Below are 57,671 nucleotides of genomic sequence, written 5' to 3'. Positions count from 1 at the left end.
TCGGCGGTCAGGAAGTCCTTCAGGGAACCGGAACCGGACTCGCGGAACTTCTTGGCCAGGCGGGCCAGGTCCACCGAGACGGCGCCCAGGTTCAGTTCGTCAAGGGCCACGAGGAGCGGGTAGCTCTCCTCAAGCGGCAGCTCGGCCTCGTCAATGCGGCGGGCAATGCGGTGGGCCTTGAGGATGTCGATTGCCGACTGGTTGATCAGCTTCCGCCCATAGATGGAGGTCACCACATTGTTGTTGCGGTAGAGCCGCCCGATCAGCGGAATCATGGCCTCGGCGAGTGCTTCGCGCTCGCTCCATTTCTCAAGAGCGGCGGCAGACTGCTGGGTCACTTAGTATCCTTCCAATTCACCCGGCCCAGATCCTCAGGCCGGTTGGCACCGCGAAAGCACCATTGCTAGAGACGGTTTGTCGGGGCATGCAAATCGTCGCCCCGGGGCGGAACCCTCGTTCCATTCTAGGGGGCGCCGCGACTTCCGGGTCACACCCGACCATGATCTGCGTCACTAAGGGGCGTGAGCGTCACTGAGGGGCTCGGTGCGTGGGATGGGCCGGCCTGTACGCCGGGTTTTGTTCCCGGGCCCGGTTTCCCGGACGCGGGTGACGGCCATCCATCTAGGACCAGCGTTGCCGCTGGCCTCAAGCGGTCTACCCGGCCGCTGGGGCGAACAGCCCTCGTGGCGCGGCCTGTCTGACCTTGCTCCGGGTGGGGTTTACCTAGCCGGCCCAGTCGCCTGGGCCGCTGGTGGTCTCTTACACCGCCGTTTCACCCTTACCTGCCGCATGCGGCAGGCGGTCTGTTTTCTGTGGCACTGTCCTGCGGGTTACCCCGAGTGGGCGTTACCCACCACCCTGTTCTGTGGAGCCCGGACGTTCCTCGGGCCGCCGAAGCGGCACGCGGCCGTCCAGCCGACCCATCCGCCTTCAAGTCTACCTGCCGCCGCACCCGCCCAAGGACCCGGTACACGGTCCGTTCCGTGGCCGGACGGCGGCCCGTCGCCCGGATTTCGCATGCCGTTCACCGGCACGCCGCCGGGCCGCGGATGGGACGCCGCGGGGGCCCGCGCGCCGATAGGATCTTGGGCGTGCTGATTCTGCTTCCGCCCTCAGAGGGCAAACGTGCCGCGGCCGCCGGCGAGCCGTTCGAGTACCACGGGCTCTCCTTCCCCGACCTCGCCGCGGACCGCTCCCTGGTGCTGGCGGCCCTGGCCGAAGCCTCCGCCGGCCCGGACGCGCACGTCGTGCTGGGGGTGGGGCAATCCCTGGCGGCGGAGGTGGCACACAACCGCACCCTGCGCGCCGAGCCGTCCGCGCCCGCCCACGACGTCTACACCGGGGTCCTCTACGAGGCCCTCGGTTACCACGGTCTGGCCGCCGCCCAGCAGCAGAGGGCCCGGGCCTCCATCGTCGTCGTGTCGGCGCTGTGGGGCGCCGTCGGCTTCGCCGACCGGATCCCGGCCTACCGGCTGTCGATGTCGGTGGCGCTGCCGGGGCTGGGCAAGCTGGCGTCGTGGTGGAAGCCGCGCCTGGCGGCTCCGCTCGGCGAGCGCGCAGCCGGGCACCTGGTGGTCGACTGCCGCTCCAGCACGTATGCGGCGGCCTTTGCCCCGGACCCTGCCCGCACGGTCTCGGTGAACGTCTTCCAGGTCCGCGGCGGGGTGCGCAAGGTGGTGTCCCACTTCGCCAAGCACACCCGCGGCGAGCTGGCCCGCCACCTGCTGGTGCGCGGGGGCGGGGAACCGGGCACGCCCGGGGAGCTGCTGGCCGCGGCGCAGGAGAAGTGGACCGCGGAGCTGGTTCCGGGGACGGCCCGCACGGCGCACCGGCTCAACATCGTGCTGGACGGCTAGCCCCGCGCCCGGCCCCCACGGGCCGGGCACCAACCCGCCGGGCACCAACCAGCCGGGAACCAACCAGCCGAGCACCAACCAATCAAGGAGGCGAAGATGCCCGGGCAGGATCTGGAGTACGTCCGCGACGGAGTGAGGGTCGAATACAAGCGGCGGGCCGGAAAGCTGGACCGCCGCCACCTGATTGTGATGTTCACCGGCCTGAAGCCGATCGACTCCTACGATTTCGACGGCCGCTCCTCCGCGGACAGCCAGGCCCACTGGCTGTGGATGAAGGACAAGTTTGGGGGCCACTACGCGTACTACGTGCGCCGGGGTATGGATCCGTCCATCGAGCACGCGGTGATCGGGCTGATCGACGCCGAACTGGAACGGCTGGGACTGACCCGCGACCAGTGCACCCTGGCCGGGATTTCCAAGGGCGGGTTCGCCGCGCTGTACTTCGGCATCAAGTACAACTTCCGCAACATCGTCGCCAGCGCCCCGCAGATCTACCTGGGCACGCACACCCGAACCATCCGGCCCAAGATCTTCGGCCGGCTCAGCGGCAACGGCGGGGACCGCGAGCAGCGGGCGCTGGACGCGCTGATCCCCGATGCGGTGGCCGCGGACACCGGCACGGACAAGAACATCTACCTGTTCAGCTCCCCCCAGGACCAGTTCCACGAGGTCCAGGTCGCCCCGGCCCTGGAGATGTTCGGCAAGTACCCGAACTTCAACTACGTGGAGACGGACTCGGACCTGGTCCGTGACCACGCCAGCACCATCCGGTACAACCTGCCGCTGGTCCTGTCCGTCCTGTACGCCGTGGCGGACAACATCGCCCCCCGCTTCGGCCGGGTCCGCAACGGCAACCCGCAGGATCCGCGGCTGCGCGAGGAGATCCTGCACCGGCAGCGGAGCTCCCGCGAAGCCGTGGCGGCCCTGTCCTCGGCCCGGCTCGCGGGGCCGCTGTTCTTCCCCGCCGGGACCGGCTTCCTGCGCGGCCATGAGGTGGACCGCCCGGCGGACCTGGACGCCCGCCTGGTCCTGGCCGGCAGCGGCGGGCGGCGGGAGTTCGCGCTGGAGACCGCCGGGGACACCGCAATCACCTTCCGGCACTACCGGGACGCGGCGTGCAACTACCGCAAGGGCGGATTCACCTCCCCCCGGAAGGCGGGCCTGGACCTGTCCGGCCTGCCCGGCGGCACCTACGAGGTCCTGCTGCGCCTGGCCCTTCCCGGCCACGGAGAGCCGGCCGCGGGTCCCGGGAGTCCCGGGGAACCGGTGGAGGTGCCGCTGCGGTCCGACCTTGCGCTCCACAGCGAGTCCCAGCACGGCGGACGGCTTATCCGCTTCCGGGCCGACGGCGGCCGTGCCACGCTGGACATCCGCTCCGTGGCCGGTCCCGCACCCAAGGAGGCCATATTCCGGCTGCGCAAGAGCTGGGCCCGCGGCCCGCTGGTGCACATGGACGGGGACTTCGCGGTGCGCGGGGTGCAGATGCCGGAACGGAACACCGGCACGTATTACCTGGTGCTGCGCGGAAACGGGGAACTGCATGCACGGCCCCTAGTGTGCAGCGGCACCAACGGCCCCGCGGACAGTTTCGGGGATGGACTGGGAAACTACGCGTGCGCGCGCTTCGGGACCTGGAAGCGCCAAGGCGTGGATGTCTCAGGCCTGCCGCCGGGCCGGTACGAGGTCGCGGTGACCCTGAGCTGCGCGGGCGGCATCTTCACCCTGCCCGCCGGCAAGGTCCTGGTGGTCGGGGTCGACGGCCGCGGGGGGACGACGACGGCGCTGGGCGCCTCCGGCGGCCCCCTGGACCCCTCCTTCCTGGGCCGCCTGCGCCGCGTGCCCCTGCGGCGGCTGCGGCCGGGCCTGGCGCGCAGGGTCAGGCGCCGGCTGGGGAGGTTGTACCGGCGCTGAGGCGAACCCTTCTGTGCGGGATCGCTGCGGGAATACAGTGGTCCTGCGGGACCATCCGTCCGGCCCCGCGCGGCACCGTTCCCCTGCGGCACGCCGGCCCTGGTTCGCCATGGGCCCGGCCCGTGTTCGGCGCTTGGGGGTGAGGAGGGACAGTGGCGTTTTCACGGCAGCGACCCGTGCCGGGTCTTCCGCTGCGCCGCCGGGACGCGTTGCGGCTGCTGGCAGCCGCACCGCTGCTGGCGGCCGATTCCCCGGCCACCCTTGCCGCGCTGCGGGCCCGTTCCCCGGGCGCTGCCGGAGGACCTCCGGGAGCGCACCCCGTCGTGGACGGTGGCCCCACCATCCCCACCGCGATGGCCGGCTGGGGATCCTCGACGATGGCCGCCATGGCCGCGGAACTGGAGTCCCTGGCGGCCGGCCACGGGTGGGCCTACCTCGACGGCGGGGCCGGCGGACAGACGGCCGAGCAGATCCTGGCCCGGCTGGGCTCCCGGCCCGCCCGCATGGATGCCGGCCTGGTGCCGTCCCGCGGCGCCGTTCTCCTGACCACCGGGTCCATGAGCGCCCGCGCCCCCGCCGCCTTCGATGCCTGGGGCACCCTGGCCGGGATTCCCGGCCGCCTGGCCAAGGACCCCGGCCGCCAGCCGGGATACCTTTTCCTGCGCACGCTGCCCGGCCCGGCCCGGGAAGTTCCGGACGGCACGCCCTTCATCCCGGCCACCGAGACGGCGGCGCGTATCGGCATCGGGCACCTGAACATCGGCAAAAACAACCTCACCCGGGGCCACCCGGGCACCCACGACCCGGCCCGGATCGTGGAGTGGACCGGCGAGGCCCACGACTGGCTGGCCTCGTCCGGGACCCGCGTGCTGGTGTGGGGCCACTTCCCCAACACCGGCACGCCCCGGTCCTCCCCCGTCCGCAAGGGCATCCTGCAGGTCAACGAGGAGCTGCAGGCACGCTATGGCAGCCGCTACCTGGACCTGCACGGGCTCGTGGCGGGGGACGAGATCTGGGAACTGGCCGGCGTGCATCCCACCGCCGAGGACCGCCGGGAACAGAAACTGGGCAACAAGCCCCCGGGCCTGTCCCACGACCGCGCCCACCTGAGCCGGGCCGGACGCCGGGCCGTGCGGATCGCCGTCGAACACCGGCTGGCCGAACTGGGGTGGTTCAGAGCGGCGCAGCCACCGCTGCGCGCCACCGCCCTTCCGCGGTGGCCGTCCCCCCGGTGGCCGTCCCCGCGGCAACCCTCCTAGGAACCGCCGAACCCGGAATGCCCTGCCGGGCGGCGCTGCGGGGCAGGCTGCTGCCGGGCGGGGTGCTGCGGGGCGGGCTGCTGCCAGCTTGCGGAGCTCAGGAACCCCACTCCGCGGAACGGACCAGGATGCAGCCCGAATCCGGGCAGAACACCACCGCGTCCTCGGCCGCCGCCTTGATCTCGGCCAGGTCTCCCGGGCTGAGGGCGATCCCCGAGCCCTCGGAGACCCCGTGGAAGAGGCGGGCGGCGCCAATGCCGCGCTGGGCCAGCGTCTTCTCATACAGGGCCAGCAGCGTGGGCTCGAACGTCCCCGCCAGGGCGCCCCGCTGGCCGGAAACTTCGGCGCGTTCGGCCTCGACCGCCGACAGCTCGGCATCCCGTCCAGCCTCCAGCCTGGACAGTTGCGCCGCGGCCTCCCCGGCGGCCGCGGCTGCGGCCTCCAGCCGGCCCGCCACCTCTTCGAGGGTTTCCATGAGCTCCAGCTCGGCGTCCTCGAGGTCGGCCTTGCGCTTGCCCAGCGTCTGCAGCTCGTGCTGCAGTCCCATCAGGTCCTTGGACGTCCCCGTGCCGGCGTCCAGGCGCTTCTGGTCCCTGTCGATGCGTGCCTGCACCCCTTCGACCTCCTGTTCCTGGGCGGCCAGGTCCTTGCGCACCACGGCAAGCTCGGCCTCCACCGCGGCCTGCGCGGCGGCGGCCTCGGCATGGGCTGCCCTGGCCGCGGCCACCTCGGGGTCCGCGGCGAGCGCCGCGGCCCGCCGGCCCAGCTTGACCAGCCGCGAATCCAGTGCCTGCAGGTCAAGCAGGCGGTGCTGTTCGCTTTGTGGTGCCTTGGCCATGGTGTCTCCTCCAGGGTCGGGTGCGGCGGGCGTAAACGCCGCCTGCGGGGATGGGGCCTGCGTGGATGGGGGCCTGCGCGGATCGGTCAGGCGCCGGGGGTCAGGCGCCGGGGGTCAGGACGAAGTCCCAGGGATCGGTGTTGATCCCGCTGACGGCGATCTCGACGGCGAAGTCCTGGTCGCGCAGGACGTTGCCCAGCGCCTCGGCGGCGGCGGGCAGCCAGAGCCATTCGCTGGCGAAGTGGGAGATGTCGATCAGGTAGGGGCGCCCGTTGACGGCGCCCTCGCGCGCCTCCGACGCCGGGTGGTGGCGCAGGTCGGCGGTGACGTAGACATCGGCCTCGGCGGCGCGGACCTGCGGCAGCAGGCTGTCGCCGGAGCCACCGCAGACAGCGATCTTGCGCACCAGGCCCTGGCGGTCGCCGGCCACCCGGACCCCGCCGGCGACCGCGGGCAGGGCCCCGAAGACGCGGGCGGCAAAATCGCCCAGGGTGGTCGGTTCGGCCAGGTAGCCGACCCGGCCGATGCCTTCCTCGGGCAGTCCGGCCGGGGACGCGGACAGCGGAACGGCTTCGCTCAGGCCAAAGATATCCGCCATCACGTCGGAGACGCCCCCGACGGCGGCGTCCCCGTTGGTGTGCACGGTGACCAGGGCGCAGTTGGATTCGATGAGGTGGTGGATCGCCTCGCCCTTGAACGTTCCGGCGGCGACGCTGCTCACCGGGCGCAGCAGCAGCGGGTGGTGGGTGATCAGCAGGTCCGTGCCGCGGGCGACGGCGTCGGCAATGACCTCAAGGGTGGGGTCAACAGCGAAGACGATGCGCTTGACCTCGCGCTCCGGGCGCCCCACCACCGGACCGACCGCGTCCCACTCCTCGGCGAGTGACGCGGGCCAGAGTTCCTCGATGGCCAGCAGCACCTCCCCCAGCGTCGGATGGGCCGCGGGCGCGGTCTCCGCCGCTTCCGGTTCGCCGGTTTCCGTGGCGCCAGCGTCGGTGGCGGCCGTATCGGCGGCGGCTGTGTCGGTCGCGCCGGCGCCGGACAGGTCCGCGCCGCCCACCTCCGCACCTCCGGTGTCCACGGTGCCGGTGTTTACGGTGCCGGCGGCTGCCTCCTCGGGGCCCCCGGCGGCCGGGGCCTTCGGCCCGGCGTGCTCTGCGTCGTTCTGCATGCCTCTACCGTAGTGGGCGCCCCGGCTACGGCGGGAACCCTGGGGCCAACTTGACGCGGAGCCGGCCTGCGGGAATCTTTCGGCCTCCGGGCGCCTTTAATACTTCGTGACCGAATCAACCGGGGCGCAGCCCCCCTCAACGCCCGCCCCTCCGCAGACATACATCCTTGCCGGAGGCTGTTTTTGGTGCCTCGATGCGGTGTACCGCAAGACCCGCGGAGTTTCCTCCGTCGTGTCCGGATACATCGGCGGGCACACGGCCAACCCCACCTACCATGAAGTGTGCAGCGGGACCACCGGGCACGCCGAGGCGGTGGCGGTCACCTTCGACCCGGACACGGTACCGCCCCAAGTCATCCTCGACATCTTTTTCGCGACCCACGATCCGACCACGCTCAACCGCCAGGGGTACGACGTCGGCACCCAGTACCGGTCCGCGATGTTCTACCTGGACCCGGGGCAGGAGGCCCTTTTCCGGGCCGCGATCGCGCGCCACCAGGCGGACTGGAGCAACCCGATCGTCACCGAGGTGGTCCGGGCCCCGCGCTTCCACGCCGCCGAGGACTACCACCAGGACTACTACGCCAAGCACCCCTGGGAGGGGTACTGCCAGGTCATCATCAATCCCAAGCTGTCCAAGGCCCGGAAATATTACTCCCAATGGCTGGAGCCGTAAGCTTCAAGTTCCCCCATGACTAGGCTGGGGCGCAACTGTGCCAGCCCGGTCTGGACCGCAGCAATCCGTTCCGCAGCAACCTGGAGGCCTTACCGCGCATGGGCAAGATCTACAACAATGTCACCGAACTCGTCGGCCGCACCCCGCTGGTGCGCCTGAACCGGCTCTCTGACGGCCTCCCGGCCAAAATCGCCGTCAAGCTGGAGTTCTACAACCCGGCCAACTCCGTCAAGGACCGCATCGGCGTGGCCATCATTGACGCGGCGGAGAAGTCCGGCGCCCTGAAGCCGGGCGGCACCATCGTCGAGGGCACCTCCGGCAACACCGGCATCGCGCTGGCCATGGTGGGCGCGGCCCGCGGCTACAAGGTCATCCTGACCATGCCGGAGACCATGTCCACCGAGCGGCGGGTCATGCTGCGCGCCTACGGTGCGGAGATCGTGCTGACCCCGGGCTCCGAGGGCATGCGCGGGGCGGTGGAAAAGGCCAAGGAGATCGTGGCCACCACGGACAACTCCATCTGGGCCCAGCAGTTCGCCAACGCGGCCAACCCCGCGGTCCACCGCGAGACCACCGGGCGTGAGGTCTGGGAGGACACCGACGGCGAGGTCGACATCTTTGTCGCCGGGGTCGGCACCGGCGGCACCATCACCGGCGCGGGCCGCCTGCTCAAGGAGCTCAAGCCGGGCCTGCAGGTGGTGGCCGTGGAGCCGAAGGACTCCCCCATCCTCAACGGCGGCAGCCCCGGACCGCACAAGATCCAGGGCCTGGGCGCCAACTTCATCCCCGAGGTCCTGGACACCGAGGTCTACGACGAGGTCCTGGACGCCTCCGTCGAAGACTCGGTGGCCACCGCCCGCGCGCTGGGCACCGAGGAGGGCATCCTGGGCGGCATCTCCTCCGGGGCCGCGGTGTGGGGCGCCCTGCAGTTGGCCGCCCGTCCGGAGAACGCCGGTAAACTGATCGTCGCAGTGGTCCCCGACTTCGGGGAACGCTACATCTCCACGCTCCTCTACGACGACATCCGCGGCTAGTCCCCGGGCGCAGCCGCCGCCCGGACCGGGACGGCTCGATCCCGCCGGCAACCAGTAAAGGCATTAGGTGTGAATTTCCTGTCACGACTCATGGAGGACCTCAACGGCGCCCGCGCCCACGATCCCGCGGCCCGCGGCAACGTGGAGAACTTCCTGGCCTACTCCGGGCTGCACGCGATCTGGATGCACCGGCTGACCCACAGGTTGTGGCGGAACCCCCGGCTGCGCCTTCCGGCGCGCCTGCTCTCCCAGTTCGCGCGCTTCCTGACAGGCATCGAAATCCACCCCGGGGCAACGATCGGGCGCCGCTTCTTCATCGACCACGGTATGGGCGTGGTGATCGGCGAGACGGCGGAGATCGGCGACGACGTCATGATCTATCACGGCGTCACCCTTGGCGGACGTTCGCTCGCGAAGGTGAAGCGGCATCCGACGATCGGCGACCGGGTGGTGATCGGCGCCGGGGCCAAGGTCCTGGGGCCCATCACCATCGGCGCCGACTCCGCCATCGGCGCCAACGCCGTGGTGGTCAAGGACGCTCCGGAGGGCTCGATCGTCACCGGCATCCCGGCCAGCAACCGCCCGCGCCGGCCCGAAGAGCGCACGCCGGCGGTGGACCCGGCCGAATACATCGATCCCGCCATGTGGATCTAGGTTTGGATCCAGGCTTGGATCCAGGCCCGGATACGACGCCGGGACCACGCCGCCGAGGCGCCTGCCCCTTCCGGGGCGGGCGCCTCGCGCGCGTTTCCGGGCGGTGCCGGACTGTCCCGCTGGCCGGGAGGCGCCAAGGGCCGCCTCCCGGCCCGGGAAACGACGTCGGGCGGCAGGCTTCCCCGCGGGGAAGCCTGCCGCCCGACGGCTGCGCCGCCCTTGCGGGGCTGCGCCGCCCTGCTGAGGCTGCGCGCCTTGGCGCTAGTGGGTGTCCACCGCCGCCACCTCGGACTTGTCCCCGCCCCACAGGGTGTGGAAGGTGCCTTCAGCGTCGACGCGTCCGTAGGTGTGCGCGCCGAAAAGGTCGCGCAGGCCCTGGGTCAGCGCGGCCGGCAGGCGGTCCCGGCGCAGGCCGTCGTAGTAGGCCAGCGCGGAGGAGAACACCGGCACCGGGATGCCCAGCTGGACGGCGGTGGCCACGACGCGGCGCCAGGCCGGGAGGGCCGCGGCGATCGCGTCCCGGAACGCCGGCGCGAAGAGCAAGTTGGCTGGCCGGGCACCGCCGGCGTAGGCCTTGGCGATGTCCTTGAGCAGTTCGGCGCGGATAATGCAGCCGGCCCGCCACAGCGAAGCGATCTCGTCCAGCTTCAGGTCCCATCCGTACTCGCCCGCGGCGGAGGTAAGCATGTCCAGGCCCTGCGCGTAGGAGACCAGCTTGGAGGCGTAGAGCGCCTGGCGGACGTCCTCCACGAAGTTTTCCGGAAGCCCGACGCCGGTGGGGGCGCCTTCCAGCACGGCCTGCGCCTCCGCGCGCTGGTCCCGCTGAGAGGACAGCGCCCGCGCGAAGACCGACTCCGCAATGGCGGAGACCGGGGAGCCCAGGTCCAGGCCGGAGACGACCGTCCAGCGGCCGGTGCCCTTCTGCCCCGCGGAGTCGACGACGACGTCCACGAACGGCTTGCCTGTCCTGGCATCCACATGGCCGAGCACCTCGGCGGTGATTTCGATCAGGAAGGAGGCCAGCTCTCCCCTGTTCCACTCGGAGAAGATCGCGGCCTGCTCGGCGGGCTCGATCCCGGCCGCGGAGCGCAGCAGGTCGTAGGCCTCGCCAATGACCTGCATGTCGGCGTATTCAATGCCGTTGTGCACCATCTTCACGAAGTGCCCGGCCCCGTCGGTGCCGACCCAGGCGCAGCACGGTTCGCCGTCAACCTTGGCGGCGATTTTCTCCAGCATCGGCCCCAGGGCGTCGTAGGACTCCCGCGAACCGCCCGGCATGATCGAGGGGCCCAGCAGCGCCCCCTCTTCGCCGCCGGAGACCCCGACCCCCACGAAGTGCAGGCCCTTTTCCGCCAGCGCGGCCTCGCGGCGGCGGGTGTCCTCGTAGTGGGAGTTGCCGGCGTCGATGACGATGTCCCCGGGCTCCAGCAGCGGCACCAGCTGATCGATGACGGCGTCGACCGGGGCTCCGGCCTTGACCATGATCAGCACCCGGCGCGGAACCTCCAGGTTCTCCACCAGTTCGGCCAGGGACTCCGTGCGGATGAAGTTGCCCTCGTCGCCGTGGGCGGCGAGCAACGCGTCGGTCTTGGCGACCGAGCGGTTGTGCAGGGCGACGGTGTAGCCGTTGCGGGCGAAGTTGCGGGCGAGGTTCGCGCCCATGACGGCCAGGCCGGTGACGCCGATCTGTGCGGGCATGCTGGTCTTTCCTCCGGTTTTCGGTGGGGGGTGGGAAGTCCCCTCTAGCCTAGCGCGCGGAGCGTGCCCTTCCGTGTCGGCTGCGCCGGCCCCGGCCGCACCCGGGCGTGCCACACCGGCTGCCGGGTGCCCCCGACGCCTCCGCCCCCGACGCCTCCACCCACAGAGCCTTCCTTCAAGGAGGCAGGCGGAAGTAATTTTGGTAACGAATATATAAAGATTCGGTAAAGTGGCGCGCCGGAACTTACCCTTGTATATAGGCCCCCTCGCTTCCACGCTTCCTGGAGGAACCCATGACCCCCCACTTCCCCCGCCCCCGCGCCGCCTCCGGCGCCCCCGAGCGCCGCTTCCGCATCACGGGAACGGCCTACCAGTGGCTGGTTTACAACGACCCGGAGACGTCCCGGCGGTTCCGCAACGCAACGCTGGCCCTGCTCGCCGTAGGCGCGGTGTGCGCCGGACTGCTGCTCCCCGAGCTGCCCCTGGTGGTGGAGCGGATCCTGCTCGCCGGCGCCGCGGTGGCCCTGCTCTCGGTGCTGATCTCCGTGGGCACGGCCCTGATGAGCGCCTTCACGGCGCGCCCGGACGGGCTGCTGCAGGTGGCTGCGGCCGCCGGTACGGACTTGGAGGGCCTGGCGGTGGCGGTGCGTGCCGCCGAGCGCCGGCGCATCCCCACCGTGCTGCCCAGCGGGTTCCACCTGCGGACCGAGCACACCAAGGGCAAGACCCCCGAGGTCGCGATCGTGATGGTCCGTCCCGCCGCCTAGCTGTATCCGGCTGCCTGGCTGTATCCGGTTCAGGCACGGGATTCCGCCTGCGGCGCTGGCAACCCCGGCGCCAACAGCACCAAAAACAAAGGATCCCCGCTGTCTGCGGGCCGTCACGGCCCGCAGACAGCGGGGATCCTTTTCGTTACTGCGGCGTGGTGCCGCCGCGGGTGGTGCTGCGTTGCTTGGTGCTGCATCTCTTGGTCTTGCATTGCCTGGTACGGCGCTGCCTGGTACTGCACTGGTGGGCCCTACCGGGATCGAACCGATGACATCCACGGTGTAAACGTGGCGCTCTACCAGCTGAGCTAAAGGCCCCTGCGGCGTCCCAGCCTACCGCGCCGCAGGCCACACGCCTAATCCGGCGCGCCGGGCCGGTCCCCTGCCCGCAGCCGCTCCACGGCCCTCCGGTAGTCCTCCGGGTCCCGCCCCTGCCCCACGGGGGTGGCGAAGCGGGCGGCCACGCGACCTCCCGAGACCAGGAACGTGGAGCGGGTGGCCATGCCGCGCACCGCGTCGAAACACCCGAACGCGGTAGCGGTGGCCCCGTGCGGCCAGAAGTCAGCGAGCAGGTCGAACCCCAGGCCCAGTTCCTGCGCGTAGGCGCGCAGGGCGTACTTGTGGTCCACGGACACCGCCAGGATCCGCACTCCCCGGGACTGCAATTCGGGACGCAGCGCCTCAAGCGCCTCCAGCTCCCCGGTGCAGACCCGGGAGAAGGCGAACGGAAAGAAAACCACAAAGTAGTCCCCCTCCCCCAGCCCGCCTTCCCGCCCCGGGCCGAGGCGCTCGCCGTACTGGTTCTCCAGCAGGAACTCCGGCACCGCATCACCCGGCTGCGGGCGCGCACCGGCTGCCACGGCCGCGCCCTCGGCGGGACCGGCGTCGTACCGTGGCCCGGGCACGGGCACTCGGGCCTGCGGCGCTGGCACTTTGGCCTGCGGCGCTGGGACCACTTCTAGTTCTTGCGGCGGGCCACCAGCCGGGAGGCCGCCCAGTCGCGGGACACGCCCTCGGTCTTGGTGACGTGCAGGCCGGCGGTCGGCGCGGCCTCCTGGATGTCCATGGGCGGCACGTAGCCGTCCCGGCCCGACTTGGGGGTCAGCAGCCACACCACGCCCCCCTCCTGCAGGCTGGTGAGGGCGTCGACCAGTCCGTCCACAAGGTCGCCGTCGCCGTCCCGCCACCACAGCAGGACCGAGTCGACGACGTCGTGGTCCTCCTCCGTCAGCAGTTCGCCGCCGATGGCATCCTCGAGTTCCTCCCGCAGATCGAAATCGACGTCGTCGTCGTATCCGAGTTCCTGCACAAGGTTCCCGTCCTTAAAACCCATCTTGGCCGCGGCCCCGGTGGTTGCCGCTCCGGCGTCACTCACGTCACTCCTCCTGCTGGTGTATTCATTTGGGTCCAAGCCAACACCCTTTTGCCCGCTCCATCAAGCGAGACCCCGCATGACACGCCGCAGGGCGCTTTTGGCGGGGTGGCTGTATCACGCGCGCAGCGCCTCCGCGCGGCAGGGCAGCGCTTAGTAAATACGCATCCCGCAGGCCGGAGCACTACAGTGGGTCCGAAGGTCCGGACCGTCTACCCGACGGAGCCGGCAATCCAAGCGGCCGCTGCCGCACGCTTCGTCCGGCCGAGCACGGACGTGACGCGAACCCCCGCTGTACCCGTAACGAGGAGAAGTTGGACGTGGCTGAAGAGGAACACATTTCCCACATCCGGAGCGGCTTGACCAGCCAATTGCCGGACCGCGACCCCGAAGAGACCGCCGAATGGCTTGAGTCCTTCGATGACCTGGTGGAAACCCAGGGAACAGAACGAGCCCAGTTCATTGTCCGTTCGCTGCTCCAGCGCGCCGGGGCGAAGAGTGTCGGCGTGCCGATGGTGACCACCACCGACTACGTAAACACCATTCCCGTCGACCAGGAGCCGCAGTTCCCGGGCAACGAGGAATTTGAGCGCCGCTACCGCGCCTACATGCGCTGGAACGCCGCGGTCATGGTGCACCGCGCCCAGGACCCGTCCATCGGCGTCGGCGGGCACATCTCCACCTTCGCCGGCGCAGCCACCCTCTACGAGGTCGGCCAGAACCACTTCTTCCGCGGCAAGGACCACCCGGGCGGCGGGGACCACGTCTTCTTCCAGGGCCACGCCTCCCCGGGAATGTACGCCCGCGCCTTCCTGGAGGGCCGCCTCTCCGCCGAGGACCTGGACGGCTTCCGCCAGGAGAAGTCCAAGGAAGGCCACGCGCTGCCCTCCTACCCGCACCCGCGTTCGATGCCGGACTTCTGGGAGCACCCGACCGTCTCCATGGGCCTGGGGCCGATGAACGCCATCTACCAGGCGCAGTCGGACCGCTACCTGCACAACCGCGGCATCAAGGACACCTCCCAGCAGCACACCTGGGCCTTCCTCGGCGACGGCGAAATGGACGAGCCCGAATCGCGCGGCCTGCTCCAGCTGGCTGCCAACGAGAAGCTGGACAACCTGACCTTCGTGGTCAACTGCAACCTGCAGCGCCTTGACGGCCCGGTGCGCGGCAACGGCAAGATCATGCAGGAACTCGAGGCCTTCTTCCGCGGCGCCGGCTGGAACGTCATCAAGGTCGTGTGGGGCCGCGAGTGGGATGCCCTGCTCAAGAAGGACACCCACGGAATGCTCGTGGACATCATGAACCAGACCCCGGACGGGGACTACCAGACCTACAAGGCGGAGTCCGGCGGATTCGTGCGCGAGCACTTCTTCGGCAAGACCCCCGAGACCAAGGAAATGGTCGCCGACCTGACGGACCAGGAGATCTGGAACCTCAAGCGCGGCGGGCACGACTACCACAAGGTGTACGCCGCCTATAAGTCCGCCATGGAGTTCTCGGGCAAGCCGACCGTCATCCTGGCGCACACCGTCAAGGGCTACGGCTTGGGCCCCCACTTCGAGGGCCGCAACGCGACCCACCAGATGAAGAAGCTCACGCTGGAGGACCTCAAGGCCTTCCGCGACCACCTGCGCATCCCGATCACGGACGAGCAGCTCGAGGCCAACCCGTACCGTCCGCCGTACTACCACCCGGGCTCCGACGCGCCGGAGATCAAGTACATGATGGAGCGCCGCGCCGCGCTGGGCGGATTCGTTCCGGAGCGCCGCGAGAAGCACGCGCCCCTGGAACTGCCCGGCGAGAAGGCCTACGAGGTCGCCAAGCGCGGCTCCGGCAAGCAGCAGGCGGCCACCACCATGGCGTTCGTGCGCCTGCTCAAGGACCTGATGCGGGACAAGGAGTTCGGCAAGCGCATCGTTCCGGTCATCCCGGACGAGGCGCGCACCTTCGGCATGGACTCGTTCTTCCCGACGGCGAAGATCTACAACCCCAAGGGCCAGAACTACCTGTCCGTGGACCGGGACCTGGTCCTCGCGTACAAGGAGTCCCCCGCCGGGCAGATCCTGCACGCGGGCATCAACGAAGCCGGCTCGACCTCCGCGTTCACCGCGGCCGGCACCGCCTACGCCACCCACGGCGAGCCGCTGATCCCGATCTACATCTTCTACTCGATGTTCGGCTTCCAGCGCACGGGCGATTCCTTCTGGGCCGCCGGCGACCAGATGACGCGCGGCTTCATCATCGGCGCCACCGCGGGCCGCACCACGCTCACCGGCGAGGGCCTGCAGCACGCGGACGGGCATTCCCCGCTGCTGGCCTCCACCAACCCGGCCGTGGTGACCTACGACCCGGCCTTCGGCTACGAGATCGGCCACATCATGAAGGCCGGCCTGGAGCGCATGTACGGCGGCAGGCACGAGGACCCGAACGTGATGTACTACCTCACGGTGTACAACGAGCCGATCGTGCAGCCGGCCGAGCCGGAGGAGCTGGACGTCGAGGGCCTGCTTGGCGGCATCTACCTGCTGGCCCCGGCCAAGGTGGACGGCCCGCGCACCCAGCTGCTCGCCTCCGGTGTGGCGGTGCCGTGGGCGCTCGAGGCCCAGCAGATCCTCGCCGACGAGTGGGGCGTCTCCGCCGACGTCTGGTCCGTGACCAGCTGGAACGAGCTGCGCCGCGAGGGCCTGGCCGCGGAGGAGGAGGCGTTCCTGAACCCGGGCGCCGAGGCGCGCGCGCCGTTCGTCACCCGCCAGCTGGCCGGCGCCACCGGCCCGGTGGTGGCCGTCAGCGACTTCATGAAGGCCGTGCCGGACCAGATCCGCCAGTTCGTCCCGAACGAGTTCGCCACCCTCGGCGCCGACGGGTTCGGCTTCTCCGACACCCGCGCCGCCGCCCGCCGGTACTTCAAGATCGACTCGCACTCGATCGTGGTGCGCGCGCTGCAGATGCTCGCCCGCCGCGGCGAGGTCGACGCCGCCGCCCCGGCACGGGCGTTCGAGAAGTACCAGCTTGACAACGTGAACGCCGGCACCTCCGGCAACACGGGCGGCCCCGCGGAGTAGCGGCGCCCTGCGGGCCTGCGGCGGACCGCGCCACGACGGCGGCGGGACCCTTCCCCTGGAAGGGTCCCGCCGCCGTCGTTTTGTAGCCTTCTCACAAAATGCGACCATTCAACCGGGGCGCGTATCCTCTTTCCATGAGCGAAGATCGACCCGGCACGCAGGCGCCGCGCATCCGGCCGGCCCGGCAGCCCAAGGCCAGCCCGGAAACGCTCGCCCGGCTGAAGAACCACCTGGGGGTGCTCTCCACCGTCGCCCTCAAGCACCTGGACCAGTCGCTGCCCTGGTACCGCGGCCTGCGCCCGGAAGAACGCGCGGCGCTGGGGCTGGTGGCGCAGAAGGGCATCTCCTCCTTCGTCTCCTGGTATGAGCGCCCCCAGTCCCCGCAGTGGGTGCTCAACGACGTCTTTGGCGCCGCGCCCAGCGAACTGACCCGCTCCATCAGCCTGCAGAAGGCCCTGCAGCTGATCCGCACGATCGTGGAGGTGGTGGAGAGCCAGGTGCCGGACATCGCCCCGGAGGCCGAGCACCCGCAGCTGCGCGAGGCGGTGCTGCGCTACTCCCGCGAGGTCGCGTTCGCCGCGGCCGACGTCTACGCGCGCGCCGCCGAGTCCCGCGGCGCGTGGGACAGCCGGCTGGAGGCGCTGGTGGTGGACGCGGTGCTGCGCGGGGAGAGCCCGGACGCGCTGCGCTCGCGCATTGCCGCCGTCGGCTGGAAGTCCCAGACGGACATCCGCGTCATGGTGGGCACCACGCCGGAGGTCGCCGGCGCCGGCTTCGTGGGAGACCTGCGCCGGGCCGCGGTGCGCCACACCAAGGACTGCCTGGTCGGGATCCAGGGCGACCGGTTGATCCTGATGCTCGGAGGCATGGAGGAATCCGAGTCGGAGCAGGTCTACACCCGGCTCAGCGAGTTCTTTGGCCCGGGCCCGGTGGTGTACGGGCCCCCGGCGCCCACCCTGCGCGACGCCGCCGCCTCCGCGCACGCCGCCTTCGCCGGCATCGCCGCCGCCCGCGCCTGGCCGCAGGCCCCGCGCCCGGTCGCCGCCGACGACCTGTGGCCCGAGCGCGTGATGGACGGCGACGACGCCGCCCGCTCCTCGCTGGTGAACAACATCTACCGGCCCCTCGAGAAGGCCGGCAACGGCCTGGTGGAAACCCTGGCCAGCTACCTGACGCTGGGGCATTCGCTGGAGGGGACGGCGCGCGAACTGTTCGTCCACGCCAACACCGTGCGCTACCGGCTCAAGCGGGTGTGTGACGTCACCGGGTGGGATCCGCTGATCCCGCGCGAGGCGTTCGTGCTGCAGACAGCCCTCGTGGTGGGGCGTCTCGATTCCGGCAAAGAGTTGTAGGATTCCTACAACGACGCGAGTGGAGGTTGGTGCCCCCGGACACCGGGGAGGGCCTGCCTCGTTTGAAAAGGTGGAATAGTGCTAGCAATCGTGTGCCCAGGCCAGGGATCCCAGACCCCCGGCTTCCTGTCCCCCTGGCTTGAGGTCCCCGGCGTCGCCGGGCACTTGGCCTCCCTCTCCGAACTGACCGCACGCGACCTCGTGGAACACGGGACCGTTTCCGACGAGGAGACCATCAAGGACACCGCCGTCGCCCAGCCGCTGATCGTCGCGGCCGGCCTGGTGGCCGCCCGCGCCCTCTTTGGCTCCAGCCTGCCCTCCGGCGCCGTGCTCGCCGGGCACTCCGTCGGCGAGGTCACCGCCAGCGCCCTGGCCGGCGCCCTGCCCGAGGGCGAGGCGATGGTGTTTGTCCGCGAACGCGCCAACGCGATGGCCGCGGCCGCCGCGGAGGTTCCCACCGGCATGGCTGCCGTCCTGGGCGGAGACCCGGAGGAGGTCCTGGCCGCCATCTCCGCTGCCGGCCTGACCGCGGCCAACGCCAACGGGGCCGGGCAGACCGTCGCCGCCGGCACCCTGGAGGAGATTGCCGCGTTCGCCGCCGCACCGCCGGCCAAGGCCCGCGTCGTGCCGCTGAAGGTCGCCGGCGCCTTCCATACCCACCACATGGCTCCGGCGGTGGGCGTGCTCGAAGCCCTGGTGCCGTCGCTGCATCCGGCCGATCCCGCCGTCACGCTGCTGAGCAACCACGACGGCGCCCCCGTTGCCTCCGGCGAGGCGAACCTCGCCAGCCTGGTCGCGCAGGTTTCCCGCCCGGTGCGCTGGGACCTGTGCATGCAGCGCCTGGCCGACCTCGGCGTCACCGGCATCCTGGAGCTTCCCCCGGCCGGAACCCTGGTGGGCCTGGCCAAGCGCGGCCTCAAGGGCGTCGCGACGCTGGCCCTGAAGTCCCCGGAGGACCTGGACGCCGCGCGCGCCTTCGTCGCCGACCACACCGCCCTTCGAGAGGAACAGAACTAACGTGACTGCCGCCCTGGCGCAGAGCCCCCTGCGCGAACACACCCGCATTCTCGGCGTCGGAGCCTTCCGCCCGGACGTGATCGTCACCAACGAGGACGTCTGCCAGTGGATCGACTCCTCCGACGAGTGGATCCGCCAGCGCACCGGCATCGTCACCCGCCACCGCGCCGACGCCTCCACCTCCGTCGTGGACATGGCCGAGGGAGCCGCCCGCGAGGCGCTGGCCCAGGCCGGCATCGAGCCCTCCCAGCTGGGCGCGGTCATCGTGGCCACCGTCAGCTCCCCCTACGCCACCCCGTCCGCGGCCGCCGAGCTGGCCGGGCGCCTTGGAGCCACTCCGGCGCCGGCGTTCGACCTCTCCGCCGCGTGCGCGGGCTACTGCTACGGCGTGGCCCAGGGTGATGCACTGGTCCGTTCCGGCATGGCCGACTACGTCCTGGTCGTCGGCTCGGAGAAGCTCTCCGACTTCATCGACAACCACGAACGCACCATCTCCTTCCTGCTCGGCGACGGCGCCGGCGCCGTGGTGATCGGCCCCTCCGAGACCGCAGGCATCGGCCCGTCCATCTGGGGCTCCGACGGCACCAAGTCCAGCGCCATCGGCATGACGCACTCGCTGCTGGACCTGCGCGACGTCGCCCTGCAGGCAGAGGAGGAGCCCACGGGCGAGGCGCTCGTGGCCGGCACCGAGGCCAAGCTGTGGCCGACCCTGCGCCAGGACGGGCAGACCGTGTTCCGCTGGGCCGTCTGGGAGATGGCCAAGGTCGCCAAGCGCACCCTGGACGCCGCCGGCATCACCGCCGACGACCTGTCCGCGTTTATCCCGCACCAGGCGAACATGCGCATCATCGACGAACTGGCCAAGCAGCTGAAGCTTCCCGAGTCCGTGGCGATCGGCCGCGACATCGCCGACGCCGGCAACACCTCCTCCGCGTCCGTCCCGCTGGCGATGCACCGCCTGCTCAAGGAGCAGCCGGAGCTTTCCGGCGGCCTGGCCCTGCAGATCGGCTTCGGCGCGGGCCTCGTCTTCGGCGCACAGGTTGTCGTCCTGCCCTAGGCTTGGACGGGGAAAAACACCACCACAAACCAGACCGCCGCGGCGGTGTGAAAAAACGTCGGGCCCTGCCCGGCCCAAACGAAAAGGAGCCACCATGGCTAGCAACGAAGAGATCCTGTCCGGCCTGGCCGAGATCGTCAACGAAGAGACCGGCCTTGCCCCGGAGGCCGTCGAGATGGACAAGTCCTTCACCGACGACCTGGACATCGACTCCATCTCCATGATGACGATCGTCGTCAACGCCGAAGAGAAGTTCGACGTCAAGATCCCGGACGAGGAGATCAAGAACCTCAAGACCGTCGGCGACGCCGTCAACTTCATCGCCGCAGCCCAGGCCTAGTCCTCGGCCACAGGCCCGTGCGTCCGTGAAGGACGCGCAGGATCCGCTGGATCCACCGGGGCGGCCCCGCAGCAGCAGGGTCGCCCCGCCCGCACCCGCCCCACGCGTCCGGAGGACCTCCTCCGACTCAGCACAGAGAGTTTCCTATGGCCCGCAAAGTTGTAATCACCGGCCTTGGCGCCACCACGCCGATCGGCGGGGACGTGCCCACGCTGTGGGGCAATGCGCTCAAGGGCGTTTCCGGCGCCCGCACGCTGACCGAAGACTGGGTGGAGGAGTTCAACCTGCCCGTCACCTTCGCCGCCCAGGCCTCCACCCCGGCCTCCGAGGTCCTCTCCCGCGTCGAGATGAAGCGCATGGACCCCTCCACCCAGTTCGCCGTGGTCGCCTCGCGCGAGGCCTGGAAGGACTCCGGCATCGAGGAGATGGACCACGACCGCCTCGCTGTGGCCTTCGCGACCGGCATCGGCGGTGTCTGGACGCTGCTGGACGCCTGGGACACCCTCCGGGAGAAGGGCCCGCGCCGCGTCCTGCCGATGACCGTGCCGATGCTCATGCCCAACGGCCCGGCCGCCGCGGTCAGCATGGACCTGGGTGCCCGCGCCGGCGCCCACACCCCCGTGTCCGCCTGCGCCTCCGGCACCGAGGCCCTCAACGTGGGCCTGGAGCTGATCCGCAGCGGCAAGGCCGATGTGGTGATGTGCGGTGGCGCCGAAGCCGCCATCCACCCCATGCCGATCGCCGCGTTCGCCGCCATGCAGGCCCTCTCCCGCCGCAACGACGAGCCCGAGCGCGCTTCCCGCCCCTACGACACCGCCCGCGACGGCTTCGTCATGGGTGAAGGCGCCGGGGCCCTGGTGCTTGAGGCCGAAGAGCACGCGCTGGCCCGTGGGGCGCGCATCTACGCCGAGCTGGCCGGCACCTCCGTCACCGCGGACGCCTACCACATCACCGCCCCGGACCCGGAGGGCCTGGGCGCCACCCGCGCGCTGAAGGGGGCCATGTTCGACGGGCGCATCCAGCCGGAGGACGTCGTCCACATCAACGCCCACGCCACCTCCACCCCGGTGGGCGACAAGCCCGAGTACACCGCCCTGCGCGCCGCCTTCGGCAAGCACGTGGACAACCTCGCGGTCTCCGCCACCAAGTCCCAGATGGGCCACCTCCTGGGTGCCTCCGGCGCCGTGGAGTCGGTGCTGACCGTGATGGCTGTATACGAGCGCCGCGCCCCCGTCACCATCAACCTGGAGAACCAGGACCCGGACATCCCGCTGGACGTTGTCACCGGCTCCCCGCGCGATCTCCCCCAGGGCCCGATCGTGGCGCTGAACAACTCCTTCGGCTTCGGCGGCCACAACGCCGTCGTCGCAGTCCGCAGCATCTAGCCGCGGCAGGCACACAGGACCTTTACGGCCGTTGCGGCACCCCCGGCCCGGGGGCGCCGCAACGGCCGTTTGGCGCTTAAGGCCGCACGGTCCCGCGGTGGCGTTCCCCGCGGCACCGGTGTTCCCCGCACCGGTGTTCCCCGGGCCGGTGGCCCCGCTGGAGGACGGGGTCCGGGCCCGGGGCCCCCGGGCAAAGTGGGCGGCCCTGTGACTGGAGGATGCGGCGCTGGAGGATGCGGCGCTGGAGGATGCGGTGCCGGGACGGCCCTGCGCCGGCCCGGCGGGTCTGTTCGACCCGGTATTTATGGGGCCCTTGACCTATCCGGCCCTGTATCTATCCAACCTGGTGATCTATCCAACCTGGTGCAGCCAGCGGACCGGTGCCCCGTCGGCGGCGTAGCGGAACGGCTCGAGTTCCTCGTCCCACGCCTCCCCCAGCGCCAGCGACAGTTCGTGGTAGAGCACGGCCGGGTTCCCGGCGCCCTGCTCGTAGGCGTAGCGGATGCGGTCCTCGGTCACGACGATGTTCCCGGCGCTGTCCGTGGTCGCATGGAAAATGCCCAGCTCGGGAGTATGCGACCAGCGGCTGCCGTCCACGCCCCGGCTGGCCTCCTCGGTAACCTCATAGCGCAGGTGCGCCCAGCCCCGCAGCGCCGAGGCCAGTTTGGCGCCGGTGCCCGGCGCGCCGGCCCACCCGATCTCCGCCCGGTACATTCCGGGCGCGGCAGGTTGGAGCGTCCACTTCAGGTCCGTCCGCTGGTCGACGACGGACCCGATGGCCCACTCGATATGGGGGCACAACGCAGTAGGGGCCGAATGCACAAAAAGTACGCCCCTGGTCATTGCCTCAGACATGCCATCCTCCAGTTGCTTTGGTACGTCTTCCCCAACGACCACAGCCACCCGGGTTTCCGACTGTCCGACGGAATTCATTCTGCCCGAAGAGAGCATCCCCCGCCAGCTGTAAATATTGTGACGCTCTCTGTTGTTCCATGTCAGGCTTCAAACTTCCGGCGACGGTGACCGAACGTGCCACATTCCACACGCCGGTCCGGCCCTTCCTGCTCCCCAAGTTGGGTCCATCAATTGCGTGAGCCGGAAAAGCACGCCCGCTCCGGGCGCTCACGCCGGCAGGGAGAGGCGCGGCGAAGGCCACGGCCCCGGCGGACCCCCGGCCGCGGGTGCGGGTCCCGGGACGGGATCCGGAGGGGCCGGAACGGGTGGATTCAGGCGCGCGGGTGGGCCTGCTGGTAGCTGGCCCGCAGGCGCTCGACCGACACGTGGGTGTAGAGCTGGGTGGTCGCCAGGGAACTGTGACCCAGCAGTTCCTGCACCGCGCGCAGGTCCGCGCCCGCGTCCAGCAGGTGGGTCGCGGCTGTGTGCCGCAGGGCGTGGGGGCCGCGGGCGGCGGTGTCTCCCAGCCCCTCAAGCGCACGGGAAACCACCTCGCGCGCCTGGCGCTGCCCCAGCCGGCCCCCGCGCACCCCGAGGAACAGTGCCGGGCCGCTGCCTCGGGCCGCCAGCAGGGGCCGCCCCCGACGCAGCCAGTCGTTGAGGGCGTTCAGCGCCGGCTGGCCGAACGGAACGGTACGTTCCTTGTTGCCCTTGCCCACCACCCGCAGCGTGCGCCGGTCGTGGTCCACGTCGTCAATGTCCAGGGCCACCAGTTCCCCCACCCGGATGCCGGAGGCGTACAGCAACTCCAGCAGGGCAAGGTCCCGGTCGGCGAGCGCAGCTTCGCGGGGGTCGGCCTCACGGGCTGGGGCGGACGCGCCGGTGGGCTCAGGGACGGGGGACGCAGCGCCGGTCCCCCCGCCGCGGGAGGCTGCAGGGCCGGTGGCGCGGCCCGTGTCCCGTCCCGCGGAGGCGCCGTCGAGCAGCCGCTGCATCTGGCCCTGCTGCAGCACGTGCGGCAGGGACTTTTCCGGGCGCGGGGACTGCAGGCGAAGGGAGGGGTCCTGCGGGACCAGTTCCTCGCGCTTGGCCCAGGCCAGGAAGGTCCGGGCTGAGGCCGCGTGCCGGGAGAGGGTGGAGCGGGACTTTCCGGCAGCCTGTTGGCCCCCGAGCCACAGCCGCAACAGGGACAGGTCGATGTCGGCGAGCCGGGTGGCGCCGTGGCCCGCGCAGTAGGCCAGCAGGGAGGCGGCGTCGCCGGTATAGGCACGTACGGTGTGGGCGCTGCGGGCCTTCTCGAACTCCAGGTGGCGCGAAAATCCCTCAAGCGCGGCCGCGAACTCCACTGGAAGCGGCGCGGCGGCCCCGGCCTTTCCCCCACCCTCCTGGAGGGCGCCAAAACGGGAGGATCGGGAGCGCGATGCGGCGGGGTCGGACATTTCTCCACTTTGCCCCGCCGCCGGCACCGGACCAAGCAAACACGCCGATAAAGCTGCGCCGGTAGAACTGCGCCGGTAGAACTGCGCCGGCAGAACTGTGCCGGCGCAGGCCATGCGGTGCCCCCCGCCCGGCGATCCCACCACCGGGCCGGGTGGCGCCGCCTCCGGGGGGCAGCACGGCCTCCGGGGCAGATTCCGGTCCCTCCGTGAGGGGGCGGACTCAGTCGGGGCGGGCACGCTGCCATCCGTCGCCGAGCCGCCGGGCCAGTCCGCGTGCCTGGAGGCGGGAAAGCCCGCCGAGCACGGCCCCGATGCCCAACCCCGCGACCACCCCCAGCTTGTCCGGGGTGCTCGTGGCACGTACCGGCAGCGCATCCAGCAGGAGAAGGTCCTGGATGTCGAGCCCGTCGTGGGGCCGGGCAGCCTCCCGGCTGCGTGCGGCCTCCCCGCTGCCCTGGCCCGCGCGGTCCTCCGGCACCCCCCGGCCGGCCGGGGCCGCCGGGGTCTCTGGCGTGGCCGGGCCGCCTGCGGCGCGGGGGCCCGCCTCCCCTTCCCTGCCGGAGCCGACGTCGGAGCGCGGGAACGGGGGCCTTTGGCGCCTGCCCAACAACTCCAGAACCTCGGCGGCGTCGGTCACGGCCAGGGCAGCCCCTTCCCTGAGCAGCCGGTGGCATCCCGCGGAATTGGCCGAGTACACCGAGCCGGGCACGGCCCCCACCTCCCGCCCCATCTCCGCGGCCCGGTGGGCGGTCGTGAGCGCCCCCGAACGCCACCGGGCCTCCACCACCACGGTGGCGGCGCAAAGGGCCGCGATCAGCCGGTTGCGCTGGAGGAAGCGCCACCGCGTGGGTGCCGTGCCGGGGGACACCTCGGCCAGCAGCACCCCTGCCGCGGCGACGCGGCGCAGCAGGTCCTCGTTGCCCGCGGGGTAGAACCGGTCCAGCCCTCCGGCCATCACTGCCACCGTCGGCGGAAGACCCCCTGGCGGCACGGGCCGCGCAGCCGCCGCGCTTGCGCTATGGCCTGCGCACTGGCCCGCGCACTGGCCCGCGGCAAGCGCGGCCTCATGGGCCCTGGCATCGATGCCGTAGGCGCCCCCGGAGACGACCGTCACCGCCTCCCGCACCAGGGCCGAGGCCAGCTCGGCGGTCACCTGCCGGCCGTAGGCGGTCGCGTCGCGGCTGCCCACCACGGCCACCAGATCTCCCACCGGCGGCAGCGCCGGAGCCTCCACTGTGCCCCGCCACCACAGGCACAGCGGCGCGGCCAGGCCCAGCGCGTCGAACTGGTCCGGCCAGCCGGGGTCCTCCGGCACCAGAAGTCCGCCGCCGAGGCGGCGCATGGTGTCCAGGTCGCGTTCCGGGGCGGCGTCGGGCAGCCGCGGGCGCCAGCGCTCCAGTCCGGCACCCAACCGGTGCTCGGCGCGCGTCGCGGTGAACCCTTCCAGCAGTTCGGCCACGGCCTGCTGTTCCCGCGCGGGGGCCTTTCCGTCGCGGGCGCCAATGAGGCGGAAGGCCTCCTCGGGGCCCGCCACCGCCACGAGGGCGAGTCCGGTCAGGTCTGAGGGCTCCATCAGCCGGGCCAGGCCGGCGCGGGCCACCCGGACGGCATCGGGGACGTTCATGCCGCCTCCCCCTGGGCCGGGTGGCGCAGCTGGAACGCCACGTCCACGTCCGCGGCCTGCGGACGGCTTCGTCCGGCCAGGTCGCTGACGGTCCAGGCGATGCGCAGGACCCGGTCATAGCCGCGGGCCGTGAGTGTCCCGTGGTCCATCGCCCGGTCCAGGGACGCGGTCGCGTCCGCGGGCAGCCGCAGCGGCCCGCGCAGGAGGGAGCCGCCCAGTTCGGCGTTGCGCGCCAGCCCCACGGCGGCGAGCCGCTCCACCTGCTGCTGCCGGGCCGTGGCCACCCGCCGGGCCACCGCGGCGCTGCCCTCCCCGGGCGAGGCGGAGCGCAGGTGGCCGGCGGTCACGCGTGCGACGGTGATCTGGAGGTCTATGCGGTCCAGCAGGGGGCCCGAGAGCCGCTGGAAGTAGCGGATCCGCTGCATCGGGGAGCACCGGCAGTCCCTGCCCTTGCCGGAGGAGAGCCCGCAGGGGCAGGGGTTGGCGGCCAGCACCAGCTGGAACCGCGCGGGATACGTTGCAGCCCCTGCGGCGCGGTGGAGGGTCAGTTGCCCGGACTCCAGCGGCTGGCGCAGGCTGTCCAGCGCCTTGGCGGAGAACTCCGGTGCCTCGTCCAGGAACAGGACGCCACGGTGGGCCCGGGAGGCGGCGCCGGGGCGGGGAAGCCCTGAGCCTCCGCCAATCAGGGCCGGGGTGCTCGCGCTGTGGTGCGGGTTTTCGAAGGGCGGGCGGCGAATCAGCCGGTCCACCGGGCCTCCTCCGCCGGCCAGGGAATGTATCGCCGTCGTCTCCATAGCCTCCCGGTCGGTGAGGTCCGGCAGCAGTCCCGGCAGCCTTTCGGCGAGCATCGTCTTGCCGGCCCCGGGCGGGCCGACCATCAGCAGGTGGTGTCCGCCCGCGGCGGCAACCTCCAAGGCGTAGCGGGCCTGCTCCTGCCCGGCGATGTCCGCCAGGTCGGGGGCGCCGGCGGCTCCGGGCGCCCCGGGCGCCCGGGGCGCCCCGGGCGCCCGGGGCGCCTTGTCCGGCGTTCCGGCCGATGCGCGGTTCCGCAGGTTCCCGTCGTCGGAGCGTTCTGCCCAGGCCGGGGCGGGGGCGGGGCGCTCCAGCTTCGCCGGGTCCGCCCCGAACTCGGCCAGGACGTCGGCCAGGTGGCCGAAGGCGGTGACTTTGGCCCCCGGCACCAGCCGCGCCTCCGCCGCGTTTCCCTCGGCGACCACCACCCGCGGCCGGCCCGAGGCCACTGCGGCCATGACGGCGGGCAGGATGCCGGCGACCGGGCGCAGGTACCCGTCCAGTCCGAGTTCGGCGAGGTAGACCACGCCGGGCGGGGCGGCGATGTCCCCGGCGGCGGCCAGGGAGGCCACGACGATGGCCAGGTCGAACGCCGAGCCCCGTTTGGGCAGGGAGGCCGGCACCAGGTTCACCGTGATCCGCCGCGCGCTCAGGGGCATGCCCGAGTTGCGGGCGGCGGCCCGGATCCGGTCCCGCGATTCGGCCAGGGACGCATCCGGCAGGCCCAGCAGGACGAAGCCGGGCAGGCCGCCCCCCAGATCCGCCTCCACCTCCACCAGGTGCCCGTTCAGGCCCACCAGGGCCACCGCGGCGGCCCGGCCGAGGCTCATGGCTGCACCGCCCGATAGTGCTCGATCAGCGGACGCCCGCGGGGTGGGAGCACGATGGCCACCACATCGATCCGCGCCCGCTCCCCGTCCCGCCCCTTTTCCCGGCACCAGATCCGGGTGAGCACACACAGCCGGACCAGCTTCCGGGGGCCCACAGCCTCGGCGGGGTGCCCGTACCCCAGCCCTGCCCGGGTCTTCACCTCCACGCCCACGACCTGCCCCGCGTCCTCGGCGACGATGTCCAGTTCCCCGCGCGCGCAGCGCCAGTTCCGCTCCAGCACGGCCATGCCGTGCTGTTCCAGGAAGGCGGCGGCGAGGTCCTCCCCCGCCGCCCCCAATGCTTGGTTTGCTCCCATTGCCTGCACCTCCGCCACCAGCGTCGTCCCATGCCAACGGCCCCGGGGCGATGCCCGGGGCCGTTGTGGATGCCCGCCCGCGCGGGTGCGGCTGTGGAGGGCCGGCGCGGCAGGTCCTGCCGGGCCGGCCGGGGAGCTAGTGGCCCATTCCCGCATCCTTGGGGATGGTGAGGTCTTCGCTTTTGCTCAGTTCCTCGATGTTGACGTCCTTGAAGGTGATGATCCGGACATTCTTGACAAACCGCGCGGTGCGGTACACGTCCCACACCCAGGCGTCCTGCAGCGTGACGTCAAAGTAAACCTCACCGTCCGCGGAACGCGCCTTGAGGTCGACGTGGTTAGCGAGGTAGAAGCGCCGCTCCGTTTCGACCACGTAGCTGAACAGGTTCACCACGTCCTTGTATTCGCGGTAAAGCTGCAGTTCCATGTCGGTCTCGTAGTTTTCGAGGTCTTCGGCACTCATTGTTTCCTCCTGGTCTCGAAGACTATTGTGCCTGATCGGCAATGGTCAGCCGCCAGCTGTGGCGGTGCTGGGCGCTGGCGCCCAGCGCGGCGATCGCGGCGCGGTGCGCCTGTGTCCCGTATCCCTTGTTCACCGCCCACCCGTAGCCGGGAAGTTCGGCGTCGTAGTCGGTCATGAGGGCGTCGCGCTCGACCTTGGCCAGCACGCTGGCGGCGGCGACGGAGAGGCATTGCAGGTCGGCCTTGACTTTCAGCCGCACGGCCACGTCGACGCCGTCGTCCCCGCCGGCCCCGGCGCCGCCGTCCAGTCCCTCGAAGAGGGCCGGCTGTTCGCGCCGGCCGAGCCAGTCGAGGTTCCCGTCCAGGAGCACGACGTCGGGCCGCGCGGCGGCCGCGGCGGCCCAGGCGCGCGTGCCGGCCAGCCGCAGCGCCGGCACCAGCCCGAGCGCGTCGATCTCCTCGGCCGAGGAGTGCCCCACGCCCCATGCCGCCGCCCAGGCGCGAATCAGCGGCACCAGGGCCAGGCGGTCGGCCGGGGCCAGGAGCTTGCTGTCGCGGACGCCCTGCAGCGGTCCCGCCCGGAGCGGGTCGACGACCACCAGTCCCACGGTGACGGGTCCGGCCAGGGCGCCGCGGCCAACCTCGTCGCATCCTCCCACCAGGCGGAAGCCCTGCGCGGCGAGGGCGCGCTCGGTCTCCAGGGTGGGGTCCTGGACCGCCGTCTTGGAGGCCGGCACCTTGGTGGCCGGCGCCTTAGGCCTCAGTGCCCTGGGGGTCCGCGCCTTGGCTGGTGCCGTGGCCGGTGTCAGAGCCGGTGTCAGGGCCGGTGTCGCGGGCAGTGTCTTGGCCGGCGGCGCCGTCGGTGCGGGGGCCCCGCGGCGCGGGCCCGGGCCGGTGGCGGCCACGGCCTAGCCGGCCCCGTCGGCGGGCACGGCCGCAAAGACGTCATGGTAGTCGGCGACGATGCCGATGCGCCCCAGCGGCCAGGCGATCACGGTGGTTTTGCCCTCGACGTCCCCAATGTCGACAAACCCGCCGTCGATGTCCTCGTGGTACCGGGAGTCGGCGGAGGCGTCGCGGTGGTCGCCCAGCACCCAGAGCTTGTCCTGCGGCACCGTCACGGAGAACTCCTCGTCGGAGGGCGAAGCCCCCGGCCAAACATAGGGTTCGCTGATCGGTTCCCCGTTGACCAGGATCCTCCCGTCCGCGTCGCAGCACTCGACGGTGTCCCCCGGCAGCCCGATCACGCGCTTGACCAGGTGCTGCTGGGACGAGTCCGGAACGAGCCCGACGAAGGCGAGGAACCCGGACACCGGGTTCACCTCCGCCGCGGCCGTCTCGCCGAGCCATCCCTTGGTGTCCTTGAAGACCACCACGTCACCGCGTTCCAATCCGAACGGGCCGGGCACCAGCAGGTTCACGAAGATGCGGTCGTTGACCTCCAGGGTTGGCTCCATGGAGCCGGAAGGGATGTAGAAGGCCCGGAAGAAGAAGGTCTTGATGACAAAGGAGAGCACCAGCGCGATGCCGGCGATCATCAGGATTTCCTTCAGCCACCCCCAGGCTCCCTGGGCGGCCCGGGCACCGCGACCGGCCCCGGTTCCACGGTCGGCCCGGCGTCCGCGCCTGCGTCCCGGCATGCGTCCCTGCCGGTGCCCGTGCGCGGCGGCAGGATCCTCCGTGCCGTCCGGCTTTGACATGGGCCCGTCCTTCCTCTGCTGGTTCTCAACGCCGTGCTGGTTCTCAACGCCGTGCCGGTTCCCGACGCCGTGCCCGTGCCCGCCGGGTGCGCCGCCGCCGTTCATTCGCCCTCCCGCGGCAGCGCGGCGGCACGGTCGAGGGGCCAGACCACGGAGGTGACACGTCCAAGGATGCGCTCGACCGCGATCATCCCGCCGCCGGGCGCCCCCAGCAGGGCACGCGAGTCGGCGGAGGCCGCGCGGTGGTCGCCCATCACCCACACCCGCCCCTCCGGAACGGTCGCCACAAAGCGGATGTCGCTGGCCGCGTCCCCATCGTAAACATAGGGCTCCTCCAGCGGTTCGCCATTGAGCAGGAGCATTCCGTCCGCATCACAACACTCTAGGGTGTCCCCGCCCACCGCGATAACCCGCTTCACATAGGAGGTTCCGCCGCCGGAAAGGTGCAGGGCGCGCAACAGCGCATCAACGGCATCCGGACGCTGGTAGGGCAGGAAGGAACCGCGGCCGTCGAAGACCACGACGTCGCCGCGGCGCACCTCGCCGCCGCGGTAGGCCGTGCGGTCCACCATGATGCCGTCACCCGGGGCGAGCAGCGGCTGCATCGATTCGCTGCCGATGCGGTGGAAATCCACAAGGGTGGCACGCACGATCACGGCGACAACGGCGGCGGCCACGAGTGCGCCCACGACAAGGCGCCAGCCCCGAAAACGGGACCGGCGCCTCGCGCGCCCCGGCGACGGATCGCGGGGGCTGGGTTCTATCTGCAAGATCGGCTGGGGCGCCCGGAGGCGTCCGCGGTTCGGATCAGGCTACTTGGCGGTGCCGAAGTCGCGCTTTTCCTTGATCTTGGCGGCCTTGCCGTGGCGGTCGCGCATGTAGTACAGCTTGGCGCGACGCACGTCGCCGCGGGCGACGACCTCAATCTTGTCGATGATCGGGGAGTGCACCGGGAAGGTACGCTCCACGCCGACGCCGAAGGAGACCTTGCGGACCGTGAAGGTCTCGCGCACGCCGTCGCCCTGGCGGCCCAGGACGAAGCCCTGGAAGACCTGGACGCGGGAGTTCTTGCCTTCAATGATGTTCACGTGCACCTTGACGGTGTCGCCGGCGCGGAACTCGGGAACGTCGTTGCGCAGGCTTGCTGCGTCGAGGGAATCGAGAATATGCATGGATATTCCTCCTAGGTGGCCGCCACGGGTCCTCCACCATGAACGCGACGGAGGTCCCGTCCCCGAGGGGACAGGGCCGTCTCGCCGAAGCTGGTTCACCGGCGGATCCGGATTCGGATGCCGGGCGGCCCGGCTGTTGGCCCGCTCCCCCCGTGGCAGGAGCTGGCCCAGCAGGCACAAACACCCATTTTGCCACAGCATCGGCGGCCAGGCGAATCCCCCACCAGGTGAATCCCCCGCAGGGCGGTTCTCCGCCGGTCGCGGTCAGGCGGGGTGTGCGGGCGCTTCCGGGTCCCCGCCGGCGTCGGGGCGCCGGACGATCCGCCCCTGGTCCAGCATGAAGCCCGCATGCCAGAGCGTGTCGCGGTCCTTCGCGTTCAGGGTCGCCGGGTCCAGCGCAAGGATCAGGTCCGGGCGGCGGGCCGCGGTGCGCCGGAGCTGTTCGTTGCGGCGGTGACGGGCGATCTTGCCGTGGTTGCCTCCGAGCAGGACCTCGGGCACCGCGCGCCCCTCCCACACCGCGGGCTTGGTGTAGACGGGGTACTCGAGCAGGCCGTCGGAGTGGGACTCCTCGACGAGGGATTCGGGGTTGCCGACCACTCCCGGGACCAGCCGCCCGATCGCCTCCACCATGGCCAGCACCGCGACCTCGCCGCCGTTGAGGACGTAGTCGCCCAAGGAAACGGGGCGGACCTCGAAGCGTTCGGCGGCCCATTCGAGCACCCGCTCGTCGATGCCCTCGTAGCGGCCGCAGGCAAACGCCAGGTGAGGCTCCGCGGCGAGCTCGTGGGCCATCGCCTGGGTGAACACGGCCCCGGCCGGGGACGGGACGATCAGCAGCGGCTTCCGGCCCGGCGGCACCGGAGACGTCTCAGCGATTTCCGCGAGGGCGGCCGCCCACGGCTCCGGCTTCATGACCATGCCCGCGCCGCCGCCGTAGGGGGTGTCGTCCACGGTGTGGTGCCGGTCGGTGGTGCGCTCGCGCAGGTCCTGGACCCGCAGGTCCAGCAGGCCCTCGCGGCGGGCCTTGCCGATCAGGGACAGGTCCAGCGCGGCCAGGTATTCGGGGAAGATGCTGACGACGTCGATGCGCACCCTAGTCCCGCCCCTCCGCGTCGTCCCGGTTGAGTTCGAAGAGCCCCGGCGGCGGGGTGACAACCACGAACCCGCCCTCGAGGTCCACCTCGGGAACGATTTCCTCGACGAAGGGCACCAGCACCTCGGCGCCGTCGGCGGCCTCGACGATCAGCAGGTCCTGCGCGGCGTGTGTGCGCAGGCCGGTGACCTTGCCCACGGAGGCGCCATCCACGCGCACGTCCAGGCCCTCGAGCTCGTGCTCATACCAGGCGTCCTCGTCGTCCTCGTCGTCTTCGGCGTCTACGAACAGCTGGGCCCCGCGCAGCGTTTCGGCCGTGTTGCGGTCGCGGACCTCCTTGAAGGCCAGCAGCAGGATGTCCTTGTTCCAGCGGGCGCCGGCGACCGTGAGCGTGCCCAGCTTGGCCGGCTCGACAATCAGTTCGGTGCCGGGGAGGAAGCGTTCCTCGGGGGCGTCGGTCATGACCTGGACGGTGACCTCGCCGCGGATTCCGTGCGGCTTGCCGATGCGTGCGACCTGGAGGCGCATGCTTGCTCCTTCTTGGGGTGTCTCTGGCGGGGTGCCCGGCCGGCCCCTGGACCCGCGGGCCCGTGGCGGTGGGACAGGGCGGGGGCGGGTACTTCGGGGCCCTGGATGGGGCTTTTAACGGCACCGGCCCCGCACCGTGTTCGGTGCGGGGCCGGTGCGCGTGGGTGATGCCGCTTGCGCGGCTACCGGCGGCGGTCCGTGTCGACAACGTCGACGCGGATCGGCTCGCCGTCGGCCAAGGCCGCGACCACGGTGCGGAGGGCCTTCGCGGTGCGTCCCTGGCGGCCGATGACCCGGCCCAGGTCGTCCGGGTGGACGCGCACCTCAAGGGTCTCCCCGCGGCGGTTGCTCTTGAGCTCAACGGTCACGTCGTCCGGAGAATCGACGATTCCGCGCACCAGGTGGTCGAGCGCCTCGGCCAGCACTGCTACTCGGCCTCGGTGGCTTCAGCCTCGGCGGCTTCGGTCTCCTCGACCTTGGCGGCCTTCTTGGTGATGGCCTCGGGCAGGATGACCGAGCCCTTCTGCGGCACAACGAAGGCCTCCTTCGGAGCCTTGCTCTTCAGGGTGCCTTCCTGGCCCGGCAGGCCCTTGAACTTCTGCCAGTCACCGGTGATCTTCAGGATCGCGGCAACCTGCTCGGTCGGCTGGGCGCCGACGGACAGCCAGTGCTGGGCACGCTCGGAGTTGACCTCGATGAACGAGGGCTCCTCGGTCGGGTGGTACTTGCCGATCTCCTCGATGGCACGGCCATCGCGCTTGGTGCGGGAATCCGCGACAACGATGCGGTAGTACGGGGCGCGCATCTTGCCGAAGCGCTTCAGGCGAATCTTAACGGCCACTTTTGTGGTCACTCCTATTTCTGGTGAAAAGGTCGAACCCGGGTTTCTGCTCCCGTGGGGCGGGCCGTACTTCGCGGGTTCAAAGGACAAGACGGCGCGCGGAGAGAGGGGCCACGTGCCATCGAGTACCTTGCCATTATGCCAGAGGGTTCCCTTCTCCGCTAACCGCACCGGCGTGGCGGCGCGGCGTGGCGGCGCGGGGCTCAGTCCCGGCGCAGGATCCCCGGCACCGGCGGCAGCTCCGGCATGAGCCGGCGGCCCGGGCCGGTGCTGCCCGGGCGCTGCCGCGGCGTGGCATCGCGGCCGTCCTCGAGTTCGGCCGTCCCGCCCAGCTCAAGCGCCCACAGCGCGGCGGCGGCCCGTTCGCCGTCGGCCGGTTCCAGGAGCCGGGATACCGCTTCGGGGTGGGAGAACGCGGCCTCCACGCCGTCCGGGGCGGTGAAGACCGTCCCGGACGTGTCCCAGGTGCCGCCGTCGAAGACCAGGGAGAGCGAGCCGCCGTCGGTCCCGGTGGCGAAGTCCTGGACCAGCAGTCGGCCCAGGCCGCCGTCCAGACCCAGGCGGCGCAGCGCCCGCTCGGCGGTGGCGCGCGGGGAGGATTCCGGGCGGACCGCCCCGCCGGGCAGCTTCCATATCCGGTCCGCGCCGCGGACCAGCAGGACGCGCCCGTCCGGGCGGCGCAGCAGCACCGTGGCGACCACGCGGTGGCGCCAGCGCCCGCTCAGGAAGCCGTCCAGGCCGGTGGTGGTCATCGTGCCCGGGCCCGCCCGCCGGGGCCTACTTGCCCAGGAACTTCTCGAAGCCCTTGGGCAGGTTCAGGTCCTCGGGCTTGAAGTCCTTCGCGGCGTTGCCGAACGCGGCGCCCGCCGGCAGCGAGGGCTTGCGGTTGGCAGCCTCGGCCGCCGCCTGGGCGGCCTTGGCCGGGTTGCCGTACTTCTGCTTCTTCTTGGCGCCGCCCTTGGCCGGGGCCTTCTTGGCGCGGCCGCCCGGCATGCCCGGCATGCCGCCACCGGCGGCCATGCGCTTCATCATTTTCTGCGCCTCGGTGAAGCGCTCCAGCATCGCGTTGACCTCGGACACGTGCACGCCCGAGCCCTTGGCGATGCGGGCCCGGCGGGAGCCGTTGATGATCTTGGGGACGCGGCGCTCGTGCGGGGTCATCGAACGCACGATCGCCTCGATGCGGTCGATCTGGCGCTCGTCGAACTGCTCCAGCTGCTGGCGGGACACCTGGGCGCCGGGCATCATCGTGAGCATCTTCTTCAGCGATCCCATCTTGCGGATCTGCTGCATTTGGGCCAGGAAGTCCTCAAGGGTGAAGTCCTCCTGGTCGACGAACTTCTTCGCCATCCGCTCGGCTTCGTCCTTGTCCCAGGACTTCTCGGCCTGCTCGATCAGGGTCAGGATGTCGCCCATGTCGAGGATGCGGGAGGCCATGCGGTCCGGGTGGAAGACCTCGAAGTCGTCCAGGCCTTCGCCGGTCGAGGCGAACATGACCGGCTTGCCGGTGACCGAAGCCACCGAGAGCGCGGCGCCGCCGCGGGCGTCGCCGTCGAGCTTGGAGAGCACGACGCCGGTGAAGTTCACTCCGTCGTTGAACGCCTGGGCGGTGTTGACCGCGTCCTGGCCGATCATCGCGTCGATGACGAAAAGGACCTCGTGCGGGTTGATGGCGGCACGGATGTCCGCGGCCTGCTGCATCATCTCCGCGTCCACGCCGAGGCGCCCGGCGGTGTCGACGATGACGATGTCGTGCTGCTTCTGGCGGGCCTCGGAAACGCCGTTGCGGGCCACCACCACGGGATCGCCCGTGGAGGCCTCGAACTCGGAGGAGACCCCCGGGTGCGGCGCGTACACGGGCACGCCGGCGCGTTCGCCGTTGACCTGGAGCTGCTTGACGGCGTTGGGACGCTGGAGGTCGCAGGCGACCAGCAGCGGGGTGTGGCCCTGGCCCTTGAGCCACTTGGCCAGCTTGCCCGCGAGCGTGGTCTTGCCGGCGCCCTGCAGGCCGGCGAGCATGATCACCGTCGGCGGGTTCTTGGCCAGGTTGATGCGGCGGGTCTCCCCGCCGAGGATGCGCACCAGTTCGTCGTTGACGATCTTGACGACCTGCTGGCCGGGGTTCAGCGCCTGGCTGACCTCCTCGCCCAGGGCGCGTTCCTTGACGTGGGCAGTGAATTCGCGCACCACGGGCACGGCGACGTCGGCATCCAGCAGCGCGCGGCGGATCTCGCGGACGGTGCCGTCGACGTCGGCCTCGGTCAGGCGGCCCTTGCCGCGGAGGTTCTTGAAGGTCGCTGTCAGGCGGTCGGAGAGGGAATTGAACACGTGCAGTGCACTTCTTTCGCTAGGCGTGTCTGCGTGCGGGCGCCGCCCGCTGGACTCAACATCCAAGCCTAGCAAGGACGGGCAGACAACGGGACGCAATGGTGGCAGTGTGGAGATCGTGGCCGCAGCCCAGAACCGTCGCGTGAAGACCCTGCTCATCCTCGGTGCCTCGGGGGACCTGACGGGGCGCCTGCTGCTGCCCGGCCTGGCCGGGCTGGTCGGCACCGGGCGCGTGCCCGGGCTGGTGCTGGTCGGGGCCGATGCCGCCGGCTCCGGCGAAGGGGCCTGGCGGGACCGCGTGGAGCGGGTGTTCGCCGAGGCGGGGCAGGCGGCGGACGACGCCGGCAGGGGCCACTTAGCCGCGGTCGCCGCCGCCACGCGGTACCGCGCCGGGGACGTGACGCGGCCCGGGGTGCTGGCGAATATGCTGGCGGAGCTGGAGGGCCCGACGGCCGTGTACTTCGCGCTGCCTCCCGCCGTCACGGAGGCGGCCTGCGCGGTGCTGGCACCGGAGGAGGTGCCGGAGGGGACGACGCTGGTCCTGGAAAAGCCCTTCGGTTCCAGCGCGGAGTCGGCGCGGGAGCTGAACCGCACGCTGGCCCGCCTGGTGCCGGAGCCGAACATCCAGCGCATCGACCACTTCCTGGGCAAGGCCACGGTGCTCAACATCCTGGGCCTGCGCTTTGCCAACCGGCTCCTGGAGCCGCTGCTGGGCCGCGAGCACGTGGCCCAGGTGGAGATCGTCTACGACGAGGACCTGGCCCTGGAAGGCCGGGCCGGCTACTACGACCGCTCCGGGACGCTGCGGGACATGATCCAGTCCCACCTGCTGCATGTCCTGGCCCTGCTGGCAATGGACGCCCCGGCTTCCCTGGGGGAAAGGGACCTGCGCGACCGGATCGCCGAGGCGCTGCGGGCGGCCTCCGTGCCGGGGGACTTCGCCCGCACCACCCGCCGGGCCCGCTACACGGCAGGGCGCAGCCAGGGCCGGCCGGTGCCGGACTATGCGGCCGAGGCGGGGGTGGACGGATTCCGGGGCACCGAGACGCTGGCCGAAATCGAGGTCCGCGTCGGGAACGGGCGGTGGGCCGGGGTCCCGTTCATCCTGCGCTCCGGGAAGGCGCTGGGGCGCCGGCGCAAGGAGGCCGTAATCACCTTCCGGCCGGTGGACCACCTGCCGGAAGGCTTCCGGGGGCACGATTCGCCGACGCGCCTGCGCATCGGCTTCGGCCCGGACACCCTGGCCCTGGAACTCGACATCAACGGGCCCGGGGACCCCTACACGCTGGACCGGGTCGACCTGCGCGCGGACCTCAACTCCCCCAACCTGCTGCCGTACGGCGAGGTGCTGCTGGGGGTCCTGTCCGGGGACCCGACGCTGTCGGTGCGCGCGGACACGGCCGAGGACTGCTGGCGGATCGTCGAACCGGTGTTGGCAGCCTGGGCGGCCGGGGAGGTTCCACTGGAGGAGTATCCGGCCGGCAGCGGCGGACCGGCAGGCTGGGCGTCCCCTCCCCCGCCCCAGTCCTGACCTCCGGCAGCGGCACCGGGAGCAGGACCGGGCAGACAACGCGGAAAGGGGCCGCCCCGGCGCCGTACGTGGTGTACGGCGCCGGGGCGGCCCCCGAGTGGCTGCGCGCCGTCGTGGCTGCGCGGCGTGTTGCGTTTGGTCTACAGTGCGGCGTCGCCGCGCTCGCCGGTGCGCACGCGCACCGCTTCCTCGACCGGGACCACCCACACCTTGCCGTCGCCGGCCCGGCCGGTGTTGGCGGTGGCGACCAGGACATCGACGATGTCCCCGGCCCATTCGTCGCTGACCAGGACCTCGACGCGCACCTTGGGCAGCAGGTCGACGGTGTACTCCGCGCCGCGGTAGACCTCGGTGTGTCCGCGCTGGCGGCCGTAACCGCTGGCCTGGCTGACCGTCAGGCCCTGGACCCCGTAGCTCTCCAGGGCGCCTCGGATCGACTCGATCTTGTCCGGCCGGACAATTGCCGTGACCAGTTTCATGCCTTTGCCTCTTCCTTCTTGTGGCTCTTCAGGTGACCGGAGGTTGCCGGGTGCGGAACGAAGCTGCCGCCGGTGCCCAGGCCGCCGAACTCGTAGGCGGTTTCCGCATGCTGCGTCAGGTCGACGCCGGAGATCTCTTCCTCGGCCGTGATCCGGAAGCCGATGGTCTTGTGGATGGCAAGACCGATGATAGCGGTCATCACACCGGAGAAGACGATCGCCACGACCGCCGCCACGGTCTGGGCGCCCAGCTGGGCCAGGCCGCCGCCGTAGAAGAGGCCGCCGCCGGCGCCCTCGGCCGGCAGGGCGACGAAGCCCAGGGCCAGGGTGCCGATCAGGCCGGAGACCAGGTGCACGCCGACGACGTCCAGGGAGTCGTCATAGCCGAAGCGGTACTTGAGGCCGACCGCGAGGGCGGAGGCGGCGCCGGAGATGATGCCGAGGCCGATCGCGGCCAGCGGGGACACGCTGGCGCAGGCCGGGGTGATGGCCACCAGGCCGGCCACGATGCCGGAGGCGGCGCCCAGGGAGGTCGGGTGGCCGTCGCGGATGCGCTCGGTCAGGATCCAGGCGAGCATCGCGGCCGCCGGGGCGACCATGGTGTTGATCCAGATCAGGCCGGCTTCCTCGGCCGTGCCGGCGGCACCGCCGTTGAAGCCGAACCAGCCGAACCACAGGAGGGCGGCGCCGAGCATGACGAACGGGATGTTGTGCGGGCGCTGGCTCGGGTCCTTGCCGAAGCCCTTGCGGACACCCAGGATCAGGGCCAGGACCAGGCCTGCGACGCCGGCGTTGATGTGCACCACGGTGCCGCCGGCGAAGTCGATCGCCTCTCCGGCCCAGCTGCCGATGGCCCCCTCGGCCCCCAGCAGGCCGCCGCCCCAGACCCAGAAGGCCAGCGGCGCGTAGACCAGGGTGACCCAGATCGGGGTGAACAGCGCCCAGGCCCCGAACTTGGCGCGGTCAGCAATGGAACCGGAAATCAGGGCGACCGTGATAATCGCGAAGGTCGCTCCGTACCCTGCGCCGATCAGGTCCTCGCTGTTGAGGATCGCTTCCATGCCGAACTGGGTGAAGGGGCTTCCGAAGAGTCCGCCGACGTTGTCGCCGCCGCCGGCCATCGAGTGGCCCCACAGAACCCATACGACCCCGGCCATGCCGACGGCGACGAAGCTCATCATCATCATGTTCAGCACGCCCTTGGCGCGGGTCATGCCTCCGTAGAAGAATGCCAGTGCTGGGGTCATGAGCAGCACCAGTGCCGCGCAGACCATCATCCAGACGTGACCTGCGGTCAGATCCATTCCGTCCTCCTGTGATTGGTGCGATTTCCGCTTGCTACAAGCGTCACGGACTCGTGTTTCGGCCAGCGGAGGCGGTTGTTTCGCGGCAGTTACAGGATGCGGCGCCGTGTAAAGAAGTTGTGGCCCGAATGTTGCGTGCGTATTACGCCACCCGGGGACGGCGCCGGGGCATGTCCGTCCCGGGGGGGCATCACTACACTGGGACCCATGACCGAGCAGGAACGGGTCCCCCCGGGAGCGGACGCGGCTCCCGGCGGCGGCGCGGGCCTCCCGGCCGGCACGGCATCCGGGTCCGCGCAGGCCGGGGGCGGCCCGGTCCCGCGCCGGGCCGGTCCCGAGGCCATCGACACCTCCCTGCGCCCTCCGGCCCAGCGGCACCGCACCTTTGCCTGGATCCTCGCGAACACCGCATTGGCCAACGTCACCACCAGCTACCTGTGGTTCGCCCTGACGTTCTGGGTGTACCTGCAGACGCGCAACGTGATCGCCACCGGGGTGGTCGGAGGCGCCTACATGCTGCTGGTCGCCTTTTCCAGCATCGGTTTCGGCACCTTCGTGGACCGCTACCGCAAGCTGGCCGTGATGCGCTTCGCCGCCGCCTTCACCCTGCTGATGTTCATGGCGTCCGGGGCCCTGTTCCTGCTCACTCCCGCCGCCCGGCTGCTGGACCTGGCACAGCCGTGGTTCTGGGTCTTCTCCCTGCTCATCCTGGCCGGGTCTGTGGTAGAAAACATGCGCAACATCGCCCTCTCCACCACGGTCACCATCCTCATCGAACCGGACCGGCGGGCCAACGCCAACGGGCTGGTGGGGATGGTGCAGGGACTGATGTTCATCCTCACCTCAGTGCTTTCCGGGCTCTCGGTCGGGGTGCTGGGCATGGGCCGGACGATCCTCGTCGCCCTGGCGCTCACGGCGGTGGCGTTCGCGCACCTGCTCACCCTGCGCATGCCCGAGGAGGTCCGCGCGGCCCCCACGGACGCGCAGGGCGGATTCGACCTGCGCGGCTCCCTCGCCGCCGTGCTCGCCATTGCCGGGCTCTTCGCGCTGATCCTGTTCTCCACGTTCAACAACTTCATCGGCGGCGTCTACATGGCCTTGATGGATCCCTACGGCCTGGAGATGTTCCCCGTGGAGCTGTGGGGGACCTACCTGGCCCTCGGCGCCAGCGGATTCATCGTTGGCGGCGCGCTGATCGGAAAGTTCGGGCTCGGGTCCAATCCGCTGCGCACCCTGCTCATGGCGGTCGTTTTGATGGGGATTATCGGCGCGGTGTTCACGCTGCGCGAGTGGGCATGGCTGTACATCGCCGGCATCTGGCTGTATATGGCCCTGGTGCCTTTCGTGGAGGCCGCCGAGCAGACGGTCATCCAACGGGTGGTGCCCCTGCCGCGGCAGGGCCGGGTATTCGGGTTCGCGCTGGCCTTCGAGTCCGCAGCGGCGCCGCTCACCGCGTTCCTCATCGCGCCGGTGGCGCAGGTCTGGGTCATTCCGTACGCCCGCTCGGCCGAGGGCGCCGCCCGGCTCGCCCCGCTGCTGGGCGAGGGCACCTCCCGGGGCATCGCCCTGATATTCCTGCTGGCCGGGACCACCCTGGTCGCGGCCGCGCTCCTGGCCTTCCTGGCCCCGGTCTACCGCCGGGTCTCCGCGTCGTACGCGCGGGCAGCCCGGGAGGCCCCGGACGCGGAGGGCGCCCCGGGCTAGTCCCTAACCGTCCCGGAGGGCGTCAGTCCAGGAGCGCGTCCACGAACGCTTCGGCGTCGAACGGGGCCAGGTCGTCCGGGCCCTCGCCCAGGCCGACCAGCTTCACCGGGACCCCGAGCTGGCGCTGGATCGCGACCACGATCCCGCCCTTGGCGGTGCCGTCGAGCTTGGTCAGGACGATGCCGGTGACGTTGACGACCTCGGAGAACACCTTGGCCTGGTTCAGCCCGTTCTGCCCGGTGGTCGCGTCCAGGACCAGCAGCACCTCGTCCACCGTGGCCTGCTTCTCGACCACGCGCTTGATCTTGCCGAGCTCGTCCATCAGGCCGACCTTGTTTTGCAGGCGGCCGGCGGTGTCGATCATCACGACGTCGACCTCCTGCTCGATCCCGGCGCGCACCGCCTCGAAGGCGACGGACGCCGGGTCCGCGCCGTCGACGTCTGCCTTGACGGTCGGCACCCCGACGCGGTCGCCCCACGTGGCCAGCTGTTCGGCCGCGGCGGCCCGGAACGTGTCCGCCGCACCGAGCAGGACGTCCTTGTCCTGGGCCACCAGGACGCGGGCCAGCTTGCCGATGGTGGTGGTCTTGCCCACGCCGTTGACGCCGACGACCATCACGATGGCCGGCCGGTCCGGGTGGCGCTGGGAGGCGAGTTCCCGGTCCATCGACGGGTCAACGAGCCTGACCAGCTCCTCGCGCAGCATGTCATGGACGTGCTGGGGGTCGCGGCTGCCTTCGACCTTGACGCGTTCCCGCAGCGCCCCGACCAGTTCCTGCGTCGGTTCGGTGCCGAGGTCCGCCAGCAGCAGCGTCTCCTCGATCTCGTCCCAGACATCCTCATCGATCGTGTCCCGGGACAGCAGGGCCAGCAGGCCCTTGCCCAGGGCATTGTTGGACCGGACCAGGCGGGCGCGCAGGCGGGCCAGGCGGCCGCGGACCGGGGCGGGAACCTCCAGGACCGCAGCCTCCGGAAGCTGCTCCACCCCCAGGTCGGGGCCGACGGGCGGGGCCTGGGCGGGTTCGACGGCGGGGGCCGGCGCGGCCGGGGCCTCGGGTTCGGCCACGGCGGTGCCGCCCGAGCCCGCGGGCTGGTCGTTCGCGTCCCGGGTGCTGGTGTAGGTGCCCGGAGGCGTCTTGCGTCCGCGCAGCAGGAAGGCGGTGCCGACGCCGAGGATCAGGACGACGGCGGCGACAGCGATGATCAGAAAGAGGTCTTGGGTAGGCACGAAACAAGCTTCTCACAGCCGCCATCCCACCGCCGTGCCGCCGCGCAGGAAAGGACCGCACGCCCCGCGCGCCGGGCGGGGCGTGCGGCTAGACTCGTCCCGTCATGGACACTCCCCCTCCTCCCTCTGGCCCCGACCCGTCCCCAGGGCACCGCTCCACCCCGGATCCCCGGCCGGTTGGCCCGCGCGGCACGCCTGCCGCCGGCGGCGCGCGGGAAGGCGGATCCGGGGCGGCGCCGCAGAAACCGGCGCCGCAGAAACCGGCCCCGCAGGAACCGGCCCCGCAGGAACCGGCCCCGCAGGAACCGGCCCCGCGAGAACCGGTGCCGCGCGAGATCCGGGTGCTGATCGCGGCGGCGTTCCTGATTGCGATCGGGTTCGGGCTGATCGCCCCGATCCTGCCGCAGTTCGCGCGCAGTTTCGACGTCGGAGTCGCGGCCGCGGGCATGATCGTGAGCGTGTTCGCCCTGACCCGGCTGCTCTTTGCCCCGGTCAGCGGCCGGCTCACGGACCGGCTGGGGGAACCGGCCGTCTATGTCGGTGGCGTGCTGACCGTGGCGGTGTCCACCCTGCTGTGCGGCCTGGCCGGGGACTACGCGCAACTGATGTTTTTCCGTGCCCTGGGCGGCATCGGGTCCACGATGTTCACCGTTTCGGCGATGACCATGATCGCCCGCCTGTCGCCGCCCTCGATGCGCGGGCGGATCTCCGGGATGTACGCGACCGCGTTCCTGACCGGCAACATCGCCGGACCGATCGTCGGCGGCCTGCTTGCCGGGCTCGGCTACCGGCTGCCGTTCTTCATCTACGGCGGAACCCTTGTGGTCGCGGCCGGGCTGGTCTTTGTCCTGCTGCGCCATGCCGGCACCGGCAGCCGCGGCAACGCCGCCGCCAAACCCCCCATGTCCGTGCGCGAAGCCCTGGGGGTGTCCACCTACCGGGCCGCCCTGTGCTCGGGCTTCGCCAACGGGTGGTCCACGTTCGGGGTGCGCACGGCGCTGGTGCCGCTCTTCGCCGCGCAGACCTTCATCCATGGGGATGCCTACGCCGGGGTGGCGCTGGCCCTGTTCGCCGCCGGCAACGCGGTGTCCCAGCCGTTCGCCGGCAGGGTGAGCGACCTCTACGGGCGCAGGGTCCCGCTGATGTCCGGCCTTGCGGTGGCCTCGCTGGCCATGGCGGGCATCGGCTTCACCTCCTCCGTGCCCCTGTTCCTGGTCCTGGCGGTCGTCTCCGGCGCGGGCACGGGTTTCATGAACCCGGCCCAGCAGGCCGCGGTGGCCGACGTGATCGGGGCGGACCGCACGGGCGGGAAGGTCCTGGCCACGTTCCAGATGTCCGTCGACCTGGGCGCGATCCTGGGCCCGGTGCTCGCGGGGCTGATCGCGGACCGGCTCGGCTTCGGCTTCGCGTTCGGGATGACGGCGGCGATCGGGCTGCTCGGCGCGGCCGCCTGGCTGCCGGTGCGGGCCAGGCGCCCGGCCTGATGCCCCGGGCGGGCGCCTACCGGCCCCGCGCCTCGCTGGCGCAGTAGGCGGCCATGCCCGCAGCGTCGCGGGCCAGGATGAGCTCGGTCTTGCGCCGGTTCGCCTCGCCGAGCTGGCGCTGCAGGTCCGGGGTGATGAAGCGTTCCACGAAGGCCGCGTGGGCCAGGACCCAGCGGCGCTGTACGGGCCGCCGGAAGCGGGCGAAGCGCCGGGGCTCGTAGAACCGCAGGCATTTGCGCCGGTACAGGTCCAGCACCAGCAGCCCCGCCGTCCGCGGGTCCGGGGCCCCCTGGGCGAAGATCTCCGCGATCCGGGTGACCGAACGCACGTAGTCCTCGGGGACAACCGGCCTGCTGCTGATGTTGCCGCCGTCGTCGCGCCGGCGCAGCTGGTAGTAGTCGTAGTCGGCCAGCACGGAGGTCCGCCGCGACCGCAGGTAGCACTGCGAGACCACGATTCCGTCCTCGAGCCGCACCTTGCCCTCGGGGAAGCGGATGCCGTTGTCCACCAGCAGCCGGCGCCGGATCAGCTTCTGCGGCGCCAGGGACACCGCCGCCGTGCGCAGGGGCGCGTCGAGCAGGGTCTTCTCGAAGAGCGCCTCGCGTACGCCGCGGCCCCCCAGCCCCACCAGCTTCGGCAGCAGGACATCGACGCCGTGTTGCCGGGCGTAGTCCACCATCCGCCGCAGCGCCTCGGGCCCCAGGACGTCGTCCGCATCGCAGAAGAAGACGAATTCGGCCCGGCTCGCGGCCACCCCCACGTTGCGCGGCTTCCCCGGCCAGCCGCTGTTGGGCTGGTGGATCACCCGGGCGTTCGGGTTGCGCGCGGCGAAGTCCTCCAGGACCCTGCCGCCGGCGTCGGTGGAGCCGTCGTCCACGGCGATGACCTCGAAAAGCTGCCGGTCCATGTCCTGGTTCTCCAGGGATTCCAGCAGTTCAGCCAGGTACGGCATCGCGTTGTGGACCGGAACCACCACGCTGACCAGCGCCGTGTCCGCGCTGGAACTCTCCCCCGAGTCCCCCGCCGGGTGGGGCCGGCGGGCCAGGCTGCGGTACCGGTCCAGCGCTTGGCGGCGAACAATGCGGACGCGGCGCGCAAATTCCATGGAGCACCCTTCGGGTTGGCGGTGGGAATGCTCACATTCTGGCACACCGTGCCGGACTAGCCCTGCCGCTCGATCCGCTGGCTGATGACCGCCGACACCCCATCCCCGCGCATCGTCACACCGTAGAGCGCGTCGGCGATCTCCATGGTGCGTTTCTGGTGCGTGATGACGATCAGCTGGCTGGATTCGCGCAGCTCCTCGAAGATCGTGATGAGCCGGCCAAGGTTGGTGTCATCCAGCGCGGCCTCGACCTCGTCCATCACATAGAAGGGCGAGGGGCGCGCCTTGAAGATCGCCACCAGCAGCGCCACCGCGGTCAGCGAGCGCTCGCCGCCGGAGAGCAGGGACAGCCGCTTGATCTTTTTGCCGGCCGGCCGGGCCTCCACCTCGATGCCGGTGGCGAGCATGTCCGAGGGGTCGGTGAGCACCAGCCGCCCCTCGCCCCCGGGGAACAGCCGGGCGAAGACCCTCCCGAACTGGGCCGCGGTATCCGCGAAGGCCTCAGCGAACACCCGCTGCACGTGCCCGTCCACGTCCCGGATGATGTCCAGCAGGTCCTTGCGGCTGGCCTTGAGGTCCTCCAGCTGGGTGGCCAGGAAGCGGTGCCGTTCCTCCAGCGCGGCGAACTCCTCCAGGGCCAGCGGGTTGACCTTCCCCAGCGCCGCGAGGTCGCGCTCGGCCCTCTTGAGCCGCTTCTGCTGCTGCGCGCGGTCGTAGGGGACCTCGGTGGGCACCGGGTTCCCGTCGGCGTCGACCTCCTGGTGCAGCGCCGCCCATTTGTCCGTTCCCCCCGCGCCACCGGCCTCCGCGGACGGCACCGGCAGGTGCGGCCCGTAGTGCTCCAGCAGGTGCTCCGGGGTCATCCCGAGTTCCTCGATGGCCCGGTTTTCCAGCGCCTCCAGCCGCAGCCGCTGCTGTGCCCGGGCCAGTTCCTCGCGGTGTGCGGCATCGGTCAGGGAGGCCAGCTCCCGGCCCAGCTCCTCGGCCTCGGCGCGGACCCCCACCAGCCGCGCCTCCAGGTCCGTGCGCACGGCTTCGGCGCGGTCTCGGGCAGCCGCGGCCAGTTCCAGGGATGCCTCGGCGTGCCGCCCGGCGGTGTCCGCGGCCGCGGCGACCGCGCGGGCGGCGGCCGCCTGCCGGCGCCGGACCCGGGCACGGGCCTCGGCCTGGGCGCGGGCCCGGCGCTCGGTTTCGGCGGCCCGGGAGAGTGATTGGACGCGCCCGCGCAGGGAGCCGGCCTGCTCCTCGGTCCCGCGCAGGGCCAGCCGGGCCTCCAGTTCGCGCTGCCGGGCGCGGGTGGCTGCGGTGGCAAGCGCATCCCGGGTCCCCGTGGCCGGCTCGTCGTCTCCGTCGGCGGATTCCTGCGCCGCGTCGAGGCGTTCAACCGCTTCGGCGAGCGCCTCCTGTCCGGCCTCGATCTGGACCCGGGCCGCCTCCGCCCCGGCGGCGAGCCGGTCGCGTTCGGCCTCGCTCTGGCGCACCGCCGCCTCCAGCCGGGCCACCCCGGCTGCCTGCGCTGCGTTGCGCGTTTCGGCGGCACGCACCCGGGCCAGGGCGGCGTCGGCTTCCGCGCGGGCGCCTGCCGCCTGGCCCGCCAGCGCTCCGGCCTGGACGCGTGCCAGGGCCAGGGATTCCTCCGCCTCGGCCAGCCTGCGGGCGGTCTCCTCCACGGCCGCTTGGGTCTCCAGCAGCGAGGGAGCGGCGGCGGTGCCACCGGCGGCGGAGGCCGCGGTGAACACATCGCCGTCGCGGGTGACCAGCCGCCAGGCCGGGTCAGCGGCGAGCACGGCGGCCGCTTCCCCGGCATCGGCGACTACGGCGGTGCGGGCCAGCAGGTGCCCGACGGCGCCGGCCAGTTCGGCGGGGGCCCGCACCAGGGTTCGGGCCGGGACGGCGGGGGCCGGCGGTTCGGGTTCGGCCGGGGCGGCCGGTGCGTCGGCCAGCAGCAGGTGGACCCGGCCGGAGTTCCCGGCCCTGAGTCCCTCCAGCACCGTCCGGGCTGCGTCCAGCCCGTCGGCGGCCAGCGCTTCGGCGGCGGGCCCGAGCGCGGCGGCAATGGCGGCCTCGTGGCCGGCGGCGACCTCCAGCTGGAGAAAGACGCGCCCGCCGATCCCGGAGGGCGCGGCGGCCAGGACGTCCTCGGTCGCGTCCCTGCGGGCCAGCCCCTGGCGCAGGACTTCCAGGCGGGCGGCCAGTGCGGCGCGGTCGCGGTCGCGGCCAGCCTCCCGGGCGCGCACCTCCCGCACCCGGCCCTGAAGGGCGTCGGCGCGCTCACGGGCCGCGGCGAGCGCCGCCTCCGGGTCCTCGCCGCCTGGGCCGGGGGCCGCGGGCTGCTCCTGCGCGGCGGCCAGCTCGGCCTGGGCCGCGGCCCGGCGGGACTCGGCGTCGGCGGCGGCGGCGAGCAGGCGGCCGCGTTCGCCCTCGGCGGCCTCCACCCGGGAGCGGTGGGCGCCGACCTTGCCGGACAGCCGGGCCAGGCCCTCCCGGCGGTCCGCGGCGGCGCGCAGCAGCGCGGCCAGCCGGCGTTCTTCCTCCGCAAAGGCCTCCTCGGACGCCGCGCGGGCCTCAATGGCTTCCTCCAGCAGCTCGCGGCGGGCCTCGAGCTGTTCCTCCACCTCGGCCAGTTCCCCGCGCAGGCGGGCTGCCTGGTGCTCCAGGCGGTCCGGGTCCCGGCTAGGGTCCGGCTGCGCCCCGCCGGCGCCCAGCAGGCGGGCGCGCTCGGCGGCGAGCGCGGAGAGCGAGCGGAAACGTTCGCGGACCGCGCCGAGCCGGTACCAGGTGTCCCGGGCGGCGTTGACGGCGGGGGTTGCCCGCGCGGCGCCGGCCTCGAGGGAAGCCAGTTCGGCACGGACGGTCTCCAGCCGCGCCTGGACCCCGTCCTGCCTGGACCTCAGGGCCGCCTCGTCCGCGCTGTCCCGGGCGAGGTTCCCGGCCAGGGTGGCGAGGTCGTCGGCGAGCAGGCGGGCGCGGGCGTCGCGGACCTCGAACTGGACGGCCTGGGCCCGGCGGGCCACCTCGGCCTGCTTGCCCAGCGGGGTGAGCTGGCGGCGCAGTTCCCCGGTGAGGTCCTGCAGGCGCGCCAGGTTGGCCTGCATGGCATCCAGCTTGCGGACCGTCTTTTCCCTGCGGCGGCGGTGCTTGAGGATGCCGGCGGCCTCCTCGATGAAGCCGCGCCGGTCGTCGGCGGTGGCGTGCAGGATCCGGTCCAGCTGCCCCTGCCCCACGATCACGTGCATCTCCCGGCCGAGGCCGGAGTCGGACAGCAGCTCCTGGATGTCCAGCAGGCGGGCCGGTTCCCCGTTGATCGCATACTCCGACCCTCCGGCGCGGAAGAGCGTGCGGGAAATGGTGACCTCCGCGTACTCGATCGGCAACGCCCCGTCAGTGTTGTCGATGGTCAGTGAGACGTGCGCGCGGCCCAGCGGCGGACGGCCGGTGGTCCCGGCGAAGATGACGTCCTCCATCTTCCCCCCGCGCAGGGTCTTGGCCCCCTGCTCCCCCATCACCCAGGCCAGCGCGTCCACGACGTTGGACTTGCCGGAGCCGTTGGGTCCCACGACGGCCGTCACCCCGGGTTCGAAGTCGAAGACCGTCGCGGAGGCGAAGGACTTGAATCCGCGGACAGTGAGGGACTTCAGGTGCAAGGCGGCGGGCTTTCGCTGGGCGGGAAACGGAACCCTTCTCGATTCCGCCCATCCAATCTACCGTGCCGTTCCGCCGGGACGGTGCCGGGCGGCTGGAAGGACGGCTGGCAGGGCCGGCTGGAAGCAGGTCCAGCGCAGGGGGAACGGCCGGGCGCTGAGGCACCGCCAGGGGGTGACCGCCGGCGGGGGTGGGGGAAGCGTGAGGACCGCCAGGATGGGGTGGTGGTCGGAGGGGATTTCGCCCACGAACCTGCCCGTCCGGGGGTTGGTCCTTGCCACCAGTTCCCAGCGTCGGACGTCGATGCCGCCGGAGACCATGATGTAGTCGATCCGCTTGCCCGGTACCCGCGGCGGCGGGTTCCTGAATCCGTGGAAGCTGTTGAAGGTGGTGTTCCTGCGCGGCGCGTCCGCCTCCACGGTGTCCACGAACCCGTTCTCGATCAGCGTCCGCACCGGGTCCTGGTGAGCGTACGAATTCAGGTCTCCCATGAGGACCACCGGCAGGCCCACCGGTTTCACGGAGGTGCGCAGCGCCTTGAGGATGTTTTTCACCTGCCCGGTGCGGCATTTCTCCAGGTCCCCGCGTTCCTCGATGCCCTCGTAGTACAGGTGGGTGTTCACCGCCACGAACGCCGTGGACGGCGTGGCGCGCGTCCTGAACACCTGCCAGACCATCGCGCGGTCGTCCCACTCACACCAGTCGTTGTCCACGTTGACGGTTCCGCCGGAGCCGACGGGCTCCAGGGTTGCCGTGTTGTAGTAGATGTGGACGCCGAACTGGGCCTCCTCGTCGGCCGAGCACCGCCTGCGGCCGCAGTCCTCGAACCTGCCGTCGGAACCGGTCAGGGCCCGGTCGTACCCCTGGGGGGCAAGGACCCGGCGCAGGCTTTCCCACTGCGGGACGCCGTCGTCGTTCCCTTCCCAGTCGCGGGTGACCGAGGCCTCCTGGGCGCCGAGGACGTCCACGCCCTCGGATACGACCGTGTGGGCCACCGTGGAGCGGCGCACGGCCCACGGCCTGTCTTCGGCATGGTTCTCGGCCGTCAGGATGTTGAAGCTCATCGCCCTGATGCGGGCACCGGGGGAACTGGAAGGCCCCGGGTCCACGGCGGAGGACCGGTGGGCCGGCGCCGGTACGGGCATCCGGTCCGGTGCCGGCGAGGCGCGGTCCAGGCCCGCGCCGCCAAGGACAACCCCCAAGGCCAGCGCGATGGACGCCGCGCAGGCCGCAACAACCCGGTGGGACACCCCAAGCCACCCCCAATCGACCAGGGCCGGCATCCGGCACCCGGACACGTCACTTGCCGGGGGCCCCGGCCGCGGCAGTGCGGCCGGGGTCCTGGTCCGGCCCCCTTCCCCGGGAGGCCGGACGCGTTGGGCCCCAGCGTAGCGGCGGAATCAGCGCAGCATAAGGGAAAGCCGGATAGGCCCGGCCGTTCCCGGCTACCGCTTGGCGGCGAGGACCCGCCGCTTGATGCGGCGCAGGTCCCGTCCGAGCCGGCGGACCAGGCGGGGCCTGTTCCGCGTGGCCCAGGCCAGGGCGGCCCGGCCCCCGGCCAGGGGCTGGGCGGGCTCCAGCCGGCACTCGAGGGCCCCTTCCGCTCCACCCACCGAAAGCCGCAGCCCGGCGGGGTGCGAGGAAAGGATCGTGCCGGCCAGCGCCGTGACGTACACGTCGTACTCCCCGGGGGCGAGGCCGTCGGCCTTGACGCCTTCGTAGGCACGGGACGCGAAGTACGTGTGCCCATAATCACCCAGCGGATCCCCCACCCTGTTCCCCGGGAAGCTGCGCTTGCTGGTCCCGAGCGCCCGCGACGTCACCGGGGAGGCCGTCCCGGGCTTCACGAAGACCAGGTGGTACTGGATGTCCCCGTGCTTGGGGGCCCGCTGCCCGGGGAGCACGTAGCGGCCTTCGACGTGTACGCGGTTGCCCCGGGCCCAGGAGCCGGAAACCTCGAAGTGGCTGCCCGGCATCGGTGCGCCCAGCACGGGGCCCTTGTGCAGCGAAACGGACCCGCCCGTGGAGTGGAGGCGGACCAGTTTGCCGCCCATGACCATCGCGGCGTCGTGGGGATCGGCGGGCACGGCGTCGACCACGGTCGTCACGCCGTGCTGTGCGAGTTCGAGCCCGAGGCGGTACTGCCCGTCGGGAAGCCCCGCAAGGTTGATGCCTTCGCGCTTCCGCGAGGAAAACCGGCCGTGCGAATAGTCGCAGAACTCGTTCTCGAAATAGGTGCGGCTGAGCTTGTCGTCGGGCAGGGTGTCCAGGGTGTAGCCCTTGCGGTCCACGTCCGAGGCCAGCGTCAGTTTCCGGGAAAGGGGTCCGGATTTCCGGGTGTCCATGCCCTTGGTGAACAGGATCCCTTCGGGGTAAAGGCGCCCCTTCCGCAGCGTCAGCGCGGTCAGCCGGCCCACCGTCTCCCGGCGCTGGCGGACGGTTTCCAGCGAAGGCTGGGGCAGCGCCGAAACGAAGGACCCGATCCCGTTGCGGACATGGCCGTAGCGCGGCGGGGCGCCTTCGCCCAGGGCCGCGACGGTCGCCAGCAGCAGCGGGACGTTGTAGGAGGCCACGTCCCGGTGCCGCTTCACCAGGGGCGAGTCGGTCAGGACGAAGTTGAAGTTGTCATAGCGCTCGAAGTCGGCGAGGAAGGGGGCGATTTCCGTCTTGTACTGCCCGTCGGCCGGCGAGGAAAACAGGTAGATGTTGCGGGCGGTGTTGGTGTCGTTCGCCAGGAGGTCGGGCATGACCGCGTCGATTTCGGCGACGCCTTCGTCGGTGTCTTCCCCGATCAGCTGTCGGAGGATGTCCGGCCTGAGCTGCCGGTTCCCGCTGCCGATCGTCATGCGCGGCGATACCGCGACGATGTTGGGGTAGTCGTTGGCCAGCCCGTGGTAAAGGGCGCCGGTCGCACCCTTCGAGATGCCGAAAAGGGTGCAGTGGTGCTTTTCCAGGCCGCGTTCGAGCCGGATCTTCTCAATCAGGGCCGCCACGGCCTCGGCGACCCGGGTCCCGTGCTTGTGGGTGCGGATGTAATAGGAGAAGTCGCCATCGAACAGGTCCCGGATCCACAGGATGTCAGTGCGGATGCCGTCGACCACCGACCCGTTGAGGTCATAGCCCCTCTTCGGGCCGAAGCCGCCCGAGAAGACCACCAGAAGATGCCGCCGGTCCTGCAGGGAGCGCCGGTGTTTGTATATGACGGAAAGCCCTTCGTACACGAATTCATGGTCATCTGGGTGCATGGTCATCCTCGGGGGTTGCTGCGCGGGGAACCACCCCATTCTAGCGAGAAATGCCCGGTGCACCGGCCGGACGCCCACCGCCGCGGGCCCGGGCAGCGGCCCCGCGCGGCGGCCCGGATAGGATGGCGGAGTTCCAAACCGCCCAGAAGGGATCCTTCGTGTCCGTCAAGCGCACCCTCGTCCAGGCCCGTGACCGCGCCCGCCAAATTGTCACCTCCAACGCCACCTACCGCCGCCACCGGCGCAACGTGTCAGGCGGGGTCTTTGTCCGCGGCGGCGGGCGGCTCACCCCGAGCATGATCCGCCTGGAACCGAACCTGCGCCTGCCGGAGCTGAAGGCTTCCTCGGCCCGGCTGGTCGAGGCGACCCTGGACCGCTTGGGGGTGCGGTACTGGAGGATCCCCGCCTCCAACAACCGCTGCACCAAGTTCGGGGTGCTTGAGGCCGACCGCGCCCTGGTCCTGAAGGCCCTGGCGACCGACCCCGCCTACGGGCACTGGAACGCCCGGGAACTCGTTCCGCGCGGGACCGGGCACCCTGCCCTGCATTCGGCCTCGGACCTGTCCGGCCAGTCCACGTGGGCCGGCGTGCGGATCTACGAACGGGTTGCCCCCGCCGCGGGCTCGAGTTTCCTGGCCGGAGCCGCCCAGGGTGTCGAACTCCACTTCTGGTCCGTGTCCCCCGAGACCGGGCTCCTGGAATCGCGGGTGTGGAACGACCGGTTCACCTCCGCTCCGGACCCCAGCCTTCATCCGGACGCCTTCGAGGAGGTAATCCGCCGCGCGGCGCGGCCGACCTCGGAACAGGTCGACTTCCCCATCGACGTCGTCTACACGTGGGTTGACGGTGCCGATCCGGACTGGCAGCGTGCCAAGGCCGAGGCGCTCCATACCGCGGACGCGGAAGCCTTCATCCAGGACGCCGTGGACGAGGCCCGGTTCGCGGACAACGACGAGCTGCGCTACAGCCTGCGCTCGCTGGAGCAGTACGCCCCGTGGGTGCGCAAGATCTGGATCGTCACGGCGGGCCAGACCCCGGCCTGGCTGGACATGGACAACCCCCGGGTGGAAATCGTGGACCACCGGCAGATCTGGCCCGACCCCTCCGACCTGCCCTCCTTCAACTCGCACGCCATCGAGGCGAACCTGCACCGCATCCCCGGACTGGCGGAGCACTTCCTCTACTTCAACGACGACTTCCTGCTGGCCCGCCCCGTCAACCCCGAGCATTTCTTCTTCGGCAACGGCGTCGGGAAGTTCTTCTACTCCCGGGCCCACGTGGACCTGATGGACGTCTCGCCCGAAGACAACGTCTCCACCATCGCGGCGAAGAACGCCCGGGGCCTGCTCCAGGCCGCCGGGGGGCACGTCTTCAGCCGGAAGTTCTTCCACACCCCCTCCCCGCTGCGGAAGTCCGTGCTGCTGGAGGCTGAAGAGTCGTTCCCGGAAGCCTTTGGCCAGACCCGTGCCGCCCGGTTCCGGCAGCAGTCGGACATCGCGGCGGCCGGCTCCTTCTACTTCCAGTACGCCTTTTCCCGGGGCGCGGCCGTGCCGTCGCGCATCGCTTACGACTACATCGATCCGGCCACGGCCGACGGCCGGCGCCGGTTCACCTCGGTGGCCGCGCGCCACAACCAGGACACGATTGTCGTCAACGACGGCTCGACCAAGGAATCCCCGGAAGAGCGGCAGGCCACCTCCCAGTTCATCAAGGCGACGCTCGCCCGCTTCCTGCCCGTCCCCTCGGTCTTCGAAAAGGACCGCTGAGGCAGCGGCCGGCACCGGATCCACGGCGGGGGCGGGCGCCGTCCCGGCGACAGGCGGAGCCCGCTTCCGGGCGGCCGCGGGGGCCGGGCGGCCCACTGTGCCCGCCGGGAGGAGGCGGGGACCTGGTCGGCAGGGGAAGGCACATCCTCATTTGCGGCCGGGAATGTGCCGGAACCGGCTCCGGACGGGCATAGTTAACCTTGCCGGGCAGGGGCTTCGTGCCCCTGGCCCGGAAACGCCCACCGCAATCAGGACAAAGGCTGGATATTGAACGGCAACGCAACGTTTCGGCACCACAATTCGGCCATCCTGGCCGTCACGAGTGTGGAAGCGCCAAGGGTCGTCAGTTCCGCCGAATTCGACGAGCGGCTGGCCCCAAGCCTGAAGCGGCTGCACCTGTCCAAGCGGCTGCTTGAACGCGTTGCCGGGGTGCGGGAGCGCCGCTGGTGGCCGGCGGGCACCGGGTTCGACGACGCCGCCATCGAGGCAGGCTCCAAGGCCCTGGCCCAAGCCGGCATCGGTCCCGAGGAAGTGGGCCTGCTGATCAACACCTCGGTCACCCGGCGCAGCCTGGAACCCTCGGTGGCGGTGAAGATCCACCACGGGCTGGGGCTGCCCTCCTCGGCGATCAACTTCGACGTGGCCAACGCCTGCCTGGGCTTCGTCAACGGCATCATGCTGGCCTCCAACATGATCGATTCGGGCCAGATCCGCTACGCGGTCATCGTCGCCGGAGAGGACGCCCAGCCCACGCAGGAGACCACGTTCCGGCGCCTGAACCGGGAGGATTCGACCCGCGAGGACTACCTGCGCGAATTCGCCACCCTGACGCTGGGCTCGGGTGCGGCCGCCGCGGTCATCGGCCCGGCCGACGCCCATCCCGCCTCGCACCGGATCGTCGGCGGGGTCTCCCGGGCCGGCACCGAACACCACCAGCTGTGCGTGGGCGGCCCGGACGGCATGTTCACCGACACCAAGGGGCTGCTGGATAACGGCCTCAAACTCGTCGTCGACGCGTGGAACGAGGCCCACGCCGACGGCTGGGACTGGCGGTCCATGGACCGCTACGTGACCCACCAGGTGTCCGCCTCCTACACCAACGCGATCATCAAGGCCGTGGACCTGGTCCGCGAGCGGGTGCCCATCACCTTTCCCAAGTGGGGCAACGTGGGCCCGGCCTCGCTGCCCATGACCCTCGCCCAGGAGGCACCCACGCTGAAGTCCGGGGACCGCGTCCTGTGCATGGGCGTGGGCTCGGGACTGAACACCTCCATGCTGGAGCTCGCGTGGTAGCCGGCGGGGCGGCCGCCGGCCGTTCCGCCCGGACCTTGCCCGGCGTCCAGCTGTGGCCCGGCGTCCAGCCCTGGCCCGGTGTCCGGCCCGGCTGGTCGCGCACGGTCGAGGTTCCCTCCACCGCCGCCTGCGACCGGCCCGGCACGGTCCACAGGTGGCATGTGCTGGACAACGGCCCCGAACTGCAGGCCCGCGGCGTCGAACCGGCCGGCACCCTGCTCTGCGTCCACGGCAACCCGACCTGGTCCTACCTGTGGCGGAGCCTGCTCGCAGCCGCCACCGACGCGCCGGCGTCCCACGATTCGGCGTCCCACGATGCGGCGTCCCACGATGCGGCGCCGTGGCGGGTGGTCGCCGTCGACCAGCTCGACATGGGCTTTTCCGCCCGGACCGGGACCTTCCGCCGCCTTGCCGACCGCGTGGGCGACCTGGGGGACCTGACGGCCGCGCTGGGCCTGGCCCGCCGCGGGGATCCCCGGCCGGTGGTCACCGTCGGCCACGACTGGGGCGGCATCATCTCGCTGGGTTGGGCACTGCGGCACCGCGAGCCGCTGGCCGGCGTCGTGCTCGCCAACACGGCCGTCCACCCCGCGGGCTTCTCCCTTCCCCCCGCGCTGCGGCTTGCCCTGCACCCGGCGGTGCACGGATGGGGCACGACGACGACGCCCGCCTTCCTGCGCGTCACTCACGCGCTGGCCCGGCCGGCCCTGGCCCCGGCGGTGCGCGCCGCCTTCATGGCCCCCTACCTGACCCCCGCCCGCCGCGCCGGGGTCGGAAACTTCGTCGCCGACATTCCGGCCGGTCCCGGCCATCCCAGCTGGCCGGCCCTGGAGGAGATCTCCTCGGGCGTGCGCACCCTGGACGTCCCGGCGCTTCTCCTGTGGGGCCCCCAGGACCCGGTCTTCTCCGACCGCTACCTGCGCGATCTTCTGGACCGGCTGCCGCACGCGGACGTGCACCGCTTCGAGGGCGCCGGACACCTGTTGCCGGAGGACCGCGACATCGCGTCCCCCGTGCTGCGCTGGCTCGGCTCCACGGCCGGATCCGCACCCCCCGCCGAATCCGCACCCCCCGCCGAACTTCCGGTGCCCGCAGGGACCCCCGAGGCCGCCGGTGCTCCCGGGGCCGGCACCGAGGCCGAGGCGGCGCCGTACCGGGCCCTGACCGCCGAACTGGAGGAACGCCGCGCGGACCGCACCCCGGCCATCGTGGACATGGCTCCCCTCGGCCTGGCCCGGCGGGGCACCTCCCGCGGCCCGGACCCGCGAACGCTGTCCTGGGCCGAACTGGCCGCCGACGTCGGCGCCCTGGCCCGGGGCCTGGCCTCGGCCGGGGTGCGCCCCGGAGACCGCGTCAGCCTGCTGGTGCCTCCCGGGATCGAACTGACGACGCTGATCTATGCCTGCCTCCGGCTCGGCGCGGTCGCCGTCCTTGCGGACGCGGGCCTGGGCCGCGCGGGCCTGGGCCGGGCCATCATCGGGGCGGGCCCGGCCTGGCTGGTCGGCATCGACCGGGCCCTGGCCGGCGCGCGCCTCCTTGGATGGCCTGGCGCCCGCATTTCCGTCGGGCCCGTCTCCGGAGCCAGGCGGCGTGCCCTGGGCGTCCGGCACACGGTGCCCGAACTCCTTTCCGCCGGCCGCCGGCTCACCGCGGGCCGCGACCCGGACCCGTTGCCGGCGCCGGAACCGGACGCGGAGGCGGCGGTGCTCTTCACCTCCGGCTCCACGGGCCCGGCCAAGGGCGTGTCCTACACGCACCGGCGCCTGGCCGCGATGCGGGACACCCTGAAGGCCACCTACGGGCTGCAGGCCGGGTCGGCGCTCGTCGCCGGCTTCGCCCCCTTCGCGCTGCTGGGACCGGCACTGGGAGCGACGTCCGTCACCCCGGACATGGACGTCACCGCACCCAGGACGCTCACTGCCACCGCCCTGGCCCGGGCGGTGGCGGCCGTGGACGCGACGGCGGTCTTCGCCTCCCCCGCCGCCCTGGCCAATGTCCTGGCCACCGCCGGCGACCTGGACAGCGCGGGCCGCGCCGCCCTGGGACGCGTGTCCCTGCTGCTCTCCGCCGGCGCCCCCATTCCGGAGCCGCTGCTGGCGCGCGTGCAGGAACTGGTTCCGCGGGCGTCGCTGCACACCCCCTACGGGATGACCGAGGCCCTTCCGGTCACGGACATCGACCTGCCCGGCATCCGGGAGGCCGGCACGGGCAATGGCGTCTGCGTCGGAACCCCCGTGGCCGGGGCCCGCGTCCGCGTCCTGCCGCTGTCCGCCGCCGGCGTGCCCGGGTCCGTCCCCACCGCCGGGGCGGATATCACCGGCGAGATCGTGGTGGCCGCGCCGCACGTCAAGGAGCGCTACGACCGGCTCTGGATTACCCAGCAGGAGAGCGCGTCCCTGCCCGGGTGGCACCGGACCGGCGACGTGGGCCACTTCGACGCCGAAGGGCGGCTGTGGGTGGAGGGACGGCTCGGGCACCTGCTGACCACCCCCGAGGGGATCCGCACCCCGGTCGCCGCCGAACACGCGGCCGCCTCCGCCCCGGGCGCCGGCCGCGCCGCCGTGGTGGGGGTGGGCCCGGCCGGTACCCAGGCCGCGGTCGCCGTCGTCGAAGCGGTCCCGCCGGTGCGCCGCGCGGGGCCCGCGGAACCCGGACTCGCCGCGCGGGTGCGCGCCGCCGTGGCCGCAGGCACCGGCATCCGGCTGGCCGCCGTGCTGGTGGTCCCCGGTCTGCCCACCGACATCCGGCACAACTCCAAGGTGGACCGCACGGCGCTGGCCGGCTGGGCCTCGCGGGTGCTGGCGGGCGAACGGGCGGGCTCCCCGTGAGCGCCCCCCGCACCGTGCTGGTCACCGGCGCCAGTGGCCTGCTGGGCTCAGCGGTCGCCGCGCTGCTGGCGGGCCGCGGCCACGTGGTCCGCACCTTCCAGCGCCGCCCCTCCCCGGCCCCGGGGACCACGCACGTCCCCGGGTCGCTGACCGACCCGCAGGCCGTGGCCCGCGCGGTGCAGGGAAGCGACGCCGTCGTCCACCTCGCTGCCAAAGTGTCCTTCACCGGGGACTGGAACGACTTCGCGGCAACGAACATCCACGGCACCGCCGGGCTCCTCAAGGCCGCCCGCGCCGCCGGTGTGCGGGACTTCGTCCAGGTCTCCTCGCCGTCCGTGGCGCACTTCGGCTCCGCGATCGCCGGTGCCCCCGCCGGACGGGCCGACCCGGCCCGCGCCCGCGGGCACTACGCGCGCTCGAAAGCGGCCGCCGAACTGCTGGCCCTGGCCGAGGACGGCCCCGGGTTCCGCGTGGCCGCGGTCCGCCCGCACATCGTGTGGGGACCGGGCGACACCCAACTGGTCGAACGCGTCCTCAGCAGGGCCCGC

General features: G+C 71.7%; 49 protein-coding genes, 1 tRNA gene and 1 other RNA gene (2 of these 51 only partly in view). 20 read left to right on the top strand and 31 right to left on the bottom strand.

The features are described from left to right. Positions 1-338: the 5' end (the start) of a glyceraldehyde-3-phosphate dehydrogenase gene (locus tag NCCP_RS02380; protein WP_149955461.1), read on the bottom strand. It extends 1,129 nt beyond the left edge of the window; 338 of the gene's 1,467 nt are visible here — the first part of the coding sequence; the start codon lies at positions 336-338; its stop codon lies beyond the left edge, outside the window. Positions 339-549: 211 nt separating this feature from the next. After that, positions 550-923, bottom strand: an RNA gene (gene rnpB, locus NCCP_RS02375) — RNase P RNA component class A. A 168-nt stretch (positions 924-1,091) separates the two neighbouring features. Between rnpB and NCCP_RS02370 the strand changes: the two genes are divergently transcribed. The 3 genes from NCCP_RS02370 (at position 1,092) to NCCP_RS02360 (ending at position 5,026) form a co-directional block, all read left to right on the top strand. After that, on the top strand, positions 1,092-1,856 hold the full coding sequence (locus tag NCCP_RS02370) for a YaaA family protein (RefSeq protein WP_172627260.1): 765 nt from the start codon (positions 1,092-1,094) through the stop codon (positions 1,854-1,856). Between the two features lie 96 nt (positions 1,857-1,952). Further along, complete coding sequence (locus NCCP_RS02365; protein ID WP_149955459.1) at positions 1,953-3,767, top strand: accessory Sec system protein Asp2; 1,815 nt, start codon at positions 1,953-1,955, stop codon at positions 3,765-3,767. 152 nt (positions 3,768-3,919) lie between these two features. Then, a complete protein-coding gene (locus NCCP_RS02360; RefSeq protein ID WP_149955458.1) occupies positions 3,920-5,026 on the top strand; it encodes a hypothetical protein in 1,107 nt (368 codons plus the stop codon). A gap of 97 nt (positions 5,027-5,123) precedes the next feature. Here the strand turns inward: NCCP_RS02360 and NCCP_RS02355 are convergent, their stop codons facing one another. Beyond that, entirely contained in the window at positions 5,124-5,864 is a 741-nt protein-coding gene (locus NCCP_RS02355) for a zinc ribbon domain-containing protein (protein ID WP_149955457.1), read from the bottom strand. 100 nt (positions 5,865-5,964) lie between these two features. Next, positions 5,965-7,035, bottom strand: a complete 1,071-nt coding sequence (locus tag NCCP_RS02350; RefSeq protein WP_149955456.1) for a Nif3-like dinuclear metal center hexameric protein — start codon at positions 7,033-7,035, stop codon at positions 5,965-5,967. A gap of 106 nt (positions 7,036-7,141) precedes the next feature. Here NCCP_RS02350 and msrA point away from each other — a divergent pair, with 106 nt between their 5' ends. The 3 genes from msrA to epsC all read left to right on the top strand — a co-directional run bounded on the left by msrA (position 7,142) and on the right by epsC (position 9,399). Further along, a complete protein-coding gene (gene msrA, locus NCCP_RS02345) occupies positions 7,142-7,711 on the top strand; it encodes a peptide-methionine (S)-S-oxide reductase MsrA (protein ID WP_149955455.1) in 570 nt (189 codons plus the stop codon). A 98-nt stretch (positions 7,712-7,809) separates the two neighbouring features. Next, positions 7,810-8,745: a cysteine synthase A gene (gene cysK, locus NCCP_RS02340; RefSeq protein WP_149955454.1), complete on the top strand. Its 936-nt coding sequence runs from the start codon at positions 7,810-7,812 to the stop codon at positions 8,743-8,745. A 69-nt stretch (positions 8,746-8,814) separates the two neighbouring features. After that, complete coding sequence (gene epsC, locus NCCP_RS02335; RefSeq protein WP_149955453.1) at positions 8,815-9,399, top strand: serine O-acetyltransferase EpsC; 585 nt, start codon at positions 8,815-8,817, stop codon at positions 9,397-9,399. A gap of 261 nt (positions 9,400-9,660) precedes the next feature. Here the strand turns inward: epsC and gndA are convergent, their stop codons facing one another. Further along, positions 9,661-11,097 (bottom strand): NADP-dependent phosphogluconate dehydrogenase, encoded by a 1,437-nt coding sequence (gene gndA / locus NCCP_RS02330; RefSeq protein ID WP_149955452.1) that lies wholly within the window; start codon positions 11,095-11,097, stop codon positions 9,661-9,663. 293 nt (positions 11,098-11,390) lie between these two features. On the opposite strand from gndA, the gene NCCP_RS02325 reads away from it, so the two are divergent. Next, entirely contained in the window at positions 11,391-11,864 is a 474-nt protein-coding gene (locus NCCP_RS02325) for a hypothetical protein (RefSeq protein ID WP_149955451.1), read from the top strand. Positions 11,865-12,106: 242 nt separating this feature from the next. Here NCCP_RS02325 and NCCP_RS02320 read toward each other — a convergent pair. From NCCP_RS02320 to NCCP_RS02310, 3 genes are all read right to left on the bottom strand, one after another. Continuing rightward, positions 12,107-12,182: transfer RNA gene (locus tag NCCP_RS02320), tRNA-Val, on the bottom strand. A 38-nt stretch (positions 12,183-12,220) separates the two neighbouring features. After that, positions 12,221-12,769 carry a redoxin domain-containing protein gene (locus tag NCCP_RS02315; protein WP_172627259.1) on the bottom strand — a complete coding sequence of 183 codons (549 nt, stop codon included), beginning with the start codon at positions 12,767-12,769 and terminating at the stop codon, positions 12,221-12,223. 53 nt (positions 12,770-12,822) lie between these two features. After that, positions 12,823-13,239, bottom strand: coding sequence for a DUF3052 domain-containing protein (locus NCCP_RS02310; protein ID WP_149955449.1), 417 nt, complete (start codon positions 13,237-13,239; stop codon positions 12,823-12,825). A gap of 317 nt (positions 13,240-13,556) precedes the next feature. On the opposite strand from NCCP_RS02310, the gene aceE reads away from it, so the two are divergent. From aceE to fabF, 6 genes are all read left to right on the top strand, one after another. Beyond that, positions 13,557-16,301, top strand: a complete 2,745-nt coding sequence (aceE, locus tag NCCP_RS02305; protein WP_149955448.1) for a pyruvate dehydrogenase (acetyl-transferring), homodimeric type — start codon at positions 13,557-13,559, stop codon at positions 16,299-16,301. 134 nt (positions 16,302-16,435) lie between these two features. Further along, positions 16,436-17,653 (top strand): PucR family transcriptional regulator, encoded by a 1,218-nt coding sequence (locus NCCP_RS02300; protein ID WP_149955447.1) that lies wholly within the window; start codon positions 16,436-16,438, stop codon positions 17,651-17,653. Between the two features lie 78 nt (positions 17,654-17,731). Further along, positions 17,732-18,670, top strand: coding sequence for an ACP S-malonyltransferase (locus NCCP_RS02295; protein WP_149955446.1), 939 nt, complete (start codon positions 17,732-17,734; stop codon positions 18,668-18,670). Between the two features lies 1 nt (position 18,671). Beyond that, positions 18,672-19,727 carry a beta-ketoacyl-ACP synthase III gene (locus NCCP_RS02290; RefSeq protein WP_149955445.1) on the top strand — a complete coding sequence of 352 codons (1,056 nt, stop codon included), beginning with the start codon at positions 18,672-18,674 and terminating at the stop codon, positions 19,725-19,727. 94 nt (positions 19,728-19,821) lie between these two features. Further along, a complete protein-coding gene (locus NCCP_RS02285; protein WP_149955444.1) occupies positions 19,822-20,067 on the top strand; it encodes an acyl carrier protein in 246 nt (81 codons plus the stop codon). A gap of 146 nt (positions 20,068-20,213) precedes the next feature. Next, positions 20,214-21,452 carry a beta-ketoacyl-ACP synthase II gene (gene fabF, locus NCCP_RS02280; RefSeq protein WP_149955443.1) on the top strand — a complete coding sequence of 413 codons (1,239 nt, stop codon included), beginning with the start codon at positions 20,214-20,216 and terminating at the stop codon, positions 21,450-21,452. Positions 21,453-21,803: 351 nt separating this feature from the next. On the opposite strand, the gene NCCP_RS02275 is transcribed toward fabF, so the two are convergent. The 16 genes from NCCP_RS02275 to ffh form a co-directional block, all read right to left on the bottom strand. Beyond that, a complete protein-coding gene (locus NCCP_RS02275) occupies positions 21,804-22,307 on the bottom strand; it encodes a DUF3145 domain-containing protein (protein WP_149955442.1) in 504 nt (167 codons plus the stop codon). A gap of 371 nt (positions 22,308-22,678) precedes the next feature. After that, positions 22,679-23,785 carry a tyrosine recombinase XerC gene (locus tag NCCP_RS02270; protein WP_149955441.1) on the bottom strand — a complete coding sequence of 369 codons (1,107 nt, stop codon included), beginning with the start codon at positions 23,783-23,785 and terminating at the stop codon, positions 22,679-22,681. Between the two features lie 220 nt (positions 23,786-24,005). After that, on the bottom strand, positions 24,006-25,409 hold the full coding sequence (locus NCCP_RS02265; RefSeq protein ID WP_225873624.1) for a DNA-processing protein DprA: 1,404 nt from the start codon (positions 25,407-25,409) through the stop codon (positions 24,006-24,008). Next, positions 25,406-27,031 (bottom strand): YifB family Mg chelatase-like AAA ATPase, encoded by a 1,626-nt coding sequence (locus NCCP_RS02260; protein WP_149955440.1) that lies wholly within the window; start codon positions 27,029-27,031, stop codon positions 25,406-25,408. Before NCCP_RS02260 ends, NCCP_RS02265 begins: the two co-directional genes overlap by 4 nt. After that, positions 27,028-27,387 carry a YraN family protein gene (locus NCCP_RS02255; RefSeq protein ID WP_149955439.1) on the bottom strand — a complete coding sequence of 120 codons (360 nt, stop codon included), beginning with the start codon at positions 27,385-27,387 and terminating at the stop codon, positions 27,028-27,030. Before NCCP_RS02255 ends, NCCP_RS02260 begins: the two co-directional genes overlap by 4 nt. Positions 27,388-27,523: 136 nt before the next feature. Beyond that, entirely contained in the window at positions 27,524-27,850 is a 327-nt protein-coding gene (locus tag NCCP_RS02250) for a DUF2469 domain-containing protein (RefSeq protein ID WP_149955438.1), read from the bottom strand. 22 nt (positions 27,851-27,872) lie between these two features. Then, positions 27,873-28,586 (bottom strand): ribonuclease HII, encoded by a 714-nt coding sequence (locus NCCP_RS02245; protein ID WP_149955437.1) that lies wholly within the window; start codon positions 28,584-28,586, stop codon positions 27,873-27,875. A 171-nt stretch (positions 28,587-28,757) separates the two neighbouring features. Then, positions 28,758-29,549 (bottom strand): signal peptidase I, encoded by a 792-nt coding sequence (gene lepB, locus NCCP_RS02240; RefSeq protein ID WP_149955436.1) that lies wholly within the window; start codon positions 29,547-29,549, stop codon positions 28,758-28,760. A gap of 101 nt (positions 29,550-29,650) precedes the next feature. Then, positions 29,651-30,238 carry a signal peptidase I gene (gene lepB / locus NCCP_RS02235; RefSeq protein ID WP_263970113.1) on the bottom strand — a complete coding sequence of 196 codons (588 nt, stop codon included), beginning with the start codon at positions 30,236-30,238 and terminating at the stop codon, positions 29,651-29,653. A 123-nt stretch (positions 30,239-30,361) separates the two neighbouring features. Beyond that, the gene (gene rplS, locus NCCP_RS02230) at positions 30,362-30,721 is read right to left on the bottom strand and encodes a 50S ribosomal protein L19 (protein WP_149955434.1); all 360 of its coding nucleotides are present in this window, start codon (positions 30,719-30,721) and stop codon (positions 30,362-30,364) included. A 264-nt stretch (positions 30,722-30,985) separates the two neighbouring features. After that, positions 30,986-31,816, bottom strand: a complete 831-nt coding sequence (gene trmD / locus NCCP_RS02225; protein ID WP_149955433.1) for a tRNA (guanosine(37)-N1)-methyltransferase TrmD — start codon at positions 31,814-31,816, stop codon at positions 30,986-30,988. Position 31,817: 1 nt separating this feature from the next. Next, positions 31,818-32,345, bottom strand: coding sequence for a ribosome maturation factor RimM (rimM, locus tag NCCP_RS02220; protein ID WP_149955432.1), 528 nt, complete (start codon positions 32,343-32,345; stop codon positions 31,818-31,820). A 182-nt stretch (positions 32,346-32,527) separates the two neighbouring features. Beyond that, complete coding sequence (locus tag NCCP_RS02215) at positions 32,528-32,770, bottom strand: RNA-binding protein (RefSeq protein WP_149955431.1); 243 nt, start codon at positions 32,768-32,770, stop codon at positions 32,528-32,530. Positions 32,771-32,772: 2 nt separating this feature from the next. After that, on the bottom strand, positions 32,773-33,186 hold the full coding sequence (gene rpsP / locus NCCP_RS02210) for a 30S ribosomal protein S16 (protein WP_149955430.1): 414 nt from the start codon (positions 33,184-33,186) through the stop codon (positions 32,773-32,775). Positions 33,187-33,389: 203 nt separating this feature from the next. Next, complete coding sequence (locus tag NCCP_RS02205; protein WP_149955429.1) at positions 33,390-33,938, bottom strand: NUDIX domain-containing protein; 549 nt, start codon at positions 33,936-33,938, stop codon at positions 33,390-33,392. 25 nt (positions 33,939-33,963) lie between these two features. After that, the gene (gene ffh / locus NCCP_RS02200; RefSeq protein ID WP_149955428.1) at positions 33,964-35,514 is read right to left on the bottom strand and encodes a signal recognition particle protein; all 1,551 of its coding nucleotides are present in this window, start codon (positions 35,512-35,514) and stop codon (positions 33,964-33,966) included. A 118-nt stretch (positions 35,515-35,632) separates the two neighbouring features. Here ffh and NCCP_RS02195 point away from each other — a divergent pair, with 118 nt between their 5' ends. Next, positions 35,633-37,045, top strand: a complete 1,413-nt coding sequence (locus tag NCCP_RS02195) for a glucose-6-phosphate dehydrogenase (RefSeq protein WP_225873623.1) — start codon at positions 35,633-35,635, stop codon at positions 37,043-37,045. 140 nt (positions 37,046-37,185) lie between these two features. Here the strand turns inward: NCCP_RS02195 and NCCP_RS02190 are convergent, their stop codons facing one another. Next, complete coding sequence (locus tag NCCP_RS02190; RefSeq protein ID WP_149955427.1) at positions 37,186-37,524, bottom strand: P-II family nitrogen regulator; 339 nt, start codon at positions 37,522-37,524, stop codon at positions 37,186-37,188. After that, a complete protein-coding gene (locus NCCP_RS02185; RefSeq protein WP_149955426.1) occupies positions 37,521-38,828 on the bottom strand; it encodes an ammonium transporter in 1,308 nt (435 codons plus the stop codon). Before NCCP_RS02185 ends, NCCP_RS02190 begins: the two co-directional genes overlap by 4 nt. 207 nt (positions 38,829-39,035) lie before the next feature. Between NCCP_RS02185 and NCCP_RS02180 the strand changes: the two genes are divergently transcribed. Further along, positions 39,036-40,532, top strand: a complete 1,497-nt coding sequence (locus NCCP_RS02180; RefSeq protein WP_149955425.1) for an MFS transporter — start codon at positions 39,036-39,038, stop codon at positions 40,530-40,532. 22 nt (positions 40,533-40,554) lie between these two features. On the opposite strand, the gene ftsY is transcribed toward NCCP_RS02180, so the two are convergent. Next, entirely contained in the window at positions 40,555-41,760 is a 1,206-nt protein-coding gene (gene ftsY, locus NCCP_RS02175) for a signal recognition particle-docking protein FtsY (protein WP_149955424.1), read from the bottom strand. A gap of 323 nt (positions 41,761-42,083) precedes the next feature. On the opposite strand from ftsY, the gene NCCP_RS15400 reads away from it, so the two are divergent. Next, on the top strand, positions 42,084-43,244 hold the full coding sequence (locus NCCP_RS15400; RefSeq protein WP_263970112.1) for an MFS transporter: 1,161 nt from the start codon (positions 42,084-42,086) through the stop codon (positions 43,242-43,244). Positions 43,245-43,260: 16 nt separating this feature from the next. Here NCCP_RS15400 and NCCP_RS02165 read toward each other — a convergent pair whose 3' ends face one another. From NCCP_RS02165 to NCCP_RS02150, 4 genes are all read right to left on the bottom strand, one after another. After that, complete coding sequence (locus tag NCCP_RS02165) at positions 43,261-44,349, bottom strand: glycosyltransferase family 2 protein (protein ID WP_149955422.1); 1,089 nt, start codon at positions 44,347-44,349, stop codon at positions 43,261-43,263. Between the two features lie 56 nt (positions 44,350-44,405). After that, positions 44,406-47,993: a chromosome segregation protein SMC gene (gene smc / locus NCCP_RS02160; RefSeq protein WP_149955421.1), complete on the bottom strand. Its 3,588-nt coding sequence runs from the start codon at positions 47,991-47,993 to the stop codon at positions 44,406-44,408. 57 nt (positions 47,994-48,050) lie between these two features. Next, on the bottom strand, positions 48,051-49,241 hold the full coding sequence (locus NCCP_RS02155; protein WP_172627258.1) for an endonuclease/exonuclease/phosphatase family protein: 1,191 nt from the start codon (positions 49,239-49,241) through the stop codon (positions 48,051-48,053). A gap of 195 nt (positions 49,242-49,436) precedes the next feature. After that, the gene (locus NCCP_RS02150; RefSeq protein ID WP_149955419.1) at positions 49,437-51,236 is read right to left on the bottom strand and encodes a hypothetical protein; all 1,800 of its coding nucleotides are present in this window, start codon (positions 51,234-51,236) and stop codon (positions 49,437-49,439) included. 122 nt (positions 51,237-51,358) lie between these two features. On the opposite strand from NCCP_RS02150, the gene NCCP_RS02145 reads away from it, so the two are divergent. From NCCP_RS02145 to NCCP_RS02130, 4 genes are all read left to right on the top strand, one after another. Next, complete coding sequence (locus tag NCCP_RS02145) at positions 51,359-53,002, top strand: Stealth CR1 domain-containing protein (RefSeq protein ID WP_172627257.1); 1,644 nt, start codon at positions 51,359-51,361, stop codon at positions 53,000-53,002. A 267-nt stretch (positions 53,003-53,269) separates the two neighbouring features. Continuing rightward, the gene (locus NCCP_RS02140) at positions 53,270-54,295 is read left to right on the top strand and encodes a 3-oxoacyl-ACP synthase III (protein ID WP_149955417.1); all 1,026 of its coding nucleotides are present in this window, start codon (positions 53,270-53,272) and stop codon (positions 54,293-54,295) included. Between the two features lie 50 nt (positions 54,296-54,345). After that, on the top strand, positions 54,346-57,123 hold the full coding sequence (locus NCCP_RS02135; protein ID WP_149955548.1) for an alpha/beta fold hydrolase: 2,778 nt from the start codon (positions 54,346-54,348) through the stop codon (positions 57,121-57,123). Continuing rightward, a protein-coding gene (locus tag NCCP_RS02130) for an NAD-dependent epimerase/dehydratase family protein (protein WP_149955416.1) crosses the window boundary here: on the top strand, positions 57,120-57,671 show its 5' portion. It continues 447 nt past the right edge of the window; the window shows 552 of its 999 coding nt (coding positions 1-552); its start codon is at positions 57,120-57,122; its stop codon lies off the right edge, out of view. The genes NCCP_RS02135 and NCCP_RS02130 overlap by 4 nt, the downstream gene beginning before the upstream one ends.

The sequence above is a fragment of the Zafaria cholistanensis genome (genome assembly GCF_008580665.1).
GTDB lineage: Bacteria > Actinomycetota > Actinomycetes > Actinomycetales > Micrococcaceae > Zafaria > Zafaria cholistanensis.
This window is presented reverse-complemented; position numbering and strand designations above follow the sequence as displayed.

Bases quoted from the DNA above. Each gene is read 5' to 3' on its own strand.
- NCCP_RS02365 (WP_149955459.1), top strand. From the start codon at position 1,953: ATGCCCGGGCAGGATCTGGAGTACGTCCGCGACGGAGTGAGGGTCGAA.
- NCCP_RS02355 (WP_149955457.1), bottom strand. From the start codon at position 5,864: ATGGCCAAGGCACCACAAAGCGAACAGCACCGCCTGCTTGACCTGCAG.
- NCCP_RS02350 (WP_149955456.1), bottom strand. From the start codon at position 7,035: ATGCAGAACGACGCAGAGCACGCCGGGCCGAAGGCCCCGGCCGCCGGG.
- cysK (WP_149955454.1), top strand. From the start codon at position 7,810: ATGGGCAAGATCTACAACAATGTCACCGAACTCGTCGGCCGCACCCCG.
- gndA (WP_149955452.1), bottom strand. From the start codon at position 11,097: ATGCCCGCACAGATCGGCGTCACCGGCCTGGCCGTCATGGGCGCGAAC.
- NCCP_RS02325 (WP_149955451.1), top strand. From the start codon at position 11,391: ATGACCCCCCACTTCCCCCGCCCCCGCGCCGCCTCCGGCGCCCCCGAG.
- NCCP_RS02300 (WP_149955447.1), top strand. From the start codon at position 16,436: ATGAGCGAAGATCGACCCGGCACGCAGGCGCCGCGCATCCGGCCGGCC.
- NCCP_RS02285 (WP_149955444.1), top strand. From the start codon at position 19,822: ATGGCTAGCAACGAAGAGATCCTGTCCGGCCTGGCCGAGATCGTCAAC.
- fabF (WP_149955443.1), top strand. From the start codon at position 20,214: ATGGCCCGCAAAGTTGTAATCACCGGCCTTGGCGCCACCACGCCGATC.
- NCCP_RS02275 (WP_149955442.1), bottom strand. From the start codon at position 22,307: ATGTCTGAGGCAATGACCAGGGGCGTACTTTTTGTGCATTCGGCCCCT.
- NCCP_RS02270 (WP_149955441.1), bottom strand. From the start codon at position 23,785: ATGTCCGACCCCGCCGCATCGCGCTCCCGATCCTCCCGTTTTGGCGCC.
- NCCP_RS02265 (WP_225873624.1), bottom strand. From the start codon at position 25,409: ATGAACGTCCCCGATGCCGTCCGGGTGGCCCGCGCCGGCCTGGCCCGG.
- NCCP_RS02260 (WP_149955440.1), bottom strand. From the start codon at position 27,031: ATGAGCCTCGGCCGGGCCGCCGCGGTGGCCCTGGTGGGCCTGAACGGG.
- NCCP_RS02255 (WP_149955439.1), bottom strand. From the start codon at position 27,387: ATGGGAGCAAACCAAGCATTGGGGGCGGCGGGGGAGGACCTCGCCGCC.
- NCCP_RS02250 (WP_149955438.1), bottom strand. From the start codon at position 27,850: ATGAGTGCCGAAGACCTCGAAAACTACGAGACCGACATGGAACTGCAG.
- lepB (WP_149955436.1), bottom strand. From the start codon at position 29,549: ATGTCAAAGCCGGACGGCACGGAGGATCCTGCCGCCGCGCACGGGCAC.
- rplS (WP_149955434.1), bottom strand. From the start codon at position 30,721: ATGCATATTCTCGATTCCCTCGACGCAGCAAGCCTGCGCAACGACGTT.
- rimM (WP_149955432.1), bottom strand. From the start codon at position 32,345: ATGCGCCTCCAGGTCGCACGCATCGGCAAGCCGCACGGAATCCGCGGC.
- NCCP_RS02205 (WP_149955429.1), bottom strand. From the start codon at position 33,938: ATGACCACCACCGGCCTGGACGGCTTCCTGAGCGGGCGCTGGCGCCAC.
- NCCP_RS02190 (WP_149955427.1), bottom strand. From the start codon at position 37,524: ATGAAACTGGTCACGGCAATTGTCCGGCCGGACAAGATCGAGTCGATC.
- NCCP_RS02185 (WP_149955426.1), bottom strand. From the start codon at position 38,828: ATGGATCTGACCGCAGGTCACGTCTGGATGATGGTCTGCGCGGCACTG.
- NCCP_RS02180 (WP_149955425.1), top strand. From the start codon at position 39,036: ATGACCGAGCAGGAACGGGTCCCCCCGGGAGCGGACGCGGCTCCCGGC.
- NCCP_RS02165 (WP_149955422.1), bottom strand. From the start codon at position 44,349: ATGGAATTTGCGCGCCGCGTCCGCATTGTTCGCCGCCAAGCGCTGGAC.
- NCCP_RS02150 (WP_149955419.1), bottom strand. From the start codon at position 51,236: ATGCACCCAGATGACCATGAATTCGTGTACGAAGGGCTTTCCGTCATA.
- NCCP_RS02145 (WP_172627257.1), top strand. From the start codon at position 51,359: ATGGCGGAGTTCCAAACCGCCCAGAAGGGATCCTTCGTGTCCGTCAAG.